This window comes from Kitasatospora sp. NPDC001175, from assembly GCF_053598215.1.
Genome location: NZ_JBSFJU010000054.1, coordinates 1 through 55,195 on the forward strand (window position 1 = coordinate 1; position 55,195 = coordinate 55,195).

47 protein-coding genes and 1 pseudogene are annotated in these 55,195 nt (G+C 72.1%); 21 read left to right on the forward strand and 27 right to left on the reverse strand.

Features of this window, described 5'->3' with window-relative positions; translation table 11 throughout:
- Together ACWDAK_RS29865 and ACWDAK_RS29870 are read right to left on the reverse strand one after the other, a co-directional pair.
- On the reverse strand, positions 1-465 hold a 465-nt coding region (locus ACWDAK_RS29865), incomplete at its 3' end, for a HAMP domain-containing protein (RefSeq protein ID WP_427395339.1).
- A 586-nt stretch (positions 466-1,051) separates the two neighbouring features.
- On the reverse strand, positions 1,052-1,861 hold the full coding sequence (locus tag ACWDAK_RS29870) for a helical backbone metal receptor (protein ID WP_427395340.1): 810 nt from the start codon (positions 1,859-1,861) through the stop codon (positions 1,052-1,054).
- 279 nt (positions 1,862-2,140) lie between these two features.
- On the opposite strand from ACWDAK_RS29870, the gene ACWDAK_RS29875 reads away from it, so the two are divergent.
- Entirely contained in the window at positions 2,141-3,121 is a 981-nt protein-coding gene (locus tag ACWDAK_RS29875; RefSeq protein ID WP_344636188.1) for an AEC family transporter, read from the forward strand.
- 392 nt (positions 3,122-3,513) lie between these two features.
- Here ACWDAK_RS29875 and ACWDAK_RS29880 read toward each other — a convergent pair whose 3' ends face one another.
- Complete coding sequence (locus ACWDAK_RS29880; protein ID WP_344636187.1) at positions 3,514-3,909, reverse strand: hypothetical protein; 396 nt, start codon at positions 3,907-3,909, stop codon at positions 3,514-3,516.
- Positions 3,910-4,095: 186 nt separating this feature from the next.
- Here ACWDAK_RS29880 and ACWDAK_RS29885 point away from each other — a divergent pair, with 186 nt between their 5' ends.
- Together ACWDAK_RS29885 and ACWDAK_RS29890 are read left to right on the forward strand one after the other, a co-directional pair.
- Positions 4,096-4,986, forward strand: coding sequence for a DUF6895 family protein (locus ACWDAK_RS29885; protein WP_427395341.1), 891 nt, complete (start codon positions 4,096-4,098; stop codon positions 4,984-4,986).
- A gap of 640 nt (positions 4,987-5,626) precedes the next feature.
- Positions 5,627-6,055: a hypothetical protein gene (locus tag ACWDAK_RS29890; RefSeq protein ID WP_344636185.1), complete on the forward strand. Its 429-nt coding sequence runs from the start codon at positions 5,627-5,629 to the stop codon at positions 6,053-6,055.
- Between the two features lie 104 nt (positions 6,056-6,159).
- Here ACWDAK_RS29890 and ACWDAK_RS29895 read toward each other — a convergent pair whose 3' ends face one another.
- Complete coding sequence (locus tag ACWDAK_RS29895; RefSeq protein WP_344636184.1) at positions 6,160-7,203, reverse strand: LacI family DNA-binding transcriptional regulator; 1,044 nt, start codon at positions 7,201-7,203, stop codon at positions 6,160-6,162.
- A gap of 265 nt (positions 7,204-7,468) precedes the next feature.
- Here ACWDAK_RS29895 and ACWDAK_RS29900 point away from each other — a divergent pair, with 265 nt between their 5' ends.
- The gene (locus ACWDAK_RS29900; RefSeq protein ID WP_427395342.1) at positions 7,469-8,116 is read left to right on the forward strand and encodes a hypothetical protein; all 648 of its coding nucleotides are present in this window, start codon (positions 7,469-7,471) and stop codon (positions 8,114-8,116) included.
- A gap of 151 nt (positions 8,117-8,267) precedes the next feature.
- On the opposite strand, the gene ACWDAK_RS29905 is transcribed toward ACWDAK_RS29900, so the two are convergent.
- The 4 genes from ACWDAK_RS29905 to ACWDAK_RS29920 all read right to left on the reverse strand — a co-directional run bounded on the left by ACWDAK_RS29905 (position 8,268) and on the right by ACWDAK_RS29920 (position 12,094).
- Positions 8,268-8,852 carry a hydrolase gene (locus tag ACWDAK_RS29905; protein ID WP_427395343.1) on the reverse strand — a complete coding sequence of 195 codons (585 nt, stop codon included), beginning with the start codon at positions 8,850-8,852 and terminating at the stop codon, positions 8,268-8,270.
- A gap of 112 nt (positions 8,853-8,964) precedes the next feature.
- The gene (locus ACWDAK_RS29910; RefSeq protein ID WP_427395344.1) at positions 8,965-10,419 is read right to left on the reverse strand and encodes an MFS transporter; all 1,455 of its coding nucleotides are present in this window, start codon (positions 10,417-10,419) and stop codon (positions 8,965-8,967) included.
- Complete coding sequence (locus ACWDAK_RS29915; protein ID WP_344636180.1) at positions 10,416-10,865, reverse strand: MarR family winged helix-turn-helix transcriptional regulator; 450 nt, start codon at positions 10,863-10,865, stop codon at positions 10,416-10,418. The genes ACWDAK_RS29910 and ACWDAK_RS29915 overlap by 4 nt, the downstream gene beginning before the upstream one ends.
- 170 nt (positions 10,866-11,035) lie before the next feature.
- On the reverse strand, positions 11,036-12,094 hold the full coding sequence (locus ACWDAK_RS29920) for an NAD-dependent epimerase/dehydratase family protein (RefSeq protein WP_344636179.1): 1,059 nt from the start codon (positions 12,092-12,094) through the stop codon (positions 11,036-11,038).
- 141 nt (positions 12,095-12,235) lie between these two features.
- Between ACWDAK_RS29920 and ACWDAK_RS29925 the strand changes: the two genes are divergently transcribed.
- Positions 12,236-13,039 carry a DNA-formamidopyrimidine glycosylase family protein gene (locus tag ACWDAK_RS29925; protein ID WP_344636178.1) on the forward strand — a complete coding sequence of 268 codons (804 nt, stop codon included), beginning with the start codon at positions 12,236-12,238 and terminating at the stop codon, positions 13,037-13,039.
- Positions 13,040-13,052: 13 nt separating this feature from the next.
- Here the strand turns inward: ACWDAK_RS29925 and ACWDAK_RS29930 are convergent, their stop codons facing one another.
- Positions 13,053-13,688, reverse strand: coding sequence for a nucleoside/nucleotide kinase family protein (locus ACWDAK_RS29930; RefSeq protein ID WP_427395345.1), 636 nt, complete (start codon positions 13,686-13,688; stop codon positions 13,053-13,055).
- A gap of 84 nt (positions 13,689-13,772) precedes the next feature.
- Between ACWDAK_RS29930 and ACWDAK_RS29935 the strand changes: the two genes are divergently transcribed.
- From ACWDAK_RS29935 to ACWDAK_RS29945, 3 genes are all read left to right on the forward strand, one after another.
- Positions 13,773-14,297, forward strand: a complete 525-nt coding sequence (locus ACWDAK_RS29935) for a phosphohydrolase (protein ID WP_344636176.1) — start codon at positions 13,773-13,775, stop codon at positions 14,295-14,297.
- A gap of 118 nt (positions 14,298-14,415) precedes the next feature.
- Complete coding sequence (locus tag ACWDAK_RS29940; protein WP_344636175.1) at positions 14,416-14,586, forward strand: hypothetical protein; 171 nt, start codon at positions 14,416-14,418, stop codon at positions 14,584-14,586.
- On the forward strand, positions 14,583-14,879 hold the full coding sequence (locus ACWDAK_RS29945) for a dsRBD fold-containing protein (protein WP_344636174.1): 297 nt from the start codon (positions 14,583-14,585) through the stop codon (positions 14,877-14,879). The genes ACWDAK_RS29940 and ACWDAK_RS29945 overlap by 4 nt, the downstream gene beginning before the upstream one ends.
- A 241-nt stretch (positions 14,880-15,120) precedes the next feature.
- On the opposite strand, the gene dacB is transcribed toward ACWDAK_RS29945, so the two are convergent.
- Together dacB and ACWDAK_RS29955 are read right to left on the reverse strand one after the other, a co-directional pair.
- Entirely contained in the window at positions 15,121-16,722 is a 1,602-nt protein-coding gene (dacB, locus tag ACWDAK_RS29950; protein ID WP_344636173.1) for a D-alanyl-D-alanine carboxypeptidase/D-alanyl-D-alanine endopeptidase, read from the reverse strand.
- Between the two features lie 329 nt (positions 16,723-17,051).
- Entirely contained in the window at positions 17,052-17,366 is a 315-nt protein-coding gene (locus ACWDAK_RS29955) for a hypothetical protein (protein ID WP_344636172.1), read from the reverse strand.
- A gap of 154 nt (positions 17,367-17,520) precedes the next feature.
- On the opposite strand from ACWDAK_RS29955, the gene ACWDAK_RS29960 reads away from it, so the two are divergent.
- From ACWDAK_RS29960 to ACWDAK_RS29970, 3 genes are read left to right on the forward strand one after another with little or no spacing between them, the layout of a single operon-like run.
- Positions 17,521-19,842 carry an FHA domain-containing protein gene (locus ACWDAK_RS29960; RefSeq protein WP_427395346.1) on the forward strand — a complete coding sequence of 774 codons (2,322 nt, stop codon included), beginning with the start codon at positions 17,521-17,523 and terminating at the stop codon, positions 19,840-19,842.
- A gap of 24 nt (positions 19,843-19,866) precedes the next feature.
- Positions 19,867-20,394, forward strand: coding sequence for a hypothetical protein (locus ACWDAK_RS29965; RefSeq protein WP_344636170.1), 528 nt, complete (start codon positions 19,867-19,869; stop codon positions 20,392-20,394).
- Positions 20,395-20,403: 9 nt separating this feature from the next.
- Complete coding sequence (locus tag ACWDAK_RS29970; protein WP_344636169.1) at positions 20,404-21,363, forward strand: serine/threonine-protein kinase; 960 nt, start codon at positions 20,404-20,406, stop codon at positions 21,361-21,363.
- Positions 21,364-21,408: 45 nt separating this feature from the next.
- Here the strand turns inward: ACWDAK_RS29970 and lysA are convergent, their stop codons facing one another.
- Both lysA and ACWDAK_RS29980 read right to left on the reverse strand, forming a co-directional pair.
- Positions 21,409-22,773: a diaminopimelate decarboxylase gene (gene lysA / locus ACWDAK_RS29975; RefSeq protein ID WP_427395347.1), complete on the reverse strand. Its 1,365-nt coding sequence runs from the start codon at positions 22,771-22,773 to the stop codon at positions 21,409-21,411.
- A 248-nt stretch (positions 22,774-23,021) separates the two neighbouring features.
- On the reverse strand, positions 23,022-24,245 hold the full coding sequence (locus ACWDAK_RS29980) for a streptophobe family protein (protein WP_344636167.1): 1,224 nt from the start codon (positions 24,243-24,245) through the stop codon (positions 23,022-23,024).
- Between the two features lie 858 nt (positions 24,246-25,103).
- Between ACWDAK_RS29980 and ACWDAK_RS29985 the strand changes: the two genes are divergently transcribed.
- Together ACWDAK_RS29985 and ACWDAK_RS29990 are read left to right on the forward strand one after the other, a co-directional pair.
- Positions 25,104-26,267, forward strand: coding sequence for a DUF6777 domain-containing protein (locus tag ACWDAK_RS29985; RefSeq protein ID WP_427395348.1), 1,164 nt, complete (start codon positions 25,104-25,106; stop codon positions 26,265-26,267).
- 14 nt (positions 26,268-26,281) lie between these two features.
- Positions 26,282-26,500 (forward strand): DUF2277 domain-containing protein, encoded by a 219-nt coding sequence (locus ACWDAK_RS29990; protein WP_344636165.1) that lies wholly within the window; start codon positions 26,282-26,284, stop codon positions 26,498-26,500.
- 11 nt (positions 26,501-26,511) lie between these two features.
- Here the strand turns inward: ACWDAK_RS29990 and ACWDAK_RS29995 are convergent, their stop codons facing one another.
- Complete coding sequence (locus tag ACWDAK_RS29995) at positions 26,512-27,288, reverse strand: FadR/GntR family transcriptional regulator (RefSeq protein WP_344636164.1); 777 nt, start codon at positions 27,286-27,288, stop codon at positions 26,512-26,514.
- A gap of 214 nt (positions 27,289-27,502) precedes the next feature.
- Here ACWDAK_RS29995 and ACWDAK_RS30000 point away from each other — a divergent pair, with 214 nt between their 5' ends.
- Genes ACWDAK_RS30000 through ACWDAK_RS30020 form a run of 5 tightly spaced genes read left to right on the forward strand, consistent with a single transcriptional unit; the run spans position 27,503 to position 33,288 of the window.
- Positions 27,503-29,059 carry an amino acid permease gene (locus ACWDAK_RS30000; RefSeq protein ID WP_427395349.1) on the forward strand — a complete coding sequence of 519 codons (1,557 nt, stop codon included), beginning with the start codon at positions 27,503-27,505 and terminating at the stop codon, positions 29,057-29,059.
- Positions 29,056-30,414 carry a glutamine synthetase family protein gene (locus tag ACWDAK_RS30005; RefSeq protein WP_344636162.1) on the forward strand — a complete coding sequence of 453 codons (1,359 nt, stop codon included), beginning with the start codon at positions 29,056-29,058 and terminating at the stop codon, positions 30,412-30,414. The genes ACWDAK_RS30000 and ACWDAK_RS30005 overlap by 4 nt, the downstream gene beginning before the upstream one ends.
- On the forward strand, positions 30,411-31,145 hold the full coding sequence (locus tag ACWDAK_RS30010) for a gamma-glutamyl-gamma-aminobutyrate hydrolase family protein (RefSeq protein WP_344636161.1): 735 nt from the start codon (positions 30,411-30,413) through the stop codon (positions 31,143-31,145). The genes ACWDAK_RS30005 and ACWDAK_RS30010 overlap by 4 nt, the downstream gene beginning before the upstream one ends.
- Positions 31,142-32,515: an aldehyde dehydrogenase family protein gene (locus ACWDAK_RS30015; RefSeq protein WP_427395350.1), complete on the forward strand. Its 1,374-nt coding sequence runs from the start codon at positions 31,142-31,144 to the stop codon at positions 32,513-32,515. The genes ACWDAK_RS30010 and ACWDAK_RS30015 overlap by 4 nt, the downstream gene beginning before the upstream one ends.
- Positions 32,512-33,288: a 3-oxoacyl-ACP reductase gene (locus ACWDAK_RS30020; protein ID WP_344636159.1), complete on the forward strand. Its 777-nt coding sequence runs from the start codon at positions 32,512-32,514 to the stop codon at positions 33,286-33,288. The genes ACWDAK_RS30015 and ACWDAK_RS30020 overlap by 4 nt, the downstream gene beginning before the upstream one ends.
- Before the next feature lie 407 nt (positions 33,289-33,695).
- Here ACWDAK_RS30020 and ACWDAK_RS30025 read toward each other — a convergent pair whose 3' ends face one another.
- From ACWDAK_RS30025 to ACWDAK_RS30060, 8 genes are all read right to left on the reverse strand, one after another.
- On the reverse strand, positions 33,696-34,898 hold the full coding sequence (locus ACWDAK_RS30025) for a cytochrome P450 family protein (RefSeq protein WP_427395351.1): 1,203 nt from the start codon (positions 34,896-34,898) through the stop codon (positions 33,696-33,698).
- Entirely contained in the window at positions 34,895-36,217 is a 1,323-nt protein-coding gene (locus ACWDAK_RS30030; protein WP_427395352.1) for an MAB_1171c family putative transporter, read from the reverse strand. The genes ACWDAK_RS30025 and ACWDAK_RS30030 overlap by 4 nt, the downstream gene beginning before the upstream one ends.
- A 3-nt stretch (positions 36,218-36,220) precedes the next feature.
- Positions 36,221-36,760, reverse strand: coding sequence for a hypothetical protein (locus tag ACWDAK_RS30035; protein WP_344636156.1), 540 nt, complete (start codon positions 36,758-36,760; stop codon positions 36,221-36,223).
- A 152-nt stretch (positions 36,761-36,912) separates the two neighbouring features.
- On the reverse strand, positions 36,913-37,629 hold the full coding sequence (locus ACWDAK_RS30040) for a hypothetical protein (protein WP_427395353.1): 717 nt from the start codon (positions 37,627-37,629) through the stop codon (positions 36,913-36,915).
- A gap of 811 nt (positions 37,630-38,440) precedes the next feature.
- Positions 38,441-39,826 (reverse strand): MBL fold metallo-hydrolase, encoded by a 1,386-nt coding sequence (locus tag ACWDAK_RS30045; protein ID WP_427395354.1) that lies wholly within the window; start codon positions 39,824-39,826, stop codon positions 38,441-38,443.
- A 471-nt stretch (positions 39,827-40,297) separates the two neighbouring features.
- On the reverse strand, positions 40,298-41,353 hold the full coding sequence (locus tag ACWDAK_RS30050) for a BTAD domain-containing putative transcriptional regulator (RefSeq protein WP_427395355.1): 1,056 nt from the start codon (positions 41,351-41,353) through the stop codon (positions 40,298-40,300).
- Between the two features lie 842 nt (positions 41,354-42,195).
- Positions 42,196-42,360: a hypothetical protein gene (locus ACWDAK_RS30055; RefSeq protein WP_344636152.1), complete on the reverse strand. Its 165-nt coding sequence runs from the start codon at positions 42,358-42,360 to the stop codon at positions 42,196-42,198.
- Between the two features lie 431 nt (positions 42,361-42,791).
- Positions 42,792-44,456 carry a putative glycoside hydrolase gene (locus ACWDAK_RS30060; protein WP_427395356.1) on the reverse strand — a complete coding sequence of 555 codons (1,665 nt, stop codon included), beginning with the start codon at positions 44,454-44,456 and terminating at the stop codon, positions 42,792-42,794.
- Positions 44,457-44,730: 274 nt separating this feature from the next.
- On the opposite strand from ACWDAK_RS30060, the gene ACWDAK_RS30065 reads away from it, so the two are divergent.
- Complete coding sequence (locus tag ACWDAK_RS30065) at positions 44,731-45,756, forward strand: polysaccharide deacetylase family protein (protein WP_344636150.1); 1,026 nt, start codon at positions 44,731-44,733, stop codon at positions 45,754-45,756.
- Between the two features lie 280 nt (positions 45,757-46,036).
- The gene (locus ACWDAK_RS30070; RefSeq protein ID WP_427395357.1) at positions 46,037-47,401 is read left to right on the forward strand and encodes a M14 family zinc carboxypeptidase; all 1,365 of its coding nucleotides are present in this window, start codon (positions 46,037-46,039) and stop codon (positions 47,399-47,401) included.
- Positions 47,402-47,455: 54 nt separating this feature from the next.
- Here ACWDAK_RS30070 and ACWDAK_RS30075 read toward each other — a convergent pair whose 3' ends face one another.
- From ACWDAK_RS30075 to ACWDAK_RS30090, 4 genes and pseudogenes are all read right to left on the reverse strand, one after another.
- Positions 47,456-48,058: a DUF1349 domain-containing protein gene (locus ACWDAK_RS30075; RefSeq protein WP_427395358.1), complete on the reverse strand. Its 603-nt coding sequence runs from the start codon at positions 48,056-48,058 to the stop codon at positions 47,456-47,458.
- A gap of 94 nt (positions 48,059-48,152) precedes the next feature.
- Positions 48,153-48,308, reverse strand: a pseudogene (locus ACWDAK_RS30080) (arginase family protein); the annotation flags it as partial.
- Between the two features lie 91 nt (positions 48,309-48,399).
- Complete coding sequence (locus tag ACWDAK_RS30085) at positions 48,400-52,143, reverse strand: SpoIIE family protein phosphatase (RefSeq protein WP_344636192.1); 3,744 nt, start codon at positions 52,141-52,143, stop codon at positions 48,400-48,402.
- Positions 52,144-52,674: 531 nt separating this feature from the next.
- Positions 52,675-53,616, reverse strand: a complete 942-nt coding sequence (locus tag ACWDAK_RS30090) for an ROK family protein (RefSeq protein ID WP_344636147.1) — start codon at positions 53,614-53,616, stop codon at positions 52,675-52,677.
- Between the two features lie 214 nt (positions 53,617-53,830).
- Here ACWDAK_RS30090 and ACWDAK_RS30095 point away from each other — a divergent pair, with 214 nt between their 5' ends.
- Positions 53,831-54,880 carry a hypothetical protein gene (locus ACWDAK_RS30095; RefSeq protein WP_344636146.1) on the forward strand — a complete coding sequence of 350 codons (1,050 nt, stop codon included), beginning with the start codon at positions 53,831-53,833 and terminating at the stop codon, positions 54,878-54,880.
- 44 nt (positions 54,881-54,924) lie between these two features.
- Here ACWDAK_RS30095 and ACWDAK_RS30100 read toward each other — a convergent pair.
- Positions 54,925-55,195: hypothetical protein (locus tag ACWDAK_RS30100; RefSeq protein WP_449806512.1), on the reverse strand; the 271-nt coding region annotated here is incomplete at its 5' end.

The following is a 55,195-nucleotide window of genomic DNA, read 5'->3' on the forward strand; positions in this document are numbered from 1 at the left end:
GAGCTCGTCGTCCGGACCGTCCAGCTGGATCCGGCGGTGCAGGTCGGAGGAGACCACCTCGCGCGCGGTCCGGGTGATCCGCCCCAGCGGACGCAATACCCGGCCGGCCATCGCGTAACCGACCATGAAGGCGATCACCGCCAGGCACACCAGCACCGTGAGCGACTTGCGCAGCAGGGTGTTCAGGGCCGCGTCGATGCGGGTGGCCTCGTAGTGATCGAGCCACTGGTTGAAGTTGCCGTTCGAGACGGTGTAGCCGTCCGGGGTGACGATCTGCACACCCGGGCCGATCGTCATGGGCGGCAGCGCGGCGTCGCGCATGGCCTGGCGCACGAAGAAGTACATCAGCACCAGCAGGACCACGCCCGCCATCAGGAACATCCCGCCGTAGAGCAGGGTGAGCCTGATCCGGATGGTCGGGCGGAAGGGCAGTCGGGCGGGCACGCCGTCGTCGGGCAGGGACACGGCACGAGCGGGCCGGCGAGCCGACGGAGGGGTGCCTTTGAACGAGCCTGACGCAGACCTGCCGTCCCCGGTGGGTGCGTTGGGCGTCTCGCGCGCCGGAGACGACGGGTTCATGAGCTGCCTTTCGAGAGAGCCGGGCGGCGGGTGGTGATCGTTCCGCCCGCGGCCTGCCTGGATGGTGCACGCGGGGCCGTACGGCAGCCGTCCTGCCCGCTTCGGTCCCGGCCTGCGGTCAAGTGGCCATCGCGACCTGCACATGGGCTGCGCTCCTATCCTCTCCGCCCTGGTGTCAGGCGGACGTAAGAGTTCGCTACCGACTCGGTCCTGCCGCGCGGGCGGGCATCGGGCACGACTTCCACGGAGATGTGGATGTGATTGGTGTGCGATCGTTCGATCGGGGCGCGGCTGAAGCGAATGAACTTTTGGCTGCGGCTATAGCGAGATTTCGTCCTCATGGGATCAGCCTGCTGACTTGTGTCTTATGGGTTCTTGATTCGATCCGACCGGCCGTGACGACAACAGGTTCGGTTGCCGGTCGTCGTGAGTCCCGATGGGCGCGGTGGCGGCGCCCGTGGGCTTGGTGTCGCTACGCCTCGCGGTCCGAGCAGGGGCGTCCCCCCGGTGCGGTGCGGAGTTGGGCGGTGAGGACGGCGGGCGCCTCGGCCAGTGAGGGGCCGTACCAGGTGAGATGGCGGCCGCTGACCAGGGCGCACGGGGTGCCCGGGAAGGCTTCGGGGCCGTCGGTGGCGGTGAAGCGGTACGGTTCGTCGGGCAGTACGGCGAGTTGGGGGCCGGCGGCCAGCAACTCGGCGATGGGGATGGCGGGGTAGCGCTCCGCGTGGTCGGCGTGGATGACGTCCACACCGAGCCGGCGCAGCAGGTCCCCGGCGAAGGTGTCCCGGCCGAGCACCATCCAGGGCCGCCGCCAGACGGGCACCACGGCCCGCAGGCGCGTCAGCGGCTCCTCCACCGCCTCCCAGGCCGCCCCGGCCGCGTCCAGCCAGGCGGGGTGCGGCAGTCGGCAGGCGACGGTGAGCAGCCGGTCCAGCGAGGACAGCGCTTGCGGCAGGGTACGGACCTCGGTCACCCAGACCGGGATCCCGGCGGCCCGCAGCGCCGCCAGATCGGGCGCGCGGTTCTCCTCCTCGTTGGCCACCACCAGGGCCGGTCCCAGTTCGATGATGCGTGCCACGTCCGGATTCTTGGTGCCGCCGATCCGTTCCACCGCGAGCCCGGCCGGGTGGGTGCACCACTCGGTCGCACCGACCAGCAGCCCCGGCCCGGTGGCGGCCAGGGCCTCGGTCAGCGAGGGCACCAGCGACACCACCTGCCGTACCGGCCCGAGTCGTACGGCGGTGCCCTGGTCGTCGGTCTCGGTCCGGGATGCTTCGCTCACCTGCTCACCGTACCCGCCCGGGGGCGCGGCCCGGTGGCGGTCGATCCCCGCCGGCCGTTCCGGTCGTGCCGAGAGAACGCCCCGACGACACCGTGGGCCTGACGATGTGTCAGCCATGGAGTTCGGCGTGGCGACAGCCGGTTGAACGGCGGTCGGCGGGGCCTGATTGACTGCGGAGCGGCCGGAGAGCCCGGAGATCCCGGGCATCTGCAGCACCCGAGAGAGCGATCGAGCAGATCCACCGGATCGAGCAGACCGCCCAGGACCAGTCGAGGATCCATGCACACCCTGCACCCCCTGCTCGCCGCCTTCGTCCCCATCTGGTCACTGACCGCCGTCGGCTATCTGGTAGGCCGCACGGGCCTGTTGGGAGAGCAGGCGGAGGTTGTACTCGGTCGCTTCGTCTTCCACGTGGCCATGCCCGCCGCGCTGTTCACGATGATCTCCCGGACGCCGCTGGACAGCTTCGCGAACACGTCCATGCTCGCCTTCGTGGCCGGAACCGCCGTGGCCTCGCTGCTCGGGGCCGCCGCCGCCCGGTGGTGGTTCGGCCGGGGTCTGGCCGACCTGACCATAGCGGGGATGGCGTCCGGGTACGTCAACTCCGCGAACCTGGGTATCCCGGTGGCCCTGCAGGTGCTGGGTGACGCCTCGTTCATCGCGCCGGTGCTGGTCTTCCAGGTGCTGGTGGTCACCCCGGTGGTCCTGACGTTGCTGGATGCCGGGGCCGGCAAGGGCGGTGGTGCCGCCGGCGAGGGCGGTGACGCCGCAGGGGAACGGGTCGGACGGGCGTCCCGGCTGCTGGCGGTGCCGCTGCGCAATCCGATCGTCCTGGCCGCCGGGCTCGGGGCGCTCGCCTCCGCCGCCGGCTGGCATCTGCCGCCCACCCTGGGGCACTCCTGCGACGTCCTGGGCAGCGCGGGCGTGCCGACCGCGCTGATCACCCTCGGGATGTCGCTGCACGCCCGGCGGCCGGCCGGCAGTTCGGCGCAGCGCGCCGAACTGGGTCTCACCGTCGCCACCAAGACGCTGGTACAACCGCTGGTCGCGCTCGCCGTGGGCAGCCTGGTGCTGCACCTCCCCCCGCACCAGCTGCTGGCGGTGGTGGTCTGCTCCGCGCTGCCCACCGCGCAGAACGTCTTCATCTACGCCCGCGAGTACGGCCTGAACGCCGCCCTGGCCCGTGACTCGGTGATGTTCTCGACCCTGCTGTCGATGGGGACGCTCTCGGTGGCGGGCTGGCTGCTCGGGCGTGGCTAGTGCACCGTCCGGTACGGCCCGCAGGAGTGGGTGACGGTCGCAGGACGGCCTCGATGGACACCCGAAATGATCGTGCCGGGGAGAGCGCTCGCCCATGGCCTGTCGAAGCGGGCCCGGCAGCGGCTGTCGGCGAGGTTCAGCCAGGACCTCGGCCACCGTCTCACGGGCGATCACGAACCGCTCCAACCGGCTTCCGCCTGCCGCAGCTCGGCCTGAAGGGTCTCCACCCGCCGCCGAGCGGCGCGTTCACGCTCCTCCAGCAACCCCATCACCGACGGCATCCCGGAACCTCCACCGAAGCGACGACACGACACCCCGTCTCTGCCGCCGAAACACCGAACAAGGCGGCGCCACCGGGTCGGCCCGTGGCGCCGCCTTGCTCGCAGCCGGCTCTAGCCGACCTGGTTGATGGCCACGTCGCAGCTGGTCGACACCGGACAGGCGACATGGAAATTGTTCATCGTGACCTTAAGTAGCACGTCCTTGCCGTCGTCATCTGCCATCAGGTAGCAGTAGAAGTTGTCCTTGCAGGCGAACACATGGCCGTCGGCCTTGAAGCTCACCCACCAGTAGTCGTGCCCTGTCGTCACGAATCCCGTACGGTACTTCGCGTCGAACGCGTACTCCTTGCTGCCGTTCGCGAGATTTGTGAAGGTTTTGCTCACCTTGTAGTCACCGTCGTACCGGTGAGTAAAGGTGATCTCGCTCAGGGTGCCTCCGGTGTTGTTGACCACATACACCGGGCAGCTCCGCTCGGTCGCCGTAGCCTCGCCAGTCTGGTTCCCCATGGCTGATCAACCGCCTTTCCGCCAATTTGTGGCAGAGTAGATTCGTATGCTAATCACTAATCATTGCCCATGTCGCCTTCCCCGTAACTCCGCCAATCGAGGGAAAGTCACAGGAAACCGTTCCCGGTGTCGAAGGTCGAGGTATCAGCCCCTGAGTCCCCACTTTGAAGGAAGCGCAGGGTTCCGTTGGCTCAGATCGAAGCCGAGCAGGCACTGTGTGAATGGATTGAGTCACACCTTGGCCACTTCTTCCCATCCGGGATCGCTGGCTCAGCTGCAGAATGGTCCATCAAGATCCGGCCGGCCTGCGAACTATCCATCGTCCTGTTCGGAGTAACGGGCCCGCGTCCGCCAGCTAACGGCACCTGGGCTCGCCTCGTCTCCGAGAAATGTCGGGAGCTGCTTCTCCCCGCCGACCAGGCGCTTCCCGGGATAATCGCATCCGGAGCAGCTGAAAGCCATAATTTCAAAGCGGCACTGCTCGTCTTCATTGCCATCGAGCGCATCACCGGCCGCCGGTTCAGGTCGCACGACATCGTCAGATCCGTTTTCGCGATGCCGCCCCGCAGCAATCCCGGCCCCGATCTGGACCACGCCATCGCGACCGACCTCGCCGGTATCCGCGACTACGGCCCGCAAATGACACGAAGGCTTGAGGCGTTGATGCGCCGATACCCGTCCGCCCCCGCCCTCGGTGCCGCAGCCCGCCCAGCCCTCTACGACGTCACCCACGCCTGCTTCCTCGCCACCCGCTTCGGTCACCGCACCGCACCCTGGCCCGCCCGTCACGCCGCCTGGCTCACCCACACCCTCGGCCCCGCCGCGGCCGCCCGCCTACAGTTGGGCGATCTCGACGTCGCCGCAGAACTGACCGCAGCCGCCCTCTGGTGTGGCCTGCCCCTCAATCCGCACCATCAGCAGGTGCTCAACACCCTCTCCCGGACCGCCCTCGCGACCGGCTGCATCGTCCCCGGCGCCCACTTCGCCCCGGAGGCGGACTTCTTCGACCGCGCCTACCACCCGACACTGACCGCCCTCGCCGCCCTCAGCGCGGCCAACCGCGCTCAACTCTCCTGAAGAAACTCCGCCACCCGATGTAGAACCCGGCCAGCCCGCCTGAGCGTGTCAGAAAGGTCGTGCAAGTCCGCGGTCTGGGAGGCCGGCCGGGGCCCGGTCAAGGGCTCCGGCCAGATCCTGAGCCGGACAGATCACCTCCGCCCCGCCGTCTTCCACGTCGCAGTCCACCGCCAAGCCCATCCCGCACCCGTCTCCAGCCGTTCCGCTGCGGCGGGATCGATGCCGTACGGCGCGACAGGTCCGATTCGCCTGCAGTCTCAGGTGACCTGGTTCGATCAGGCGCCACCCACAGCACGGGGGCGAAGCCGCGAGCATGTCTTCGGGTGACCGCAGTTGATACCGCGCCAGGTTGCAACTGTGCCGGTGCGGACGGTCCTTGTCGAGCCTCGGTTCGCGCATCGCGGCGCCGAGGAACGCTTGCCTCCGCAGCTCGTGGCGGGGCGGACGTTCGGTGCTGGGTCGCCGGTGCCATCGGGCTGAGATTGCCTGACGCAGTTTTACCCAAACGATTGGTGCAATGGTTTGGGTAGGACATAATCGGCGACACGCGCGCGCCGAGGCCTTCTCGGAGGAGGCCGGGTGTCACGACCCGGAGGGCCCGCGTGCGCCTGTGACGAACCAGTCCTTCACGGAGGTCGGAATGGCGGAACAGACTGCGGCGGGACCCGGGACGGCCGGGCGGATGCCACGAGGACTCAAGATCGCGACGGGGGTGATCTGGTTCCAGGCGGTCGTCAATCTGCTGGTCGGCTGGGTGCTGTTCAGTAGCGCGGCCACGTTCGACGAGCACGGCGTCGGGGAGCGGTACGGCAGCGGCCTGCTGCGCACCATCGGTGTCGTCTCGGTGGTGATCGGCCTGCTGTTAGCCGTGTGCGGCGTGCTGGTGGTGCGGCGGGCGGCCTGGGTCCGGCCGACCGTCATCGGGCTCGAAGCGGTCGGTATCCTCAGCTCGCTGATCGCCCTGTTCTCGGGTGGCGCGATGCCTTCGCTCGTGGGTATCGCCGTCGGGGCCGCCGTGATCCGGCAGTTCGCCTCGGCTGACGCGGCGGCCTGGTTCAACCGTCGTTGAAGGGCCGGGTGGCGCCGGGTAGTGCCGGCGTGATGCGAACGGCCCTCAAGCGGTCGTTCCCGTAGTCGCCGTTCCCGTCGTGCCGCGTCCGGTCGGGCCGCCGCTCAGCCGAGCGGCGGCCCGACCGGCGCACCCGTCGAGGCCCTGGCCATCAGCACCGGCCGCAACTGCTGCGACTCGGCCGGCTTCCCGTCGATCAGGCACAGCAACTGCCGCATCGCCAGCCGGCCCAGCTCCGCGGACGGCGACCGGACGCTGGTCAGCGACACCGGCAATTCGGCGGCGAGCGCAATGTCGTTGAAGCCCGCCAAGGCCAGGTCCGTGCCCAGCCGCAGGCCCAGGTCGCGGGCGGCTCCGGCGGCACCGATCGCCGCGAAGTCGTTCACCGCGAAGAGAGCCGTCGGGCGGTCGGGGCCGCGCAGCAGTTCCTCGGCGGCCTGCCGACCGCCCGCGGTGTCGAACCCCGACAGCCGGATCCGGTGCGGAGGCAGCGGCAGTCCTGCCTCCCGGTAGCGCTCGACGAATCCGGCGGTCCGGTCCACGCCGGTGCTCGCGAACGGAGGACCGGCCACCACGGCCACGTCCCGGTGCCCGAGCGCCAGGAAGTGCTCCGCGACCAGCCGCCCGCCGAACACGTCGTCACAGGTCACCGCCGGGTGCGCGGCGCGCCCGTCCCGCCGGTTGACCAGCACCAGCGAAGTGCCGCGCAGTGCCGGGTCGTCCAGCACCGCACCGTCCAGATGGGCGTCACCGATCACCAGCCCGTCCACCCGCCGGGCCAGCACCATGGCGATCCGCTCGCGCTGCACCGCCGGATCGTCGTAGGTGTTGGTGACGAACGTGGACAGGCCGTGTGCCGTCGCCTCCTCCTCCACGCCCTCGTAGACGGTGGCCATCACCAGCTCCGACAGCCGGGGGACGAGCACCCCGACCAGGTTGCTGCGCCGGGTGCGGAGGCTGGCGGCGTACGGGTTGCGCCGGTACCCGCGAAGATCGGCCAACTCCCGGATCCGGCGCGCCGTGTCACCCGACGCCGCGCGGCCCGGCTCCCCGTCGCGGCCGTTCAACACCCGCGAGACCGTGGAGACGTGCACTCCCAGTTCGTCGGCCAGCCCCTGCAAGGTGACCGGCCGGCCCTCGCTCGTCATGCCGACTCCTCCCGTCCGTGCTGTTCCGGACCATTCTTCCGCACCGTCAGCCGTTCGGTGACAGTGCGGATCCTGGCCGTCGCGAACAGCCCGCCAGTGAGGCGGGAGTCCTGGCGGCAGATACCAACCAGGCTGGTGTGCAAAGGAGTTGGTGTGGCAGGACGGGTCGGGGCGTGCGGCGGTGGACCGGGCTGGCGACCGGGCGCCGCCGCTGGTGTCGGTGCCGCCCGCTAGCGTTCCCGATGACGGAGGGCCGGGAGGTGCGGTGAGTTTTCTCGGGATGTGGGTCCTGGCGGCGGTGCCGGACGAGGTGGTGGACGACGTGGCGCCCGTGCTGGGGCCGCACATCGACGGGCAGCGCGAGCTCGCCCGCACCCAGGAGCTGTGGCGGCGCTGGAGCGCCGCACCCGAGCGGGTCGGCGGCCTGCGTGCGCTGCGCCGTCGCGGGTCGGGGCCGTCGATGGCGCTGGACGCCGACAGCGAGGCGTTCCAGGAGCTTTCCAGCGCCTGCCCGTTGGACGAGCACTGCGAGGAGATCTACGCGGCCCTGGACCGGATCCCCGCCGACTGGCGGCACCTGGCGCTCGCCCCGGGCTGCCGGAAGGGATTCCCGGTGGCCGCGCTGGCCCACGGCCTGGGGCCACGCCGGTTCGCCCTGCTGCCGGGCTGGTTCGGTGACATGGTCCTGACCTCGCAGCAGGTGCGCGAGACCCTGCCGGACGTGGTCGCGGCGCTGGAGCTGACGGCGGAGCAGCGCCGCGAGGCCCGACAGCGCGCGGTGGAGTGGCTGTGCGACAGCGGCGACGGTGACCCGGGGGAGGCTGCGACGATGCTGGACGGCGTTGTGCCCCTGTGGCGCGCGGCAGTGGAGAGGCAGGCGGGGCTGCTGGGCTGCATGTTCATCCCTGGATGACCCGACCTCGGATGACCCGACCGGGGCCCGAGAGTGGTGGCCGCACCCGGCCGTGTCCAGCCGTTCCCGGGTCGTGTGGGGCCGCCGCATCCGCCGGACCGGAGTCGGCGGCCCGGCGGATGCGGCGGCAGCGGCGGTTTGCGGGGCGAGGTCAGGCGCGGGTCTTGGCCAGCAGCTCCAGGATCTCGGCGGTGGTACCGGTCTCGCCGAGCCGGGGGAAGATCCGCTCGACGGAGTTGCGGTGCGCCTCCAGATCCATGTCGGCCATCGCGTCGGTCGCCAGGGTGACGTGGTAGCCGTGTTCGTGCGCGGCCCGGGCGGTGGATTCCACGCCGATGCTGGTGGCGATGCCGGCCAGCACGATCTGGGTGACACCGCGGCGGCGTAGCTGCAGGTCGAGGTCGGTGCCGTGGAACGCACCCCAGTTGCGCTTGGTCACGGTGATGTCCCCGGGGTGGCCGGCCAGGTCGCCGACGATGACGTCCCAGCCCTCGGGCAGGCCGCCGGAGTGGCGCGGGGCTTCGGTGCGGCCGGGTACGGCGTCCGAGCCGTCGGCGGCGGCGGTCACCCGTACCAGGACGACCGGAGCGCCGTGGGCGCGGAAGGCGTCGGCCAGTTCGACCGAGCGGGCCACCACCTCGGGAGTGGTGTACGGGACGGTCGGCAGAGCGGTGATCCCGTGCTGCAGGTCGATGAGGACCAGCGCGGTGCTCGGGTCGAGTGCGGTGAGAGCCATGGGTGTGCCCTTTCATAGGTGAACGATCCGTACGGAAAAGGGAGTTCGTGACAGGTGGCGGTGCAGGTGCTCGTGTTGACCGCCGTGCCTGAGTCGGCGCCCACGCTCGGACCTACGCCCGCGCTCGCGCCGTCACCAGGCCGACCCGGTGCAGCGAGCGGTCCAGCAGGGTCACGGCCAGCAGCAGGACGGCACCGGCGAGCATGAACAGCGCCAGCCGGTGCAGCCCGCCCGTCCGGGCGCCCTCGCCGAAGAAGGCGGCGGTGGCGGCCGAGGCGGTCATGGCGCCGAGGTACATGAAGGTGCGCAGCAGCCCGGCGGCGGAGCCGATCCGGGCGGGATCCGCCTGGTGGTAGAGGGCGTTCTGGTTGGCGAGGCCGTTCAGGCCCTGGGGGATGCCCATGAGCACGCCGACGGCGACGAGCAGCCAGAGGGAGCTCCCCGAGTCGACCAGCAACAGCGCGGCGCAGGCAGCGATCTGGAAGAGACCGCCGGCCACGAGCTTGCCCCGGATCTCGCTGCGGCGGCCGGTGGCGCCGGAGACCAGCAGTGCACTCAGCGACAGCGGCAGCAGGACGAGTCCGGCGACCGACGCGTTCAGTCCCCGGCCCTCCTCCAGCCAGGGGGTGAAGCCGTACATGAACGCGTACGCCGCGGTGTAGCTCAGCAGTTGGCGGACGAAGGTGGCCAGCATGGGTCCGTTGCCGCCGAGCACCCGCAGGTCGATGAACGGTTCCGGTACGCGAAGCTCCCGTACCGCGAAGCCGGTGGTGGCGACGGCGGCGAGCACCGGAAGGTACCAGCGGGCGAGCCGGGGGCTCATCAGGAACAGCATCAGCGAGACGAGCATCGCCGCGAACAGCGCCATGCCCGCGAGGTCCACCCGGCCGGTGGCGGAGGTCTGTTCACGGTCCGGGGCGGGGTGCCGCGGCAGGCGCAGGGTGCCGAGGACCAGGCAGGCCAGCGACAGCGGGATGTTGACCGTGAACATGGTGCGCCAGCCGCCCGCGCCGATCAGCAGTCCGCCGAGGGTGGGGCCGATGACGGCGACGGTCTGGTTGGCGATCGCGAGCGCGGTCAGCACGCCGGCCGGGCTGTCCCCGCCGGTGCGTCTGGCTTCGCTGCGGGTGAGGTGCATCGAGGCCGGGTAGGCGGCCGAGGTGCCGAAGCCGAGCAGTACCCGGGCGGCGATCAGGAAGCCGAGTGAGGGGGCCAGGGCGCCGAGGAGTCCGGCGATCCCCACCAGCGACGTCCCGATCAGATAGAGGCGGCGGGGTCCGTAGGTGTCCACCAGCCGCCCGACCACGGGCTGGCCGACGGCGGTGGCCAGGTAGAGCGCGGAGACCAGCCATGCGGTCTGCGACGGGGGCGTCCCGAAGGCGGTCCCGATCGGTATCAGGGCCACCGCGATCATCGAGGAGTTGACCGGGTTCAGCACCGAACCGAGGAGCATCGGGGCGATCAGCTTGCGGTTGAAGCCCTCGGGCCGGTCCTGCCGGGTCTCCCGCCCGCCGTCCTCCGGAGGGCGGCGCAGCGATCGGCTCAGGCGCGCGGTGGGCGAGGTCATGACTGGGCGAGCCGATCCAGCAGGGTCAGTGCCTCGATCACGGTGCGGCGCTCGTCCTCCGTGCAGTGGTCCTGGAGCGCCCGTGCCAGCCACTCCTCCCGGGCCTGCCGGCTGCCCGCGACGTACTCGCGGCCGAGCTCGGTGAGGGTGACCAGCTGGCGGCGGCCGTCCTCCGGGTCGGGGTGCCGCTGGATCAGTCCGCGCTGGTCGAGCACCGCGAGGGTGGCCGCCGTCGACTGAGGCCGGACCCGCTCGGCGGCCGCCAGTTCGCTGGCCGACATCGGCCCGTCCTTGGACAGCCGGCTGAGCGCGGACAGCTGGGAGGGCGTGAGGTCCTGGGTGTCGGCGACCTCCCAGAGCCGTCGGCGCAGTCTGGTGAACACCACGCGCAGCTCTCCTGCCGCGCGGGCGGCCGATTCGGAGATGTTCCCGCTGCTCTGTTCCATGCCTCCACGCTAAAACCTTCAGGCCAAACTGTCCAGTCTTGCTGTGCAGTCTGGACTGATGATCCGACCCGGTGGCGGCACCACCGTCGAGCCGCGGGGCGGCGGCACCTCCACCGGTCCGCGACGGCGAAGGGACGGGCCGTGCCGCGAGGACGGGCGCCGAGCAGGGCTCACCGCCCCCGCAGCGGCGCAGCCGCGAACCGCGCCATGCCGTCCGCGAAGCCGACCGTCGGCCGCCAGCCGAGTTCGTCCCGGAGGCGGGTCGAGTCCGCCGTCACGTGCCGGACGTCGCCCAGCCGGTACTCGCCGGTCACCACCGGGCGCGGGCCGCCGTAGGCCGTGGCCAGCGCCTCGGCCATCTCGCCGACCGTGTGAACGGCGCCGCTGCCGACGTTGAACACCCGGGCGCTGCCCGCCGGGCGGTCGCCGACCGCCGCCAGCGCCGCGAGGTTGGCCGAGGCCACGTCGGCGACGTGGACGAAGTCGCGCCGCTGGGCGCCGTCCTCGAACACCCGGGGCGCCTCGCCCCTGGCCAGCGCCGAGCGGAACAGCGAGGCGACCCCCGCGTACGGTGTGTCGCGGGGCATCCCCGGCCCGTACACGTTGTGGTAGCGGAGCGTCAGAACACGGCCACCGCAGGCGCGCGCCCAGGCTGCCGCCAGATGCTCCTGAGCCAGCTTGGTCGCCGCGTACACGTTGCGCGGATCCGTCGGCGCCTCCTCGCCGACCAGGCCCGGTGCCAGCGGCCGGCCGCAGTGCGGGCACGGCGGCTCGAAGCTCCCCGCGTCCAGGTCGGCGATCCGCCGTGGGCCCGGTGCCACGTCCCCGTGCACGGCGCAGCGGTAGCGCCCCTCGCCGTACACCACCATCGACCCGGCCAGCACCAGATCCCGTACCCCGCCGCGTGCCATCGCCGCCAGCAGCACGGCCGTGCCGAGGTCGTTGCAGCTCACGTAGTCGGGCGCGTCGTCCAGGTCGAGCCCGAGGCCCACCACCGCCGCTTGGTGGCAGACCGCGTCCACGCCGGACAGCGCCCGCTCCACCACCGCCCGGTCGCGCACGTCGCCCCGGACGAACTCCACCCCGGCCGGCCACGCCGGCTCCCGCCCGGACGGATGCACGGCGGGCAGCAGCGCGTCCAGCACCCGTACCGCGTGGCCGGCCGCGACGAGCCGCGCCACCACCGCCGACCCGATGAACCCGGCACCGCCGGTGACCAGAATCTCCATGCCGGCGAAGCTAGCCGTCCGGCCCGCCCCCGTCCCTGTGCCCCGGCCGGACGTCAGGGCTTCGTAACACTCGGCACACCCGGCAGCCGCGCGGGCGGCACCCGGTCGGTGTGCGCCCGGGCGCACGGCATCATGGAACCTGTGCCCGAAGGAGACACCGTCTACCGAACCGCCACCCGGCTGCGCCAGGCCCTGGCCGGCCGGCTGCTGACGGGTGCGGACCTGCGGGTGCCGGCCCACGCCACCGCAGACCTGCGCGGGCGGCGGGTGCTGGAGGTCGTCCCGCGCGGCAAGCACCTGCTGATTCGCTTCGACGGCGGCCTCACCCTGCACACCCACCTGCGGATGGACGGCAGCTGGGAGCTCTACCGGACCGGCGAACGCTGGCACGGAGGCCCCGCCCACCAGATCCGCGCCGTCCTCGCGACGGACGAGCACACCGCCGTCGGGTACCGGCTCCCGGTCGTCGAACTGCTGCGTACCGCCGAGGAACAGCGCGTCGTCGGACACCTCGGCCCCGATCTGCTCGGGCCGGACTGGGATCTCGCCGAGGCGCTGCGCAGGCTCGGCGAGCAGCCCGAACTCCCGCTCGCCGAGGCACTATTGGACCAGCGGAAGCTGGCCGGCATCGGGAACGTCTACGCCAACGAGCTCTGCTTCCTGGCCGGGGTCACCCCCTGGACCCCGCTCGGCGGGGTTGCCGTCCTGGACCGGGTGCTCGCCCGCGCCCACCAACTCCTGGAGGCCAACAGGCTCCGGCCGGGCCATCCCACCACCGGCGAGGCGCGCCCCGACCGCCGGAACTTCGTCTACGGCCGCGCCCGCCGTCCCTGTCTGCGCTGCGGTACGCCGATCCGCACCGCCCCGCACGCATCGGACCGGGGCCGCGACCGGCCGGCCTTCTGGTGCCCGCGCTGCCAGCGCGGCCCCTCCCCGGCAGGCTGACCGGGCGGCGGCGTCAGGGCAGTACGAGTGCCGGATGGCGCGGGTCGTCGGCGCGCACCGTGAGGTCGGCCAGTTCGGACGGGCCGGTCTCGGCCTCGTAGCGGGCGAAGGCCGGGAGCGTCCACCGCTCCTGCGGCGGAGTCCGGCGGGCCAGCGCGGCCGGGGTGAGCGCGAGGTGCACCGTCAGCTCGAACGGCAGCCAGCGGCCGATGAGCAGCGCTCCGTCCAGCAACAGCACGCCGCCGGGCGGGAGTTCGGTGTACGGCGCGCGGGTGGACCGGTCAGTGGCGGCGTCCCGGAGCGAGGGAAGGACGCGTGCGCTCCCGCCGGGCTCCAGCGGATCGAGCACCTCGCGCAGGAGTGCGCCGTCGTCCAGCCAGAGGTCGTGGTAGGCGTCCGGGTCGTGGCGGCCGTACTCCAGGCGCAGCGAGGCCGGGCGGAGGAAGTCACCGGCCGAGACCCGGAGCACCGGGCGGCCGCGCAGCCGCAGCGGTTCGACCAGGGAGTCGGCCAGCTCGCCGGGACGGGCTGCCGGCGCTCCGTCGATGGCGATCCGCAGCCTGCGGCCGTCCGTCCCGGCCGGGTGGGTGTCGATCCGCTCGGCGAGCAGGTCGATCAGACGTTCGGGGGAGATCGGTCTCACCTGCACGACCCGGCGGTTCCTCTCCTGATTCGACAACTCGACTATATTGCAAGTCAACTGATCGCCGATTGCTCCCCCGGAGGAACCGCCGTGCCCGTGCTGACCCTTGCCGAGGTCGAGGCCCTGGCAGCCGACGCGCACGCCGGGCAGCTGGACAGGATCGGCGAACCCTACCTCGGGCATCTGCGTGCGGTCTCAGCCGGGCTCGCCCCGTTCGGTGTCGGCCTGCAGATGGCGGGTCTGCTGCACGACGTCCTGGAGGACACCGACCTCGGCGCCGACGACCTGCTGTGCGCCGGCGTGCCGTTCGGCGTGGTCGAGACCGTCCGCCGGGTGACCAAGGCCCCCGGTGCGGCCTACCAGGCCATGCTCCGGCAGATCACCACCGACTATTCGGCCACCCTGCTCAAGATCGCCGACAATGCGCACAACTCGGTCCCGGCCCGCGCCGAGCGGCTGCCCGCTCCCGACCGCGAGCGCCTCGCCGCCCGCTACCGCGCGGCCCGCGAGGTCCTCTGGCCGGCGGTGGCCGCGGCGGACGTCCGGGTGATCGTCGAGCTCGTCAACCCCGCGCTGCTCGCCGAGCTGGATCCCGGCACCGGGGGCGGAGGGTGAGTGGCCTGTACGGCGCGGTAGGGGCAGGCTGGTAGCAGAAGAGCCACGTGCTGCCCGGTCGGCCGCGCGCCGCGGCGTGCAGTCGGGGGGTGCCGGGTTCGAGCAGAGGGAGCCCGCGATGGCCGACATGCAGGAGAAGTTCCCAGACAAGTCCACGGAAGAGCGCGAGGACATCCGGGCACTGGACCCGGAGGAGGGCATCACCTCGTACCAGACCGCGCACGCGTGGGAGGAGTCGCAGGCCGAGGGCGACCGCCTCGACGAGCCGACGGAAGACACCCGGCGGTGAGCGGCGACCGGGCCGAGCGGCAGGCACCGCCGCACACCACCGAGTGGAGCATGCGCCTGAGGCTGACCGAGGACGGCGACCTCACCCAGGCCCACCTCGAACTGGACACCGGCCAGAACATCCTGGAAGCCGACGCCGAGGCCCGACGCAGCGCCCATGACCCACCCGCCACCGTCATCGGCGACGAACTCGCCGCGGGCCGCGCCCTGATCGAACTGGGCCACCGGCTGGTCCACGCGGGTTCGGTCGCGGCCGAGGCCGCCGAGTCGGCCCGTCGGCGCGACGAGGAGTGAACAGACGGGCGCGGACCACGTGATCGCAGCTCGCCCCCTCGGCCCGGTGGACGGGCCGAGGGGCGGGCCTGCCGGCGTGCACCGTGAGTCCGCCCGACGACGACGGCTGTTCCCGGAGCGCCGGCCGCCCGAGGGACGCCAACGGACCGGGCCCGGCCGGCGAGTGCCGACCGGGCCCGGGTGCGCTGTTCTCGTCCGGCGCGCCAACTCCCTCAGCGGGCACACCGGTTGACCGAATGCGTCAGCAACGGCCGATGGTCTCGCAGTCGTCCCAGCGGGTGGCGGGGGCGGCGGGGAGATCGCCCGAAGGCGCCATGAGGGCGGGCGCGTTGCGCGGCGCCACCTTGGCGGCCGGGGTCTTGGCCGGACCGGCGGCGAGGCGGACGGCTACCGCGTCCAGGGCGGCACGCGGACGGGCGCCCGCGTAGTTGTTCACCATCACGGTGAACGCCAGCTTGCGGCCGTCGGGCGCGGTCGCGTAGCCGGAGATGTTGTCCACGCCGCTCATCGAACCGGTCTTGGCGTGCACGTTGTTGGCCGCGGGCGTACCCACCATCCGGGTCGCCAGGGTGCCGCCGACCATCCGGGCGGGGTTGCCGGCGATCGGCAGCGCCTCGTACCAGCTCTTGAACCACGGCTTGTCCGCGGCGACCTTGAGCAGACCGGTCATCTTGCCCGCGGTGACCAGGTCGTAGCGGGAGAGACCGGAGCCGTCCACCTGGCGGCCGGCCGGGTTGGACAGGCCGTTGGCCTTGAGGAAGGCGCCGATCTGGTTCACACCGGCGGTCCAGGTGCCGGCACCGCCCTTGACCTTGCCCATCTCCTTGGTCAGGTGCTCGGCGATGCCGTTGTTGCTGAGCTTCAACAGCGGCGGCATCAGCTCGGCCAGTGGGTGCGAGTCGTGCGAGGCCAGCGCGGTGGAGGTCTCCTGGCCGGTCGCGGCCGCCACGCCCTTGCCGACCTTGACGCCGTGCCGGGCCAGCGCGCCCGCGAAGACCTGGCCGGTGTAACGGGCCGGGTCCTCGACGGTGGCGATGAAGCTCGCGGGGGAGCCGCCGGCCGGGACGCTGCCGGTCAGGTTCAGCACGTTGACGCCGCGCTGGCGCTCGACGTTCGCGCTCTGCGCGCTGCCGGCCGCGCCGGTGGTGATCTTGCCGTTGAACTTCAGCGGCGCCTCGGCCGGGTAGAGGTCGACCTTGGCCGCCTCGCCCTCCTTGCCGGGGGTGACGGTCACCTTGACGGTGTCCATCACGTACTCGTTGTCGGTGGCGACGGTCAGACCGGAGATCTGCGGGCTGTAGGAGTACGGCTCGTCGTCCCAGGCCCAGCCCGGGCCGAACGGGACGTTGTCGTACCGGCTGCCGTCGGCCAGCAGTCGGCCCTTGACCTCGGTGACACCGGCGGCAGCCACCTTGGCGGCCAGGTCGTCCAGGTCCTGCGGCAGCAGGCTGGGGTCGCCGCCGCCGCGCAGCACCAGGTCGCCGTTGAGCACGGAACCCTTGCGGGTGCCGGCCGTGCGCACCTCGGTGGTGAACTTGTAGTCGGGGCCGAGCAGGTCGAGCGCGGCGGCCGAGGTGATGGTCTTCATGGTGGACGCCGGGGTGAGGTAGGCGTCGGCCTGGTGCTGGTAGACCACCTGGCCGGAGCTGAGGTCGACCACCTGGACGGCGGTCTCGGCGCCCGCCATCACGGGGTTGGCGAGGATCGCGTCGAGGTCGGCCGCCAGCGTCGGGTCGGCCGGGGAAGGCGTGTCCGCCTGGGCGGAACCGGCCAGCACGGAGGCGGCGAGGGCCACAGCGGCCAGCGGCAGCGTGCGGCGGTGCAGGCGTGCGGGCAGAGGCAAGATCGCTCCATACGTCGGGTACGGCGAGGCGCAGCCCGGACGCACCGCACCGAAGCTGGGCACGGCGAATCCAAGGCCCCCACAGACCGGTACGGAACGGCCGAAAGCCCCCCGCTTTTCGTGAGGCGAAAACTACCATCCGACGGACAGTCAGATGATCGCGGGACCGTTCGGTCCGTTTCACACCGATCCGGCGCCCGGGGAACCGGGCACCGGTAACTTCTACGCGCCGACCCGCCGAAAAGTCTCACCCCTCGACGAGGATTTCTTTCCGGCCCGCGCCGAACCGGCCACCGAACCCGACGGACAGACGCTGGCCCGGCGCACCGCTACTGCGGAGCCTGCGCCCCGCCCCCGGCCTTCACCGCGTTCACCATCGCCTGGTGGACGTCCCGCGCCGTCCGCTCGTCCGTGGCCGGCACCGGGCTGCCCTCGACCGTGAACCAGTCCAGTGCGCCCGAGTACTGCACCGTCAGCCGGGCCTCCCCGTCGATCCACATGGTGTGCACCGTGAGGTCTCCGCTGATCGCACCGATCTCCTTGGTGAGCACCCCGCCCCGCCCGGAGAGGATCCCCTGGGTGGTCCAGGTGGCCCAGGAGACGGTGCTGCCCGCCGGCGACTGACCCTGCTGCTGCTCGCTCATGGCCCTATCTTCCCCCGGTACGCGGTTCGCCACCCCGCAGCGACACCACCCACTGCCTCGCCCGAACGAGGTGCTCCCTGATCCGAACGGCCCGCTCCGCGGCACTCGGGCGGCCCAGCGGCGGCCACCCGGACGGAGGTCTAGCATCGGGAGCATGGGACAGCGACCCGTCGCGTCCACGGCGCCGCAGCTGGTCCTGGAGACCGCAGACGACTGGCAGGTGATCAGCCCGAGCCGTGAGTACCACGTCGGGCGCGACCCCGCCGGAGAGATCGTCCTCGACGACCCCAGGGTCTCCTGGCACCATGCGGTGATCCACACCGATGACGGCCACTGGACGCTCGACGACACCGACAGCACCAACGGCACCTTCACCGACGGCCGCCGGGTCCGGCACCTCGACGTCGGGCCCGGTACCACGCTGCGCTTCGGCAGCCCCGAGGACGGACCGACGGCCGTCCTGCGGGCCGTACCCGCCCCGGCTGTCTCCGGACTCTCCACCATCACCGGCTCCACCCGGCCCCCCACCGTCGTACGGCAGCTGCCCGTCCGGATCGTCCGGATCGGGCGGGAGAGCGACAACGACCTGGTCGTCCCCGACCTCTCGGTCTCCCGCCACCACGCCGAACTGCACGCCACCCCCGACGGCCGTTACGAGATCGTCGACCTCGACAGCCACAACGGCACCTACCTCAACGGCATGCCGGTCCACCGGGCCGAGGTCGGGTCCGGCGACCTGATCGGCATCGGCCACGCGATGCTCTGTCTGGTCGGTGACGAGCTCCAGGAGTTCGTCGACACCGGCGACATCGACCTCAACGTGGAGGACCTGGTGGTCACCGTCGCCGGCGGCCGGCAGCTGCTCGACCACATCAGCTTCCCGGTCGGCCAGGACTGCCTGTTGGCCGTCGCCGGACCCAGCGGTTCCGGCAAGTCGACCCTGCTGAACGCGCTCACCGGGCTGCGCCCGGCCGACCACGGCACCGTCCGCTACGACGGCCGCGACCTCTACCACGACTACGCCGAACTGCGCAGCCGGATCGGCCTGGTCCCGCAGGACGACATCCTGCACACCCAGCTCACCGTGCGGCGCGCCCTGGGCTACGCCGCCGAGTTGCGCTTCCCCGGCGACACCGACCCCGCCGAGCGCGAGGCCCGGATCGAGAAGGTGATCGCCGGACTGGGTCTGGGTGAACGGGCCGACCAGGTGATCGCCAGCCTCTCCGGCGGCCAGCGCAAGCGGGTCAGCGTCGCCCTGGAACTGCTGACCAAGCCCTCGCTGCTCTTTCTGGACGAGCCCACCTCGGGCCTCGACCCCGGTATGGACCGCTCCGTGATGCAGATGCTGCGCGAGCTCGCCGACGACGGCCGCACCGTGATCGTGGTCACCCACAGTGTGCTCAGCCTGGGCCTCTGCGACCGGCTGCTGCTACTCGCCCCCGGCGGGCGGATCGCCTACTACGGCCCGCCAGCCGAGGCCCTGGACTTCCTCGGCCACCAGCACTGGCCCGAGGCATTCGAGGCGTTCGAGACCGAGGCCGACCGTGACTGGGCCGGCCAGTACCGTGAATCCAGCGCCTACCGCCGCTACATCGCCGCCGCGATGAACCGGCCGCGCAAGGCGGAGCCGCACCCCGAGTCGATGGCGGCGCCCCCGCCACCGCAGGGCTGGCGCTCCCAGCTCGGCACCCTGGTCCGCCGCTACGGCGCGGCCCTGTCCACCGACCGGACCTTCCTGGGCGTCATGATCGCGCTGCCGTTCGTGATGGGCGCCATGGCCCGCGCTCTGGCGGGCAGCCGGCTCACCCCGGCCACCGCCACCAGCGCCCTGCTGATCCTCTGCGTCGGCGCGGTGCTCACCGGAGCGGCCAACGCGGTGCGCGAACTCGTCAAGGAACGCGCCATCTACCAGCGCGAACGCGCCGTCGGCCTGTCCAGATCGGCGTACATCTGTTCGAAGATCGCGGTGCTCGGCACCGTCACCGTGGTCCAGTCCGTGGTGCTCACCCTGGTCGCCCTGGCCGGGGTACGGGTGCGCCCGCAGGGCGGCAGCGGCGTCCTACTGCCACCGCTCGCCGAGATCACCATCGCTGCCGCGCTGCTCTCCTTCACCGCCATGATGCTCGGCCTGGTGATCTCTTCCCTGGTCCGCCGGGAAGAGGTGACCATGCCGCTGCTGGTGCTGGTCGCCATCGTCCAGGTGGTCTTCTGCGGCGCACTGCTCGAGCTGCACACCGTCCCGGTGCTCAACCAGCTCTCCTGGCTGGTGCCCTCCCGCTGGGCGTTCGCCGCAATGTCCGCCACCGTCGACATGCACCACATCGTCCCCGGCGCCCTGACCGCCGACCCGCTCTTCGCCCACAGCCCGGACATCTGGCTGCTCGACCTGGGAATGCTGCTGGTGCTCTCGCTGATCTTCGGCCTCCTGGTCGGGCGGCTGCTGCGGCGGCAGGAACCCGCGATCATGCGGCGCTAGCCGGACGGCCCACAGGAGGCGCCGATGAGCACCACGTACCACCGCACCGGTCCGGACCACGACGCACACCGGTTCAGGCCCACCCACGTCGTCCCCGAGGACGGGCTGCCGACCTGGGCCGGGCCCGACGCCTCGAGGCCCAGCGCCCGGCTGGACCCGCTGCTCCCCGTCCGCCTCGCCGACACCAGCGGCGACTGGGCCCGGATCGTCTGCGCCAACGGCTGGAGCGCCTGGGTGGACGGCCGGCTGCTGGTCACCCTCCCGCACCGCCCGCCGGGAACCGGCCGCCCGCTCGGCACCACCGGGGACCCCCGGCCGCTGCTCGACGCACTGGCCCGCTCGCTCGCCGCCTACCGCGAGCTGGTGGAGCGGCTGGCCGCCGGCGAACTCGACCTGGACACCTTCCGCCGCCGGTCCGGCGAGCTGCGGATCGGCGTGGTGATCGACGGCCCGTCCGCCTGGCTGCTCGACCTCGACGACGGCCGCTGGTACTACTGCGACGGCACCCGGCTGCAGACCTACGCCGCGGTCGAGCCGCCCTCCCCGGGATAGGGGAAGCCGGTGAGCACCGCGGCGTACGAGGACCTGACCGGGCACCGGCTCGCCGGGTACCGGCTCGGCCGGCGGATCGGCCGGGGTGGCATGGCGGTGGTCTACCAGGCGGAGGACCTGCGCCTCGGCCGCCCGGTCGCGATCAAGCTGCTCGCCCCCGAACTGGCCCGCAACGACGTCTTCCGGCAGCGCTTCGCCCGGGAGTCACGGGCCGCCGCCGCCATCGACCACCCGCACATCGTCCCCGTCTACGAGGCGGGCGAGGCGAACGGCGTGCTCTACATCGCCATGCGCTACGTGGCCGGCCGCGACCTGCGCGCCCTGCTGGACCGCCAGGGCCGGCTCTCCGTCCCGCAGACGGCCCGGATCACGGCCCAGATCGCCTCCGCGCTGGACGCCGCGCACGCCCACGACCTGGTCCACCGCGACGTCAAACCCGGCAACATACTGATCGCCGAAGGGCCCGACGCCGAACGGCCCGAACACGCCTACCTGACCGACTTCGGCCTCACCAAGAAGTCGCTCTCGCTCAGCGGGCTGACCAGTGTCGGCCAGTTCGTCGGCACCCTCGACTACGTCGCCCCCGAGCAGATCAGCGGCCGTCCGGTGGACGGGCGATGCGACCTCTACAGCCTGGGCTGCGTGGTCTTCGAGGCGCTGACCGGCGCGCCGCCGTTCCGGCGCGACGACGACCTCGCGCTGCTCTGGGCGCATCTGCACGATCCCGCGCCGCTGCTCACCTCGCGGCGGCCCGACCTGCCCCGTGCGCTGGACCCGGTACTCGCGAGGGCCCTCGCCAAGACACCCGAGGAGCGCTACGACAGCTGTCTGGGCTTCGTGGCGGCGCTTCGGGCGGCCGCCGAGAGGGGGGACCGGGCCGCTGTCCCGGTCATCACCACCCTGCCCGAGCCCGCGCCCGTCCCACTGCCGCCCGCCTGGGCCAGGCCGGTCTTCAGCCCCCCGCAGTGATCGCGAGCCGTGGCGCACCCGGCTCCTTCGGGCGTCCGGTCGCGTTCAGCGACCCACCTCGCGGGCCTGGAAGTCCCCGACGGTCTCCCGGCGGATCAGCAGTCGGGCCCGCCCGTCGCTGACCGCGGCCACCGCCGGTCGGCCGACCAGGTTGTAGCCGGAGGCCATCGAGAGCTGGTAGGCACCGGCGGCCGGAACCGCCAGCAGGTCGCCCGGGCGCAGGTCGGCGGGGAGGTCGGCCGCGCGGACCAGGACGTCGCCGGCCTCGCAGTGCCGGCCGACCACGTCGATGACGGCGGGCGGGGCCTCGGAGGTCCGGCCGACCAGGCGGACGGCGTACGGGGAGCCGTACAGGGCCGGGCGAGGGTTGTCGCTCATCCCGCCGTCCACCGCGGCGAAGGTGCGGCCGTCGGTGCCGTGCTTCACCGAGAGCACCCGGTACAGGGCCACGGCGGCCGGCGCGGCGATCGCCCGGCCCGGCTCGACGATCAGACGCGGCACCGAGAGGCCGTGCTCGGCACAGCGGGCGGCGAGGTGGCGGGTGGTCCGGGCGGCGAAGTCGGCGAGGTCCAGTTCCCGGTCGCCGGGGCGGTAGCGCACGCCGTGGCCGCCGCCGAGGTCGAGTTCGGGCAGTTCGGCGCCGTGCCGGTCGCGGATTCGCGCCAGCAGTCCGACCAGCCGGTCCAGCGCGGCGAGATAGGGCTCGACCTCGGTGATCTGGGAGCCCAGGTGGCAGTGCAGGCCGGTGAGGCGGAGGCTGGGCTGGGCTAGCACCCGGTCGACCGCCTCGGCCGCGTCCCCGCCGTCGATCCGGAACCCGAACCTCTGCCCGGCCACCCCGGTGCGCACAGCCGAGTGGTGTCCGGCTGCGATGTCCGGCAGGACCCGGACCAGCACCTGCTGCGGCGTGTCCGCGATGGCGAGGGCGGCCAGCCGGGGGATCTCGGCCAGGCCGTCGATGACGATCCGGCCGACCCGCATCCGCCGGGCGAGCCGCAGTTCCTCGGGGCTCTTGGCGTTGCCGTGCAGCAGGATCCGCTGCGGCGGGAAACCGGTGGCGGCGGCGAGGCGCAGTTCGCCGGCCGAGCAGGCGTCCAGACCGAGCCCCTCCTCGGACACCCAGTCGGCCATCGCGCTGCACAGGAACGCCTTCGCCGCATACAGCACCTGCGCCTGCGGGAGGGCGGTGCGGTATGCCCGGGCACGCCGGCGCACCTCCTCCTCGTCGAGCACGTACAGCGGAGTGCCGAACCGGTCGGCGGCCTCCGCCAGGCCGACCCCGCCGACCAGCAGCTCTCCGCCGGCCCCGGGTCGGGCGGAGGCCGGCCACGGGCTGCCGAGCGGCAAACCCGGGTGCGGGGAGCGGCGACGGGCGGTCCGGGCGGCGGGGTCGACCTGGGTCTGGGTCATGGCGGAGGGCTTCCTTCCACACGTGGCTGCGGGCTCACGGCGGCCCGGACCGCAGTACCGCCGGCGGCTCCGGCCCGCCCGTTCCAGTGGATGCCCGACGCAGCCGGTCGGCACCGGGCCTTGACGCATGGCCTACGCGAAGTACGCCCGCCTTGACGACACCCTGACAGCGCTCGGGTCCCCGACAGGGCAGCGGAATCGGACGTGCGGGAGCGGGTTCCGGCGCGCCGGGGGCGACGGTCAGCGGTTCAGGAGCGCTGGAGCGGGCGGGGCGCCCTTCGCGCCAGCAGACCGCCGAGCAGGCCGGCGGCGGCGCCCCACAGGGCGCCGAGCACCACGGTGCGCGCCAGGTCGGGGCTGAGATGGAGACTGCCGGTGCCACTGTGCAGACCGAGCAGGGACAGGCCGAGCTCGGCGGAGACGGTGGTGAGCAGTCCGATCGCCAGCATCGCGAGGGCCAGGGCGACGGCCAGGTTCAGCGCGCACCGCCAGAGCGGGGGACGCTCGGGGGAGTGCAGCGCCGCGCCGAGACCGGTGAGCAGGACCAGGATCACCGCGAGCGCGAGCAGCAGCCAGCTGCGGCCGTCCTGCTGGGCGAGCGAGGAGAGGTCGAGGGTGACGTCCCGGCTCCGGGAAGCCTGGAGCACGGAGGCGAGCGGTTGCGGGACGGGCAGGCCGATGGTGCCCGCGGAGTGGCCGTGCCAGGAGCCGCCGATGCCGACGCCCAGCGCGATCCAGGCGAGGTTGGGGAGTGCGAGCAGCAGGACCGCGAAGGTCTCCCGGGGGTGATCGCCGGTGGCGGCGCAGACCAGACCGGTGACCAGGCCCACCAGCACGTACACCGTCAGCAGGCTCAGCACGGCGTGTCCGGCGGGCCGGATGGTGGTGTGTATGCGTAGCAGGCGTGCGGGCAGCGGTGCACGCCGGGAGATCAGGAAGGCCAGCAGCAGGACCCCGCAGAGCCAGGCCAGCCCGATGCCGAGGGTCGCGCCCGGCGAGGCCCGGAAGCCCACGGTGGGCGCGCCGCCGAAGATGCTGCCCAACTGGTCGAGCAGCGAGTCGCCGGTCGGGACGGTGAAGGTGTGTTGGGCGTACTGCCGGACCAGGAGCAGCAGCGCCAGCCAGAGCACCGCCGTACGGGCGGCGCGTCCGGCCAGTTCGGCGGGTCCGACCAGGGCCCGGTGCCGCAGTGGCTGGAGGAAGACGGCACCCGCCACCAGTGCCCCGACGAGGGTCACCGACAGCGGCAGGCCGGTGATCCCGCCCTGGGCCTCGGCGACGAAGGCGGCGTTGCCGGTGAGGTCGAGCGGCACTCCGACGGCCAGCAGCACGGTGGCGGCGAGCACCGCGGGGAAGGCGCCCTCGGGCAGTGTGTTCGCCCCTGCGGCCCACAACCCCAGTGCCGCGACCACGACCATGACCACGAGTGGCGCCACCGCGGCGGCCAGCGCGTCGGCCCAGAGCCTGAGCACGCGGAGTGCCGGGCTTCCGGGTCGGCCGGGCGGCCGTGGCGGTACGTCACGCGGTGGCACGTGGTGCGCGGGTGTGCTGTCGCGCGGCGGTACGCCGTTCGGGGCCGGGTCGCTCGGGTGCACGCTGCCTCCCGACGGGCGGATGTCTCCCGGGGTGGGTCTGCTTCCAGCTTGGGTCAGCGGGCGGGCGTCGGCGAGCGCTCGTCCTGCTCCCGGTGAGTGATCCGGGAGCGGTCGGCCAGCGGTTGCGGGGTGCCGAGGGGGCCAGCAGAGAATGAGACCCGGGGGGCGGACGGGGGAGGCGAGCCGGGGGAGACCAGCCCTGGAGGACTTCGCGTGACTTCTCTGCCGCCAACCCCGGACGATTCCGGCGACGGTCCTGACGACGGACCCGGCCGGCGGGACGACCGTCCCGACCAGGGAAGTGACCGCCCCGACCGGCGAAGCGGAGAGCGGCCGGACGGATCGTCCGCCGGCCCGCCGACCCGGTCCTCGGCCGGCGAGCCCCCCTACGGCGGGTCGGGGCCAGGAGCTGGCGGATCGCCGGAGAGCGGTCCGGGCGAGCCCCACGAGCCGACGTGGGTGGGCCCGTTCGGTCCGCCGCGCTCGCCCGGTCCCGGCCCGGGCCCGGAGAGCGGGGCCGAACCGCCCGCGGGGCCTCCGGCCGGTCCGCTCTCGGGAGCCGGGGGCGGACGCTCGGACACCGAGAGCGCGGCGGCTCCGACGGGCGGAGCGGAGTCCATGGGACCGCCGCCGGGGCCACCCGGGGGTCCGCGCCAGCCGGCCGGCTTCCCCGGTGGTCCCGGCCGGCCGCGCGGGCCCGTGCCGGCCTGGCGCCGGGGACGGACCATCGCGCTGGTGACGGCTGCGGCGGCGGTGGCCGCCGGGGCGGTGACCTTCGCGTTGACCAACCACTCCACCGGGGGGCGGCCCGCCGCCCCGCAGGTGGTGCTGCAACCGGTGTCTGACGCGGGCCCGGACCCGTTCACTGACTCGGTGGCGGCCTGGGCCGCCGCGCCGTCGGGCGCCGCCGGTTCCCCGACGGTCACCGTCTCCGTGAGCGCCGGCACCGGCGCCGGCCTCTCGGTCGAGGGCGGCCAGGCCGGGCTCTACGGCGGCAGTGCCGGTACCGAGAGCTGCGATGTGTCCAAGCTGGAGGGCCTACTCGCCGCGGACCCGGCCAAGTCCCGTTCCTGGGCCGGAGTCGAGGGCATCGCGCCGGAGGCGATCGGTCCGTATCTGAGGACGCTGACGCCGGTCGTGCTGCGGGCCGACACCCGAGTCACCAACCACGGCTTCAGCAACGGCACGGCGACCGCGTTCCAGTCCGTTCTGCAGGCGGGCACCGCGGTGCTGGTCGACGCGCACGGGGTGCCCCGGGTGCGGTGCGCCTGCGGCAATCCGCTGTTGCCGCCCGCGCTGACCGCGAAGCCCGGCTACCGCGGCGCACCCTGGCCGTCGTTCCACTCCCAGACGGTCGTCGCCGTGCTCCCCGCGGCGAGTCCGCTGCCGCACTTGGTGGTGGTGGACCCGTCCAGCGGGGCGTCGTTCGCGAAGCCCGTGGGCCCCGTCGTGTCCACCACCCCCTCCGGTCCGGCGGGCGGCAGTCACGTTCCCGGCTCGGCCACCGCGCATCCCTCGCACCCGAGCGCCCCCGCGAGCCCGGGCCAGGGCACCACGGCACACCCGAGCCCCGGCGCGAGCCCGAGCGCGGGCGGAGGTACGGGACCGGCGACCGGCGCGACCGGTCAGAGCGCGACGGGCGGCGCCAAGCCCTCGCCGGGCACGAGCCCGGCCCCGACCGCGCCCCCGAGCTCGCACGCGTCCCCGGCCACGAGTTCGCCGCCGGCCACGAGTCCTGCCGTGGCCACGACCCCGCCCGCGGGCCAGAGTGCCCAGAGAAGCGCGGCTTCCTCCTCGGCGGCCTCGGCCGAGTACCCGACCCCCCAGCTGCCGTCGATCTCGCTGCCCAACGCCCCGGCCGGGTCCGGCGGGGTGCCCTCGAACCCGGGGGCGGGGTGAGGGAGACTGGGGGCATGTGCCGGAGTATCAAGACCCTGCGGCCTCCGGTGATGCCCGAGGTCACCCAGGACGACATCCACGCGGCCGCGTTGCAGTACGTGCGGAAGGTGTCCGGGTTCCGGGCGCCTGCTGCGCACAACCGGGAGGTGTTCGACCGGGCGGTCGCCGCGGTGGCCGAGGCCACCCGGGAGCTGCTGGACGACCTGGTGGTCCGCGGGGCGCACACCGGCTGACCCCCGCCGCGTCAGCCGAGGAAGCCCCGGAGCAGCGCTGCCGTCGCGGCCAGATGCTCCTCGGTCGCCCGGCGGGCCCGTTCCACGTCGCCGGCCAGGATCGCCTCGGCCATCGCCCGGTGCTGCTCGAAGGCGTTCTCGATGTTCCGGTCCAGGATCGGGATGGCGTTGAGCAGGTCGTTGAGGCGCATCCGGATCTCGGCGACGCCAGCGGCCAGCGAGGGGGAGCCGGTGAGTTCGGCGATCGCCAGGTGGAAGCGGGAGTCGAACTGGCGGTACGCCTCCGGGGTCGCCTGCTCCAAGTCGGCCAGCCTGCCGCGGAGATGATCGATCTGGGTGTCCGTCAGAACCCTTCGGGCGGCCTGCTCGGCGGCGCCGGCCTCCAGGACCATCCGGTAGGTCAGCGCGTCCTCGAGTTCGGCGCCCATGTGGCGTACTGCGCGCCGGAGTTCGCCGAGGTCGGGCGGAGGCTGGCGGTAGGTGACGAAGGTGCCGCCGTAGCGGCCGCGGCGGGACTCCACGCAGTTCGCCTCCTGGAGCGAGCGGATCGCCTCGCGCAGGGTCTCGCGGCTGATGTTGAGCCGGGCGGCCAGTTCACGCTCGGGCGGCAGGCGGTCGCCGTACTCGAACACGCCCAGCTTGATGGCCTCCAGCAGCCGCTGGACCGTCTCTTCGAACGCGTTGCCGGTCCGGACCGGCCGGAAGATCGCGCCGCTCTGCCAGTCGCCGCCGGGCCGGGGGCCGCCGGGCTGGTCGGTGCGTATCCCGCCTCTGTCTGCCTGCTCCACGTGGGCATGGTACCCAGGCATTCGTGCCGGGACGCGGTTCCGGGTGAGGCCCCTCGGGGGCGTGTCAACGCCCTTCTCAGCACGTCCCCTTGACGCGGTGGTGGCGCGGGGTGAAGCATGCGCTGTACGTCAAAGGTCTGTTTCCGGGCCATTGACGGCCACAGCGTTGTGGGCGCACGTTTCGGATTCCCCCACCGAACCCCCAGGGGTGCGCATGTCCTCCGACCGCCATTCACCACACCCGCCGCCGGACCTCGTCGACAGAGCCCTGTCGGCGGACGAGCGACGGCTCAGAGAACTCGGCTACACCCAGGAGCTGGCCCGCTCGATGTCGGCCTTCTCGAACTTCGCCGTCTCGTTCTCGATCGTGTCCATCCTCTCCGGCTGCCTGACCCTCTACGGCTTCGGCATGACCACCGGCGGCCCGGTGCTGATCACCTGGGGCTGGCCGGTGGTCGGGCTGATGACGCTGTGCGTCGCGCTCGCCATGGCTGAGATCTGCTCCAGCTTCCCGACCGCCGGCGGCCTGTACTTCTGGGCCGCCAAGCTGGCACCCTCCAGGGCCCCTGCCTGGTCCTGGGTGACCGGCTGGTGCAACTTCATGGGCGGCATCGCCGTCACCGCGAGCGTCGACTTCGGCGCCGCCGCCTTCGCCAACGCCTTCCTCGAACTCCAGTGGGGCTACGCCTCCACCCCCGCCCACACCGTGCTGATCTTCGCGGCGATCCTGCTGCTGCACGGGCTGCTGAACACCCGGGGCGTCCGGCTGGTCGCCGTGCTGAACAACGTCAGCGTCTGGTGGCACGTCTTCGGCGTCCTCGTCATCGTGGGCGCACTGGTCGTCATACCGGCACACCACGCCTCCGCCTCCTTCGTGTTCACCCGGTTCGTCGACGAGACCGGCTTCCACAACCCGCTCTACGTCTCCCTGCTCGGCCTGCTGCTCGCCCAGTACACCCTCACCGGCTACGACGCCTCCGCCCACATGACCGAGGAGACCCACGACGCCGCCCGGTCCGGCCCCAGGGGGATCGTCAACTCCGTTGTGGTGTCGCTGGTCGCGGGCTGGATCCTGCTGCTCGGCATCACCTTCGCGATCCGCGACTACGACGGTGCCGTCAAGAGCTCCACCGGAGTGCCGCCCGCGCAGATCTTCCTGGACGCGCTCGGCGCGAGCGGCGCCAAGCTGCTCCTGCTGATCGTCATCGGCGCCCAGTTCTTCTGCGGGATGGCCTCGGTGACCGCCAACTCCCGCATGATCTACGCCTTCTCGCGGGATGGGGCGCTGCCCGGATCGCGGATCTGGCACCGGATCGACCCGCGCACCCAGACCCCCACCAACGCGGTCTGGCTCGCCACCGGTGGCGCCTTCCTGCTCGGCGCCCAGGACCTGTGGAACGCCACCGCCTTCGCCGCCGTCACCTCGATCTCCGTCATCGGCCTGTACATCGCGTACGTCATCCCGATCTACCTGAGACTCCGTCAGGGTGACACCTTCGAACGCGGACCCTGGCACCTGGGCCGCTGGAGCAAGCCCCTCGGTACCCTGGCGGTCGGCTGGACGGCGCTGATCACGGTGCTGTTCATGCTGCCCACCGTCCGCCCGATCACCGCCACCAGCTTCAACTACACCCCCGTCGCGGTCGCCGTGGTGCTCGGCTCGGCCTGGATCTGGTGGCTGGTCTCGGCCCGGCACTGGTTCACCGGCCCCAAGGTACAGCCGGATCCGACCGAACCACCCCAGCGGACAAGCGAATTGGAGACACGATGAGCGGGACCCGACTCACCCTCGACCGACTGCGCACGCTCGTCGCGGCCGGCGAGGTGGACACCGTCGTCCTCGCCATGACCGACATGCAGGGCCGCCTCCAGGGCAAGCGGATCGCCGCCGAGTACTTCCTCGGCGACGTCCTTGCGAACGCCGCCGAGGGCTGCGGCTACCTGCTCGCCGTGGACGTCGACATGAACACCGTGGAGGGCTACGAGAACTCCTCCTGGGAGACCGGCTACGGCGACTTCGTCCTCAAGCCCGACCTCACCACCCTGCGCATGGTGCCCTGGCACCCCGCCACCGCCATGGTCCAGTGCGACGTGCTGGACCACGACGGCACCCCCGTCCCCGTCTCACCCCGGCAGGTGCTGCGCCGCCAGCTGGACCGGCTCGCAGGCTACGGCTGGAAGGCCTACGTGGGAACGGAGTTGGAGTTCATCGTGTTCCGGGACAGCTACGAGGAAGCCTGGCACAAGGACTACCGGCAGCTCACCCCGGCCAACCAGTACAACGTCGACTACTCCATCCTCGGCACCGCGAAGATCGAACCGCTGCTGCGCCGCCTGCGCAACGAGATGGCCGGCGCCGGACTCACCGTCGAGTCGGCCAAGGGCGAGTGCAACCTCGGCCAGCACGAGATCGCCTTCAAGTACGCCGACGCGCTGACCACCTGCGACGACCACGCCGTCTACAAGACCGGCGCCAAGGAGATCGCCGGGCAGGAGGACTACAGCCTCACCTTCATGGCCAAGTACAACGAGCGCGAGGGCAACTCCTGCCACATCCACCTCAGCCTGCGCGACGAGCACGGCGTACCGGTGATGCCCGGGGACGGTCCGCACGGCTTCTCCAAGGTGATGCAGCACTTCCTGGCCGGCCAGCTCGCCTGTCTGGGCGAGTTCGCCCTGCTGCTCGCCCCGACGGTGAACTCCTACAAGCGCTACGTCGCGGGCAGCTTCGCGCCCACCGCCATCGCCTGGGGACGCGACAACCGCAGCTGCGCCCTGCGGGTCGTCGGCCACGGACCCTCGCTGCGCTTCGAGAACCGGGTACCCGGCGGCGACGTCAACCCCTACCTCGCGGTGGCCGCGCTGATCGCCGCCGGCCTGCACGGGATCGAGCAACGGCTGGAGCTGGAACCGGAGTTCACCGGAAACGCGTACGCCTCCGACGCTCCGCGCGTCCCGGCCACACTGCGCGACGCCGTCGCCGCCTTCGAGCGGAGCGAGGCGGCCGCCCTCGCCTTCGGCAAGGACGTCGTCCGCCACTACACCCACGCCGGCCGGGTCGAACTGGCCGCCTTCGACGCAGCGGTGACCGACTGGGAGCGGCGCCGCGGATTCGAGCGACTGTGACGGCCGCGACCACCGGCGGAAGCCGGCCCCTGATCGGGATCACCGGCTACCTCAGCGAGGCCGCCTGGGGCGTCTGGCGGCAGCGCGCCGCACTGATCCCGCAACTGTACGTGGACGCCGTCACCCGGGCCGGCGGCACGGCCGTCCTGCTGCCTGCGCAGAGCGACGGCGCGGCCGGCCTGCTGGACCGGATCGACGGACTGCTGCTGGCCGGCGGTCCGGACATCGACCCCGCGCGCTACGGAGCCGACCCGCACCCGAGCACCGACCCGCCGCACGAGCTGCGCGACGCCTGGGAGTGGGCACTGCTCACCGGAGCCCTGGAGCGCGACCTGCCCGTCCTCGGCGTCTGCCGCGGCCTGCAGGTGCTCAACGTGGCCCACGGCGGCGACCTGATCCAGCACCTGCCCGAGCAACTCGGCGACGAGGGACACCGGATCGCCCCAGCGACCTACCACCAGCAGGCGGTGACCATCCAGGCCGGCAGCCGGCTCGGACGGATCCTCGGCCCCACCGCCAAGGTCCCCTGCTACCACCACCAGGCCGTCGGACGCCTCGGTGACGGGCTCCGGGCCACCGCCTGGAGCCAGGACCGCAGCATCGAGGCCCTGGAACGCCCCGACCGCCGCTTCGTGCTCGGCGTGCAGTGGCACCCCGAGGCCGACCCGGCCGACCTCCGGCTCTTCGAAGCCCTCGTCCAGACCAGCAGTCGCAAGGAGACCTCCGCATGACCGAACCCGACCTCTTCCAGGTGGTCAACCCGGCCACCGAAGAGGTGATCGAGACCGTCGCCATGGCCACCCTCGCCGAGACCGACGCCGCGATCGCCCGGGCCGGCGCCGCCTTCGAGACCTGGCGGCACGTCAGCCCGGCCGACCGCGCCCGGCTGCTGCGCGCCTTCGCGGCCGCCGTCGACGCCGACCTGGAGAACCTGGCCCGACTGGAGGTCGCCAACGCCGGGCACACGGTGGGCAACGCCCGCTGGGAGGCAGGCAACGCCCGGGACGTCATCGAGTACTACGCGGCCACCCCGGAACGGCTCTTCGGCCGCCAGATCCCGGTCGCCGGCGGCATCGACGTCACCTTCCAGGAACCGCTCGGCGTGGTCGGCGTCATCGTCCCGTGGAACTTCCCCATGCCCATCGCCGCCTGGGGCTTCGCACCGGCCCTGGCGGCCGGCAACACGGTCGTCCTCAAGCCCGCCGAACTCACCCCGCTGACCGCGCTGCGGCTCGCCGAACTGGCCAGGATCGCGGGCCTGCCCGAGGGAGTGCTCCAGGTCCTGCCCGGACGCGGCCCGGTGGTCGGACACCGCTTCGTCACCCACCCCGACGTCCGCAAGGTGGTCTTCACCGGCTCGACCGGGGTCGGCAAGGCGGTGGCCGCCGGATGCGCCGAACAGGTGAAGCCGGTCACCCTGGAGCTGGGCGGCAAGAGCGCCAACATCGTGTTCGCCGACGCGGACCTGGCCAGGGCCGCCGCCACCGCGCCGTACGCGGTCTTCGACAACGCCGGGCAGGACTGCTGCGCCCGCTCGCGCATCCTGGTCCAGGAGTCCGTCCTCGACGAGTTCATGGCGCTGCTCGAACCGGCCGTACTGGGGGTGCGAGTCGGCGACCCGCACGACGAGAAGACCGAGATGGGCCCGCTGATCTCCGCCGCCCAGCGGGAGCGGGTGGCCTCCTACGTCCCCGAGGGCGCACCGGTCGCGGTGCAGGGCCTGGCTCCCGACGGCCCGGGCTTCTGGTTCCCGCCGACCGTGCTCGCCCCGGTGGACCAGGACTCGCCCGCCTTCACCGAGGAGATCTTCGGCCCGGTGGTCGCCGTGGTGCCGTTCCGCGACGAACAGGACGCGCTGCGGATCGCCAACCGGACGCACTACGGGCTCTCCGGCTCCATCTGGACCAGGGACGTGGGCCGGGCCCTGCGGGTCGCCCGAGGCGTGGAGGCCGGGAACCTCTCCGTCAACTCGCACTCCTCGGTGCGGTATTCGACCCCCTTCGGCGGCTTCAAGCAGTCGGGACTCGGCCGCGAGCTCGGGCCCGACGCGGTACTCGCCTTCACGGAAACCAAGAACGTCTTCATCTCGACGGAGGAGTGAGCAGCGTGACCCAGCGACTGACCGGCCGGGTGGCCGTCATCACCGGCGCAGGCAGCGGCATCGGACTGGCCACCGCCAAGCGGTTCGCCGCCGAGGGCGCCAAGGTGGTCTGCGTCGACATGAACGAGGACACCGGGCAGAAGGCCGCCGCCGAGGTGGACGGCCTGTTCATCCAGGCGGACGTCACCGACGAGGACGCCGTCCGGGAGATGTACGAGCGGGTCGTGCGCGAGTACGGCAGCCTGGACATCGCCTTCAACAACGCGGGCATCTCGCCGCCGGATGACGACTCGATCCTCACCACCGGCCTGGAGGCCTGGAAGCGGGTCCAGGACGTCAACCTGACCAGCGTGTACCTGTGCTGCAAGTACGCCATTCCCCACATGCAGCGCCAGGGCAAGGGGTCGATCATCAACACCGCCTCCTTCGTGGCGGTGATGGGCGCGGCGACCTCGCAGATCTCCTACAGCGCCTCCAAGGGCGGAGTGCTGTCCATGTCACGGGAGTTGGGCGTCCAGTTCGCCCGCGAGGGCATCCGGGTCAACGCCCTGTGCCCCGGACCGGTCAACACGCCGCTGCTCCAGGAGCTCTTCGCCAAGGACCCGGAGCGGGCCGCCCGCCGCCTGGTCCACATCCCGCTCGGCCGCTTCGCCGAGCCCGAGGAGATCGCCGCCGCCGTGGCCTTCCTGGCCAGCGACGACTCCTCCTTCATGACCGCCAACACCTTCTTGGTGGACGGCGGCATCTCGGGGGCCTACGTCACCCCGCAGTGACCGGCCCGGCTGCTCCCGCGAGGACCCTCCGCCCGCCGCGGCCTCGCGGGAGCGGCCCGGGTGTCAGCTGACTGCCAGTCGGCCAGGGGAGGCCGAACGGCCTGCGTGACGGACTTTCCGACAGACGGCCGTTGGAGACGACCACGGCCACGAGAGTCGGCCCCGTGATACGTTCCAGGACCAAGGGGCCGACATGGATGAGACTTCGAAAGCGCGTGATCGGCAGCAGTACCTGGACCGGATCAAGCTGGTTCCCGCCGGACACCGGGGGCGTCGGGCGCCCTGGAGGTCGACTTCACCGCCTCCCAACTGGCCCGTCTCGACGAGGCCAGCGCGATCGGACTCGGCTTCCCGCACGACATGCTCGCCAGTGACCACATCCGCAAGGCGCCGACGTTCGGCTCTCCTCACCAGATGACAGGGAGTTTGAGCGGTCCTCGGTTTTGGAAGGAACCGCACCATTCGAATGTCTCTTCCGGGTGCGCCAACCGCAGTGATGGGAAGCGGCGGACGAGTGCTTCGGTGGCGATCTCGGTCTCCATGCGGGCGAGTGCCGACCCGAGGCAGTAGTGGATGCCGTGTCCGAATCCGAGATGTCCGCCTTCCGGCCGGTCGACGTCGAACTGGTCAGGGTTGCTGAACTGCTGCGGATCCCGGTTGGCCGAGGCAAGTGACATCCAAATCCGCTCGCCTGCTGTGATCCGGACGCCACCGATGTGGGTGTCCTCACGGGCGAACCGCCGGGAGGCCAGCATGGAGGGGCTGTTCCAGCGCATGACCTCGTCGACCACCCGGCCGACGCCGAGGGCGCCCGATCGCAGGGAGCGCAGCGTTTCGTGGTGGGTCAGGAGTGCCAGGACGGTGTTGCCCACGAGGTTCGCGCTGTTGTCGTACCCGGCGAACAGGAGAAGGAAGGACAGGGCGACGAGTTCCGGTTCCGACAGCTGGTCCCCGTCCTCGCGCGCCGTGATCATCTGGGTGAGGAGGTCATCGCCGGGGTGGTCGCGCTTGCCGGCGATCAATTCGACGAGGAAGCCGTGCAGGTCGTGGAGTGCCCGGCGTGATGTTGGGGCCGCGTCCGCAGCGGGGGAACGAAGGGTGTCCGTCCAAGTCCGGAAGTCTCGGCGGTCTTCCTCGGCGATGCCGAGCACGTCGCAGATCACCGCGAGTGCCAGTGGCGTTGCCAGGGCAGTCATGACGTCGGCCGAGCCGTCCTGGAACCGGTCAAGAAGTTCGTCGGTGCGCTGCTGGATCGCCGGCCGCAGTCGGCCGACGCTACGGGCGGTGAATGCCGGGGCGACCAGGCGGCGCAGGCGGGTGTGGTCGGGTGGGTCCATGTTGAGCAGGTGCGCGTCGAGCGATGGCGGCATCGACGCACCGTGCTTGCCGGTGCTGGTGGAAGTCTGCTTGTTCAGCGATAGCCGTCGGTCGGTCAGTGCTGCTCGAACGTCCTCGTAGCGGGTGACCACCCACACCGGAGCTCCGTCCGGCGTTGTGGTGCGCGCGACGGGGCAGGCCTCCCGTAGACGTGCGTAGCCCGCATGGGGGTCGGCCAGCAGTGCACGGTCGAACAGTGTCGGGGTGTCCGGAGTCGGATCGGTTCCTGTCATGAGGCAGCAACTCCGGTGGCGGCTCCGGTGAAGCGCTCGGTTATGTCGGCAACCACGGGAGAGGTCTTGTAGGCGACCGCCACCTTGACCAGCCAGGCGACCTCCTCTGCTGGGTCGACGGCAGTGGGGGCGTGGAGGTGGGGAGCCGTGGCTGGCACGAGGGCCCCGGTAGTGTGTGAGCGAAGAGCGACGCTCATCTGAGCGGCCTCCACGGCGGCCTCGACATCGTCGGGCGTGAGCTTCCGCCTCCGTGCGAGGTCCCGTGCCTCCTGCACGACTGACTCCGTGAAGTACGGGCGCAGCCTGAGCTGGGCATCGCGGATCTCCACCCGCTGGCGGGCCACGAGCAGGTCGAGGTCCTGCAGCGTGTCGGCCTCGTGGCTGTCACGGGGCCGAAGGATCATCCGTCCCTCGCGGATCTCGATCCTGGGACGTGAGAGCAGGGCCCGGGTGGACCGGGGCCCCTGACGGTCGTTCGGCTTGAAGAGGACGAGTTCCGGAAAGGCGGCGGCGAGGTCGTGCCACAGAGGGTAGAGGCGCTTGTAGGCCCGGTAGGTGGCTGCGAGATCCTTCAGGCGACTCGCTCCGGCGCCCCAGCCGGGCATGGTGAACCCGATGGAGAAGAGCATGGCCGAGACACTGGCGGACAGGGGTGCCGCGATGCTGCTGACGTCGTGCAGGGGGGATGTCGCGAACAGGTCCCAGACCATGTTCGCGACCTTGGGCACTCCGTAGCCGAGACCGAACCAGGCTCCGAGGGCGACGGTCAGAAGACCGCGGCGCAGCCACGGGCGGTCCACCGCCGTGGCATAGCGGCGGCACAGCACGATGAGCATCACCATGCTGGTTGTGAAGAGGAGCTGGTAGCTGAGCAGGAAAATGGAGATGTAGGGCACCGTTTCGAAGGTGACGTCGAAGTCCACCGGATGCTCCACGCCGTCGACGTTGCCGAGGAAGAAGAACACGGTCATGACGACGAGCGTCGCCAGCGAGTAGCCGACCCCGATCCAGTGGCGCAGCCGGAGCTTCCCCTGGGCTGAGGACCAGGACACCAGCAGGGCGATGAAGCCGGTCACGCAGACTGCCACACAGATGTAGATGATCAGTGTGGCGATGTTCGGCACGCCGAGGATGCGATCGATCCCCATGTAGACGTGGGGCGAGGCGAGGACGAACGGGGCGGCGAACGTGGCGATCGAGAGGCAGAGGAGCTGGAGTTCCCTGTTGCGCCAGTCCCGTGCCAGGTCGCGGACCTTGTAGAAGAAGGCACTCCACGTGATGACCGACAGGATGCCGTAGACGACGGTGAGCAGCAACAAGGGTCAGGTCCTTCGTGAGGAGTTGCGTTCCAGCGCGGCGCCGATGTGCTGGACGAGGTTCGCCATGCCGGGGCTCACGGGTTCCTGCCGTGCCTGGGGGGCCGCGCGGCCGGCCCGCAGGGGAATGAGGGAGGCGACCAGCTCGGCTGCCCGCTCCTCCTGGCTGGTGTAGACCGATCGGGCCAGGACCGCTTGGACGAAGCGCGGGTCGAGGGTGGGCATCAAAAGCCGGGCGACCTCGGCCTGGTCGGCCTCGGTGGAGCCGTGTTCCAGCAGCATGTGGCCGAGCTCGTGCATGACGATGTGCTCCCGGTGGGCCGTGGACGTCGCCTCCGTGTAGAGGACGTAGTCGACATCGTCCGTGGCCACCCACAACCCGCAGGGACTTTCCGGGCGGACAGCCAGTGGCATGGGGACGAGCGAGATCTGGCGCCCTCGTCGGCGTTCGACGCTGTCGACCAGCGTGTTGATGCTGAACGGGCTGGGGAATTCGATCTGGGCCACTACGTCGACACAGCGCTTGCGTAGTTCCTTGTCGTTCAACTCCGCTCCCCACGGGCATTCGTTCTGCTGCCATCGGACAAACTTCACGACATCCCCCGGTCGCGCTGGTGGGGCTCCCGTGGCGGCCGGTGAGGGTGGCGAGAGGGGAGCCTAGCGAGTGGACCCTGTCCGGCGTGGCCGGGCAGGCCGCGTCACATGCGCTGCCGCGGGTTTGCCTTGCTGAGGAGGTCCAGCACGGGCGACAGGGCCTGTAGCGCGTCCGAGGGCAGACCGGCGACCTGGCGCATCGCGACGCTCCTGGCTCCTACGGCCTTCAGAGCCCCCAGGAGCAACAGATCGTCGGGGTCGGCGGCCGGAATCGTGTCATCGACGAAGTAGCCGGGCGGGAGACTGATCGTGCCGGCGAAGTCGCGCAGGGGCTGGCGCAGCTGCTCGTCCCACTGTCCAGACCGCAGGGTCGCGAGGTCGGAAAGACTGATCTTGCTGCCCTTGGAATCCAGGACCGTAACGCGGGCCTCGTCATCGAGGGGTGCGGCCGTGTCAGGCTGCAGGACCTTGAGGACGTCGTCCAGCCGCTGGAGCACCATGGCGGGCAGTGGAGCCGATGCCTGTCCGGCGGTTGCATCGTCGCCTGCGGACAGGAAGTACGAGATCGGAACCTGGTAGACGTTCGCCAGGGTGGTCAGGGCGTTGATCCCCGGGTTGGCGACCTTGCCATGGCGCAGGTTGTGCACCGTCTGACGGCTGATGGTGGGGCTGCCGGGATGACGTTTCGCATGCTCCTGGCTGGCAAGCTCCACTGCGAGGTAGTCCCGTGGACCGGTTCCGTCGGGGTGCCCGGTGTTCATGAGGTGTTCGAGTCGCTCCGCGATGGTACGGCGGTGAGCCGTGGCGCTGTCCTCGGCCATCTTCCTGTGCGCTCCTTCGCGGCGTGGGGGCTGAAGCGCTGTCAATCATATGTGACAGGTGGTCAGTTAGGCCGCGCTCTCATCAAGAATCCTTGACAAGACGGGGTTCGGGTATGCACGATCGGTTGCGACACCGCACCGGACGGTGAGGATCTGTACGGCGTGGACGGAGCAAGTACGGGGGCCGTCCTGCCCGTTACGGGGGAAGATCCCGCCGTCCGGTCGGTGAGCCGAAGGTGCCCGCATGCTCGTTCGAGCACGCGTCGCCGCCAAGGCGGCCCGTGGACATACTGCGGGCACCATGCGGTCGGTCGCGGCACTTGGGGGTGTCCTGACGGTGGAGGGGGCTGCACGTTCAACGACCTGCAGGCCGGATCCCGTTCCGCGAGGGTGATCACGGCGAGGATGCTTCCCTCCCGGCAGGCGAGCGACTTGGTCGACGGCCACTGGCGCCTGCTGACCGGCGGGCAAGCGGTGCCCAAAACGCTGGTGTGGGACAACGGAGCCGGCGTCGGCAAGGGCAGGCCCACCGCCGAGTTCGCCGCCCTCGCGGGCCTGCTCGCTAGCCGGATTTACTTTTGCCGGCCCCGCGATCCAGAAGCGAAAGGCGTGACAGTGCGACGGTGCTCAGCCAAGCGGAGGCACTGATCCTGCCGGTGTAGGTCTTGGTGTACTCGGCAGCCGAACGCTGCCCTTCCACGCCCTGTGAAGACCCCTGTCCTCCCAGGGCGTGGAAGGGCAGCGGCACGACCGGAGATGGGCGGTGTGGGGGTGCGTCCGGGCGGTGGTCCCGGCGCCGGGGTGGCTGGGTTCAGGCGTGGGCGGGGTGGGTGAGGGTGTGCCAGGCGCTGTAGCCGCCGAGGAGGTCGGAGACGTCGGTGCGGCCGTGGTGGCGCAGCAGGCTGGCGGCGATGGAGGAGCGGTGACCGCTGGCGCAGTGGACGACCAGGGGGCGGTCGGTGGGGATCTCGTTCAGGCGGCGGGGGAGTTCGGCCAGGGCGATGTGCAGGGATCCTTCGATGAATCCTGTTTCGCGTTCGCCGCAGGTGCGCACGTCCAGGACGGTGGGGGGCTGCTCGCCGGCGAGTGCGGTGCGGAGTTGGTCGGCGGTGAGGCGGCTGGCGGGGGTGACGTCGTCGGTGAGGGCGGACAGGGCGTTGCCGGGGCCCAGCAGGTAGCCGGCGATGTGATCGAAGCCGATGCGGGCGAGGCGGGTGATGACCTCGTCCTCGCGGTCCTGCGGGGCGATGATCGCGATGTTGCAGTCGGGGGTGAGGACGGTGCCGGCCTGTTCGGCGAAGCGGCCGTCGGCGGGGACGTTGATGGCGCCGCGGATGTGTCCCGCGCCGAAGTCCTGGGGGCTGCGGGCGTCGAGGATGACGGCGCCTGCGGCGCGGACCTCCTCGAGGTCTTCGGGGCACAGGGGGCGGGCGGCGTTCGTGCGGTCGAGCAGCGGGTGGTCCTGCCGGTTGAGGGCGGCGGCGTGGCCGAAGTAGGCGGGGGTGGCGGACTGGCCGGCGGTGACGATGCGGACGAAGGTGTCCTGGTCCATGGGCTGGCAGGCGTAGTTGGTCAGGCGCTGCGCGCCGATGGTGGACTGCTTCTCGGTGGAGAGGTTCTTGCCGCAGGCAGAGCCGGCGCCGTGAGCGGGGAAGACGCGGACCTGGTCGGGCAGGGCCATGAGCTTGTGGTGGACGCTGTCGTAGAGCATGGCTCCGAGTTCCTCGGCGGTGATGCCGGCGGAGGCGAACAGGTCTGGGCGGCCGACGTCGCCGATGAACAGGGCGTCGCCGGTGAGTACGCCGTAAGGGGCTTCGTCGGTGGCGTGCTCGTAGACGAGGATGCTGATCGACTCGGGGGTGTGTCCGGGGGTCTCCATGATCTGGAGGGTGACGTCGCCGAGTGAGATGCGTTCGTCGGCGGTGAGGTGGCGGATGGCGTACTCGGTCTCGGCGCGGCGGCCGTAGCCGATCCAGGCGCCGGTGCGGGCGGCGAGTTCGAGGTGGCCGGCGAGGAAGTCGGCGTGGAAGTGGGTGTTGATGACGCCGACGACGGTCAGGCCGCGTGCGTCGGCGTCGGCGAGGTATTCGTCGACGTCCCGGCGGGGATCGACGATCACGGCCTGGCCGGTGGTCTCGTCGGCGATCAGGTAGGAGGCCTGGGAAAGGCAGTCGAGGTAGTACTGGCTGAAGATCACGGGGTTGTCTCCTGGTCGGGGTCTGACGGGCGGGCTACACGCTCAACCATACCCCTGGGGGTATTGATTCCGGCAGGTGTGACACTCCCAGTGCTCCGCGCGGTTGTTGCCCCTGGGGGTGTAGGCGGGAAGATGAGAAGCGGAGGCCGGGGCGCGCGGGGTTCAAGCCACGCGGTAGATCCACGACCGCCGCCTCATGCGGGCCGCATAGCCCGCCTCTGTCGCGGTACCGCTCCCTGCGATCGGCCGCCGTCCCCACAACAGCGCACGGCGCCTTCGGTACCGCTGGTCCTCCGCCTATTTGTTCACCGTGGTCCCGGCGGCGACTGACACGGCTCGTTCCTGCAGCGGCTTCGCGGAGCCGGACGATCTTCTCGTGCTGGGCGGCGAGCTGGGGCGGGGCCTGGTGTGCGCGCTTGGTCAGCAGGTTGGGGATGTCGCGGTCGCTTCGCTGTGCGTTCGGCGCTCATGTCACGCGCCCCGGTCCCCGCGCAGCACTGTCCGGTGCGTCTGCCGCAGCATCTCGCTGGGGAGCACTCCCAGGTCGTCGCCGAGGCGGCGGCGGGTGCGGTCGAAGACGGCCAGTGCTTCGGCTTGCCGTCCGCTGCGGTGCAGGGCGCGCATCAACAGCGCGGCGACCGGTTCGTTGAGTGGTTGCGCCGCGGCCAGGGCGGACAGTTCGGCGATGGCGTCGGCGTTCCGGCCCAGCCGTAGCTGCCATCCGGCCTTCCGCTGCACCAGGGTGATCCTGCGTTCGGTGAGCCGCAGCCGCTCCAGCTCGGCTAGCGGCCCGGGCAGGCCGGCCAGGGGCTCGCCGCGGAAGAGGTCCAGTGCGCGGGAGCAGGCGCGTACCGCCTCGGCCAGGTCGCAGGCTCGCTCGGCCGCCCCGGCCGCGGTGACGAGTTCCTCCATGCGGGCCACGTCCACCTCGACCGCGCCGCCGACGAGTCGGTAGCCGCACTGGTCGCGCCTGATCACCCAGTCCGGGCGGTCCCCGGTGTGCAGGATCTTGCGCAGCCGGTAGATGTAGACCGGTACGACGTTGCCGAGCGGCGGCTCCATCCCCCACACCCCGTCCAGCAGTTCGTGCCGGCTGACCGCCCGGTCCGGGCACAGCGCCAAGGCCGCCAGTACGGCCTGCTGGCGGACCGGACCCAGGTCCACGGGCTGCCCGGCGCGCCAGGCCCGGAGCGGGCCGAGTACGCAGATGCGCAGCCACGGCTCCGGCACGGGGGCCGTCGGCCGGCGGACGGTGGTCCGAGGCACCGGCCCCGCCACTTGCCCGCGCGGACCATGACCGGGTGTCACCAGTCCGCAGTCGAAGGCGTGGACGATGGCGGCCGCCCGGTCGCGCAGCCCGAGCGTGGCGAGGATCCGTCCGAGGTGTCCGGCCACGGCGTGTTCGGGGACGGCGAGGGCGGTGGCGATCTCGGCGTCCGTCAGGCCGCAGCCGATCGCGTACAGCACGTCACGCTCCGGTCCGGTGAGCGCGGTTGTCGGTGGGGCGGCGGTTGCGGTCGTCGGCATGACGGCTCCCTGGTTCTCCGGCCCGGGCTCCCGGGCATCGGCGGTGCGGCCGAGGCCATTGATGCTGGTCCGGGCACCGACCAGGGAACAGGCCACCAGGCCGGTCATATCCGGCCGGTGGCTGCGCCAGGTCCCTCACCTGGGTAAATGCCGATGCATCAAGGGAACAGGGGCTGCCTTGGCCGTCGGTGTCAACGGTGCGCCGGGGCGTCGATGTGCCGGTCCAGGCGCTCGTCCGGGAGGCCCCCAAGTCCGCCGATCAGCCGCGCCGTTGATCCACGGTCATGGCAGGCCACGGCGATCCCGCCGTTTCACGGCGATTTCATCGGTCCTGCCTACCGTCCTGCCTGACGTGTTCGCGGCGCGCGATCACCTGCGCGCGCCGCCATCGGGGAGTGGAGTCTTTGGTGAACGACCTACTGCACAAGCTGGTTTCCGGCGCCCTCGTGGGCGGGCTGATCGCATTGGTGGGCTGGCTGGGCGCCGAGAGGCGTAGGCGAAAGGCGGCCAGGGCGGAGACGGCCGATCCGGCACCGAGCCGGGACGAGCTGCCGGCCCGGGACGATCGGGGGACCGCATGAGGATCTACGAGGCCGTGTGCGACATCACCGCCACGCCGTTCGACGCGTCCAACCTGGCGGCTGCCTGCGGCTCAGGCTTCGCCCTGATTCCCGGCACCCCCGTGTGACGTCGCTTCGGCGCGTCGGCCCCGGTTCTCCTCCTGGGGCCGGCGCGCCTCGTCCAGCGCGTGAACACCGCCTTCCGGGCCCGCGTAGAAGGCTGGCCCGGCAATCGGAAGCAGCGATCGAGCCCGCCCGGCAAACACCGGGCGGGCTGGTGGTTCAAGCGGCCTGCCGTGCGGCTCTGGCCGGCATTTCGTAGAACGCCTCCTCGGATTCGTGGTGCTCGAACTCCTCGACGTCGTGTTGCTGCTGGGCGTCTGCTGGTCCCGCCTGTGCGAGCTCGTCCGGCGTCGGCTGGTGCGGGACGTGGTCCCTCCACGACATCGTGATCACTTCCTCTCTCCTGCGGGTTGTCCAGCTCACCCGGTGATGGGCTGGTGGTCGTCGATCGCGGGGCCGGCATCGACGGGCAGACATCGGCCGCGGCGGTAGCGGCGTCAGCGGGGACCCACTGGCTCGTCGTCCACGGGCGGTGCGGCGAGGCCGCCGTTCCACAGGTCGTCAGGGCATGTCACATCGCACGCTCCCCCCGAGCCGATACAACTCCCGTGCTGCACCTAGTTCCTAGCCTTCCGCGATGCCGACGCTGGTACACCGGAGGCCACCGGATTCACACCGCGGAACTCGTCCTCCAGGCCGGGCGGGCTCGGCCGGGTGCGGTGTGGCCCCGCACTCGGGGGATGTGCGGGGCCACGGGTCCAGGAGTGCACCAGAGGGGGAGTGGTGAGGTGGGATCGCCGTTGCCCGGCGGGAGTTCACCGGATCGCGGAGAGCGCGTCACCCTGGTAGCGGGCGCCCGCGTTCCAGAGCAGGAACGACTGCATTCCGTTCTCGGCCGCGGCCCGGATCTGGTCGGTGACCTCCTTGGGCCCGTAGTGAACGCCCAGGGAGAAGTCCTGGAGCCACGGGATCACCTGGGCCTGGGTGCCGGCGGTCTTCCTGGCGAAGTCGGCCAGGGAGCGGTGGACGATGTCGTACGGCTGGGCGTTGGGGTTGGGCACGTCGTACTCGCCGGGGCCCCAGTGCGAAGGGTAGACCATGGGGGCGATGTAGTCGGCCTGCTGGGCCAGGGCGCCGATCTCCTGGGCGATCTCCTTCGGGCGGGTGGCGGCGATCCCGAAGACGGACACACCGAGGAAGGTGCCCCGGTCGCCGAGCTTGGTCCGGGTCTCGGCCACGAAGTCGGCGATGCTCTGCTCCGGGGTGGTGTTGCCGAGCTCGGGGAAGGTCATGGTGCTCAGCGGGCCGTCGGGCCGGCGCACGTAGTCGTAGAGGATGTCGTCGAAGCCCAGCGAGGCGGCCTCGGTGGCGAGGGCCTGGTTGTAGTCGCGGACGGTGCGGTCTGCGAAGTTGGTGAAGGAGAGCCGGCCGTAGTTGCCGCCGTTGTACGCCCCGCCGCCGGGGGTCTGGACCACGCGCTCGTGGTTGCCGTTCTGCCAGGAGGCGGTGGCGAGGATCGGGTCGCGGAAGGCGACTATGCGTCCGACCACCTGGGCCCCGGCCTTGTGCAGCGCGTCTATGGTCGCCCGGGCGTCGTAGTAGCCCTTGACCGAGCCGATCTCCTTGGCCAGCGGCACCTGGGAGGCGTACCCGACCTCGCCGTTCTCGTCCTTGATGTCCAGTTCCACCGCGTTGAGCTTCTTCTGCTGGATCAGCTCCAGGATCCCGTTGCGCAGCGGATCCGAGGTCCAGCCGATGGCGGTCAGGTGCGCCGCGCGGAGCAGCGGGTGGGCCCTGCCCACGTGGACCGCGTCGGTGGTGGTGTTGCCCGCGCGGTCGGTGGCGACGACCTTGATCACGGGAGGTGGGTCGGCCACGGCCGCCGAGAACGTACCGTCGGCGGCCACCGGTGCCGGCCGGCCGTTGACCTCGACCCGGGCGGCGTTCTTCGTCGTGCCGTGGACGGTCACGGGGGAGTGGGGACGGCCGGCCGCGACCTTGTCCAGGAGCAGGGCGGGCGCGGCGGTGGCGACGGTGAAGGTCCGGGTCACCGTCGTCCTGGCGAACGGCAGCAGGCCGGCGCCGCGGACGGACAGCCGGTGCTCCCCGTCGGCCAGGGCGGCCGGCCGCAGATGGAGCTCTCCGCCCTGCCTGGTCATGGCGACGGGACTGCCGTCGAGCGAGACCTCGAGGGTGTCGAGCTCGGAGTCGTCGTCGTCGGTGACGACCAGATCGAGGGACTTGGCGGCGGCGGCGTTGAGCCACTGCCGGTCCTGGACGCCTCGCAGGTGGAACCCGGCGGAGAGAGTGCCCAGGACGAACGCGCCCACTGCCGTGCAGGCCACGGCTATGCCGGCGGTCAGCGCCAGCCGGCTCCTGCGGGACCGCGGAAGACGGGGCTTTCCTCGGGGCAGGCGTCCGCGGATCCGGCGGAGGAGTCTTCTCCTGGGGGCGGCACCGCTGGCGAAGGAGGGGCACATGGGGCACCACCTGTCATCTGATGGACCGATTCCTCCTATATCTCCCCCCAATGTCCTTGACCTCGCAACACGGGATCACGTCCCGACGGAACGGGATCCCGTTCCGCTGAGCGGGTGTCATCCGCACCGGGCGGTCTCCGCCACCCGGCCGGTGCCCGGCCCGGCCGCGCCGTACCCCGTCAGGGCCAACCGTTGGGCTGTTCGGACCGCCGGGGTGCGCGCCCCGTTCCGTCCGCGGTGAGGCTGAGGGCAGATTCCGCGATCTGGAGGTCCCATGCGCCGCTCCACCGTGTTCCTGTCCGCCGCGGTCCTCCTGCTGGGCGCCACCTCGTGTGCCGGGCACGCGCAGGGCGGTTCCGCCCCCGCCCCCGCCGCCTCGGCGACCCTGGCCGGCTCCTCCCCGTCCGCGCCACCACGGCCCGAGTCCGTCCAAGCCGACGAACTGGGCCAGGTGCCGGTCCTGATGTACCACCAACTCAGCGACCACCCGGCGAGCGTCTACGACCGGACTCCGGCGGACTTCCGCACGGAGCTGGAGCGGCTGGCCCGGGAGAACTACGTGGCCATCACCGCGGCCGAGTTCACCAGCGGCAGGATCGACATCCCGGCCGGTACCCATCCGGTGGTGCTGACTTTCGACGACTCGACCAACAGCCAGGTCCGGCTGGACGAAAAAGGGGATCCCGCGCCGGACAGCGCGCTTGGCATCCTGTTGGACGTCGCCAAGGCCCACCCCGCGTTCCGGGCCAGGGCCACCTTCTTCGTCAACGGGTCGGCCTTCTCCACCACCGGCACCGCCAAGGCGCTCGGCTGGCTGACACGGCACAACTTCGAGGTGGGCAACCACACGCTGCACCACTCCAACCTGGCCACCCTCGACGCGGCCGCGGTGCAGGAGGCGATCGCGAGCGAGCAGGCGGAGATCACCGCGGTGGTCCCGGGTGCCGCCGTGCAGTCCCTGGCCCTGCCCTACGGGGCGATGCCCAAGCCGGGCTCGCTCGCCGTGGCGGGCGGTGCCGGGAACGTGAGCTACCAGCACCACGGCGTCTATCTGGTGGGCTCCAACCCGTCCCGTTCGCCGTTCGATGCCTCGTTCGATCCGGCCGCGATCCCCCGGATCCGCTCCGAGGCGGCCACCGGCCCGGAGGCGGCCTTCGGCTCCACCACCTGGCTCGACAGGCTGGCGGCGAACCCAGCGGACCGCTACACCTCCGCGGGCGATCCGGACCATGTGACGTTCCCCAGGGCCAAGGCGGCGAAGCTCGCCAAGTCGCTGCAGTCCCGGGCTCGCCCGTACTGACCGGGACGCCGCCCTCGGGTCGGCCGGCCGGGGGCCGAGAGCGCCGGTCCGGGCGGGGCCTGTCAGCGCCGACCCGCGAGCGCCGGTCAGGCCCGGACCCGGGCGTGGTGCGGGATGGGCGGCCCCTCGAAGCGAGGGGTCGCGTCATCGCATAGTCGTCAAGTCGTGTTTCTGACAGGCGAGTCGGCATGGGCATGACGTGAATTCGGCGGTACCTTGTCGGCACTCGGGCCGTTCACCCCCACTCGAAGGGCCGACTCCCATGCGCAGGAACCGACTTGTGATCGCGTCCGCCGGCGCGATGGCAGCGCTCGCCGCACTCGCGCTGCCCGCCCTGTCCCGGGCCGACACCGCCTCAGCCGACCCGTCGTCGGGCCGGGCCGTCGTCTACCGGGTCCCCATCCGCGGCGCCGGTGACCCGCAGAAGCTGCTCGCGGGCGGCTTCGACGTCCTGGAGAAGCGCCAGGGCAAAGACCTGTTCGTCCTCGGCGACCCGGCGGTCGGGGAGCGCCTGCACCGGCTCGGCTTCAGCTGGTCGGTGGACCGGACCCTGCCCGGTGGGCGCAGCAGCGCGCGGACGGCCCCCGGGGCCGGCGTCAACGACACGTACTACGGCGGCTACCGCACGGTCGACGCCCAGTACGCGCACCTGGACCAGACCATCGCCGCACACCCCGGCCTGGCCACCGTGGTGACCTACGGCCAGTCCTGGCGCAAGCAGAACGGGCAGCCGGGCGGCTACGACCTGAAGGCCGTCTGCATCACCAAGCTGACCCAGGGCGACTGCCGGCTCGACCCGAATTCGGCCAAGCCCCGGTTCTTCCTGATGAGCCAGATCCACGCCAGGGAGATCACCACCGGCGAGGTCTCCTGGCGCTGGATCGACTACCTGACCGGCAGTTACGGGACGGACCCCACCGTCACCGCACTGCTGGATTCCACCGAGATGTGGGTGGTGCCGATCGCCAACCCCGACGGCGTCGACATCGTCCAGCAAGGCGGTGACAACCCCAACCTGCAGCGCAAGAACGCCGACGACACCAACGGCAGCTCCTGCGACTGGAACGGCCAGATCGGCATCGACCTCAACCGCAACGCCGGTACGCACTGGGGTGCCAGCGGCACCTCGGACCAGCCGTGCGACGAGACCTACCTCGGACCGAACTCCGACTCCGAGACGGAGAACTCCGCCCTGGAGAACCTCTTCCGCGAGCTGTACCCGGCCGTGCGCGGCGGCGGTGACTCGGCCCCAGCCCCGGCCGACACCCGCGGCGTCATGATCACCCTGCACAGCGACGCCGGCATGGTCCTCTTCCCGTGGGAGTACGACCACACCGTGCACACCGGGAACGACGCCGCACTTCGCGCGATGGCCGCCCGGATGGGTTCGATCACCGGCTACCAGTACGGCCAGGCCGGTGAGATCCTCTACGACGCGGCCGGCGGCACCGACGACTGGACCTACGACAAGCTCGGCCTGGCGAGCTTCACGATCGAGGTCGGTGACAGCGACGGCCGCGGCTGCGACGGCTTCCTGCCGCCCTACAGCTGCCAGGACGGCTATTTCTGGCCCAAGCTCAGGCCCGCCCTGCTGTACGCCGCCCAGCACGCCGCATCGCCGTACCGGACCACCTCCGGCGGCTGACGCTCCGGCCCGGCGGACGGGGTGACACGGGCCGTCCGTCCGCCGAGCGCGTCGTCAGCCGGCGAGGCGGGCGTGCAGCGCCCGGTCCGCGGGCCCGACGGTGAACTGCGAGAACTGCACCCGTAGCCCCTCGCGTTCGGGGGAGCAGCAGTAGGGACCGGCGGAGGCCGTCAGGTGTCCGGCCAGCGGGGCCAGCCGGACCGTGCGCCAGGGCTCGCCGCCGCAGCGGGCCCGGATGGTCACCGCGTCCCGGCCGCGGCTGACCCGGACGGTGACGGGGCGGTCGGCCCACTCGGGGACGGGGGCGAGCGACCAGTCGGAGTGGCCCCGGGTGACCACGGCGCCCAAGTGCGGCAGCCCGTCGGTCAGTTCGACGCCCGTCTTGATCCAGTTCTGCTCGTCCACCCGGACCATGGCGCCGGCCTGGTCGTACGGCTGGTCCAGCCGGGCCCGGATGGTCACCTCGACCGCCGTGCCGACCGCCAGCCCGGTCAGCAGGGCGTGCCCGTTGTCCCGTTCGAAGCCGTAGTGGGTGGTGCGCCAGAAGTCGCTCCGGTCGCGGGTGGTCACCACCAGGTCCCGGCCGTCGGACTCGGTGCGCAGCGGTGGGTTGAGCCAGGTCGCCTCGGACCAGTCGAGCACGCGCTGGTCGTTCATGTGCCCTCTTCCTCTCCTCCGGCTGAGGTACCCAGCCGAGGCTATCCGACCGGTGATCACCCGGGGTCCCGGCGCGGCCAGGGCCGGCCGGATCTTCCGAGTGGTCGTACGCCGGGGCGACCTCCACCACGTCGGCGGAGACCAGCCGGCAGCCGGCCAACCCCCGGAGGATCTCCAGGAGTTCGCGCAAGGTCAGGCCACCCGCCCCGGAGTTCAGCACCATCCAGCCGGGCGCCCCGGCGCGGGAGAGGCGCGGGAGAGGTGCGGGAGGTCGGACACCGGCACTCCGAGCCTCGGAACGGGTGCCTCGCCGGCCCCTGGCTCCGGGTGCCGCGCGGGCCTCAGCGCGGGCCGCCCGGGGGGATCTCCAGCTCGAACCAGACGACCTTGCCCTCGGCGGTGCTCCGGCTGCCCCAGCGGTGGGCGAGTTCGTTCACCAGGTGTATGCCGCGCCCGCCCTCGTCGGAGTCCCGCGCCCGGTGGATCCTCGGCGCGTGGCTGTCGATGTCGGAGACCTCCACCGTGAGGACCGCGTTGCGGAAGACCCGGACCTCGTTCGGCGCCCCGGCGTGCACCAGGGCATTGGTGATCAGCTCGCTGGTCAGCAGCTCGGCGAGGTCGATCAGCGCGGCGAGACCCCAGGACCTCAGGGTGTGGCGGATGAACCGTCGGGCGTGGCGGACCAGCGACGGATCGCCCACCAGCGGCAGCACGGCCAGCCGGTCCGCACCCACCGGCCGGGCCTGGGCCATGATCACCGCGATGTCGTCCCCCTGGACGGTGTCCGCGGTCAGCGCGGTGACCACGGCGTCGCAGCTCTGTTCCAGGGTGGGCCGCCGGTCGGCCACCGTGCGGCGCAGCAGTTCCATGCCCTCTTCCAGGTCCTGGCCCCGGCGCTCCACCAGGCCGTCGGTGTAGAGCACCAGGATGCCGTCCTCGGGCAGGGTGAAGTGCGTGGAGCTGAACGGCACCCCGCCGACCCCGAGCGGTGCGCCCGGTGGCAGCTCCAGCAGCCGGGCCGAACCCGGCGCCTCGGCCACCACCGGCGGCAGGTGCCCGGCTCCGGCCGCGATGCAGCTGCGGTCCAGCGGGTCGAAGACCACGCAGACGCAGGTCGCGAACTGCCCCTCGCCGATCGCCGTCGCGGCGTCGTCCAGCCGCCGCATCACCCGGGCGGGATCGAGGTCGATGGTGATCAGTGTCCTTGCCACAGTGCGGAGTTGGCCCATCGTCGCGGCGGCCCGGATGCCGTGGCCCATCACGTCGCCGACGATCAGCGCCACCCGTCCGCCGGACAGCGGCACCACGTCGAACCAGTCGCCGCCCACCTCGCTGATCACACTGCTCGGCTGGTACCGGTAGGCGATCTCCAGGCCCAGCGAGCGGTGCACCTCCTGCGGCAGCAGACTGCGCTGCAGGGTCAGCGCGGTGTCCCGTTCCCGCCGGTACAGCCGGGCGTTGTCGATACACACCGCCGCCCGGGCGGCCAGCTCCTCGGCCAGCGCCACGTCCGCGGCGGTGAACGGCTCCGGATTGCCCATCCGGACGAACTCCGCCCCGCCCAGCACCACCCCCCGGGCCAGCAGCGGCACCATGATGTACGAGTGCACGCCGGCCGCCAGGCTGGGCACCACCCGCTCGGGCGCCGCCACGATCCGGCGCAGCGCCTCCTCGTCCACCTCGGCCACCAGGATGGAGCGCCCGGTCCGCAGGCTCTGCGCGTACACCGTGGCGGACTGCGAGAGGCCGCCGACCGGATCCGAACTGTCGGCCATCGTCCCCGCCTCGGTCAGCTCGCCGTTCTTGCCGAGCTCACCGACGGCGACCGCGCGCAGCAGCACCGGACCGTCCATCGGCAGCGCGTCCGGCTCATCCCCCTCCAGCACCGACTCCAGCAGGTCGACCGTGGTGAAGTCGGCGAACCGCGGCACCACCACCTTGACCAGCTCGTGCGCCGTGCGCTGGACGTCCAGGGTGGTCCCGATCCGGGTGCTGGCCTCGTTCAGCAGGGCGAGGCGCTGCTGCGCGGCGTGCGCCTCGTCCAGCGCCTGCTTGCGCAGCCGGGCCGCCTCGCGCTCCCGGTTGTAGAGCAGGGCGTTGTCGATCGACACCGCCGCGCGGGCGGCCAGCTCCCCGGCCAGCGCCAGGTCGTCCTCGGTGTAGCGGGCCTGGCTCCGGTGGCGGTAGAAGGCGGTCACGCCGACCGGTGAGCCCCTGGCGATCAGCGGCACCACCATGCACGAGCCGACCCCCTCCGCGGAGGCGGCTGCCAGCCGCTCGGGGTCGTCGGTGAACCAGCTCAGCGCGTCACCCTCGAGTGCCGGTATCAGCACTGGACGGCGGTGCGCCAGCGCCCAGGCGAACGGCGTGGACGGCGGGAACAGGTGTACGTCGCCGACCTGCGCGATCGGCTTCAGCCGGGAACCCGGTGTGGCGTGGAAGGCCATCCGGCGCAGCAGCGCCGAACGGTCGCCCGGGCTGGGCGTCACCGTCTCCTCGCCGCTCACCAGCGCCTCCAGCACCTCCACCACCACCGACTCGGCCAGCTCGGGGGTCGCCACCTCGGCCAACTCCCTTGCCGTCTGCGCGAGATCGAGTGTGGTGCCGATCTTCGCCGAGGCCCGGTTCACCAGCGCGAGGCGTGCCTGGGCCGCCTTCGCGGTGCGCAGCGCCTCCGCCCTGGCCAGTACCGTCTCGTGCTGCCGCTGGTAGAGCCGGGCGTTGTCGATGGACACCGCCGCCCGGGCGGCGAGCTCGTCGCCGAGCCTGGCGTCCTCGTCGTCCAGCGGGGCGTGCGAGCCGCGCCGCGAGTACACCACCATGCCCAGCACCGTGCCCCGGGCCACCAGCGGGGTGATCCGGACCGTCTGCGAGTGCTTGCCCCGGTAGGCCTGCAGCTGGTCGGGCGGCATGCCGGTGGTGAGCAGCGGCAGCTCCGAGGACGGAATCACCACGGTACGGCGGCCGGCCATCGCCCGCTCGTACGGCGAATCGGGCGGGAGGCGGTACACCGCCTCGGTGGGGAGGTACCGGATCGGGTACGACGGGTCGCAGGTGCCCACCGCCAGCCGGCGTACCAGCCGCACGTCCTTCTCGTGCTTCCGGGGCGTCCCGTACTCGTTCTTCTCCGGCCCGGACACCAGCCGTTCCAGCGCGAACACCGAGGCGACGTCCGCCACCCTGGGCACCATCGCGTCGACCAACTCCCTTGCGGTGCGCCGCAGATCGAGCGTGGTGCCGACCGATTCGCCCGCCTCGACCAGCGCCCTGAGCCGCTCCTGCGCCCGGGCGGCCCGCGACTCGGCGCGGTAGCGCGCGGTCACATCGACCACGGTGGAGCTGACCCCGAGGACCTCGCCGTCCGGCCGTTCCAGCCGGAAGTACGAGGCCGACCAGGCGTGGTCGTGTTCCGGGTCGGCGGGAGTGCGGCCGTGCGAGCGGGCATCGACCACCGGGTCGCCGCCCTCCAGCACCTGCCGCATCACCTCCTCGATCTCGGCGCCGTTGATCCCCGGCAGCACCTCGCTCAGTCGGCGGCCCAGGTGCCCCACCACCGACACCCCGTTCACCCGGGCCAGCGCCTCGTTGAGCCGGACGAAGCGCAGCTGCCGGTCGTACACCGCCATCCCCACCGGCGACTGGTTGAAGAACCCGTCCAGTACCGCGAGATCGGCCTGCAGCTGCTGCAGCACGGTCACGTCCGAGGCCACCGCGAGCACCAGCGGCCCGCCCTCGGGGCCCGCGATCGGATGGGTGCGGAACTCCAGGACCACGTGGTGGCCCTCGCGGTGCCGCACCGGGAAGACCCCGGACCACGGGCGCCCGTTCAGGATGCTGTCGAACAGGTCCAGCACCTCGGGCCGAAGCTCGTCGGGGACCAGCAACTCGGCGGCGTACCGGCCGATCGCCTCCTCGGCGGTGTAGCCGAGCAGCACCTCCGCGTCCGGACTCCAGTGCAGGATCCGGCCGTCGGCCGCGACCAGCGCGGTGGCGATCGGGACCGTCAGCAGGCCGTCGTGCGTCCGCTCCCCACCCGTGGAGCCGCGGTGGGGCGCCGCACCAGGTCCCTGCTCGTCGGTATGCATGGCCACGCAACCGTCCGGGGGTCAGTGAGTCAGCCCTGTCATCGTCCCATGGGGCTGTGCCGTCGCTCCACGCGAGATCGCTTCGCCCAGGGGCGGCCGGGTGGCGCCCGGCGGCCCGAGGGGAGCGGGGGAGCGCGGGCGGCGAACGGCGTCCGGCCGTTTGAACCCGGCGGCACGGGTTGCACCCTCCGGGACACCTGGCGACCCCTTCGATGAGGCGCGCGCTCGTTCGCGCGGTCCGCCGCGTCCCCGGAGGGTCTCGCGAGCCCGGGGCTGTTACTCGCCCGCTCGCCTCCGGGCGCTCTGGCCCGGCGCCGACAGTCTCCCCCAGCCTTGTCGGCTGGGAGGTGCCCCCTGCTCCCGCGCTCCCTCCTTCGTCGGCCGCTTCCTCGCTCCTCCCTTTCGGCACCGGCGCGCCGCCCCCAGCCTCCGGCCGGGGGTACCCGCCCCCAGCCTCCGGCCGGGGGTACCCCCGCGGCTCGGGGCGGGTGGAGGTGCCCGGCCCGCGGGGACCGGGCCGCCACCGTGCGCTCAGGCTCCGGCGGCCAGCGCCACCGCCGCCGCGCCGACCAGGCCGGCGTCCGTACCCAGCCGGGCCCGGTGCACCGTGAGGCCGGCGGCGAACGGGAGAGCCGCGTACGTCTTCAGGTGGGCCCGGAGCGGGTCGAACAGCAGGCCGTCGGCCTGGGCCACCCCGCCGCCGATCACCACCGCCTCGATCTCGACCAGCGTCGCCGTGGCCGCGATCGCGGCGGCCAGCGCCCGCCCCGCCCGCTCGTACGCGGCCCGCGCGCGGGGATCCCCGGCACGGGCGGCGGCGGCCACGGCGACCGCCGAGGTGTCCTGGCCGGCCGGGCGCCAGCCCGAGCGCAGTGCGTAGCGGGCGATGGCCGTACCGCTGGCCAGCTGCTCCACGCAGCCGCGACTGCCGCACGGGCAGGGATCGCCGTCGAGGTCGACGGTGATGTGCCCGATGTGACCCGCGTTCCCGGTGCGCCCGGTGTGGAGTCCGCCGTTCAGGACCAGGCCTCCGCCGACACCGGTGGACACCACCATGCACAGCGCGTTGTCGTACGGTCGCGCCGCGCCGAAACGGTGCTCGGCGGCCGCGATGGCGATGCCGTCCCCGGCCAGTACCACCGGCAGGCCCCTGGCGGCGGGGTGGGCTGACAGTCGCTCCACGATCGGGAAGCCGCGCCAGCCGGGGATGTTGACCGGGCTGACGGTGCCTCGGCCGATGTCCACCGGACCGGCGCTGCCCACGCCCAGCGCCCGCACCTCGGCCCAGCCCGGTGCGGTGGCCAGCTCGTCCAGGGCGTCCAGCACCGCGCCGAGCACGGTCTCCCCGTCGGAGGCGGCCGGGGTCGGCCGTTGAGTACGCGTCAGCAGGGTGCCGGCACTGCCGACCAGCGCCGCAGCGATCTTGGTACCGCCGATGTCGATGGCTGCGATCGGGGCTGCGCCGGTGTCCACGTCTCTCTCCTCCCGGGGCGCGGGCCGGGTGCCGCGCTGTGCCGATTCTGGCATCTGCCGTCCAGGGGGAGGGGTCACGGGTGCGCCGCCGATCGGCCAGGCGTTCGCGAAGCTGCCGCTCCGGCAGCCCACATCGTGGGGCCGCGCCCGTACGCGGGGGCGTGGATGGTGCCGCTGAGGCGTGCCGGGATGGTGGGGCGGGTAGGCGGAGGACATGGGAACGTCCTTCCGCAGGTTCCGCCGGCACGGCCGGGACGGCGCCGAGCCGTCGGGTCCGCCCACGCGCGACGGCCGGCCGGACGCCGGGACGCCGGGGACGGCCGAGCCCGACGAGGCCGCGGCGGCCGGGAACCCGGCGCAGGCCGGAGGCCCCGGAGCGGCCGGAACACCGCCGGAGGGGCGGAGGGCGGAGCCCGACGAGGCCGCGGCGGTCGAGGAGCTGTCCGCGCTGGCCGAGGAGATGGAGCGACCTCCGGCGGAGGTGCCCCCTGCGGCCCGGGAGCGGTGGTACCGGCGCAGAGGGGCTGAGCGGGCCACCGCGCTGGTCCGTTCGGTGGCGCGGATGCTCGGGCACGGCGGCCTCGCGGCGGCCAGGGGCGCGGGCGAGGGCGGCCGGTTGCTGTCCGAGCGGCTGCTGCAGGCGGCGCCGCGCATCCCGGTACGGGACCTCGCGACACTGCGCGCCCACCACCCGGACGCCGTCGGGCCCGAGGACCTGGCCGACCGGCTGGTCGCCGGGGCGTGCCGGGCGTCGGCCGCCGTGGGGGCGAGTGTCGGCGCGGTGGCCATGCTGCCGGTGCCGCCCGCGATGGCGGCGGAGATCGCCTCCGAGACGCTGGCGGTCGCGGCGGTGGAGGTCAAACTGATCGCCGAACTGCACCAGGTCTACGGCCAGCCCGCCGTCGGCAGCGCCACGCAGCGCGGCACCGAGTACGTCGCCGCCTGGGCGAACCGCCGGGGCATCGAGCCGTCCGCGCTGATCGGCCCGGCCGGGCTCGCGGCGGTGGCGATCGGCGCGGAGGTGCGGCAGAAGCTGCGCAAGCGGCTGGCCCGCGGCACCCTGCACCGGCTGCCGTCGTTGACGCCGCTGCTGGTCGGCGCGGGGCTGGGCGCTGCGGTGAACCGGCGGGACACCCGCAGGCTGGCCGACCAGGTCAGGGTCGACCTGCGCCGCCGTGGGCCGGTCGACCCTGACTACTGGGAGGCCGCGGCCCCCGTCCTCGGGTCGCGCCGTCCGGAGATCCCGGACCAGTCGGCCCGCTGAACGCAAGCGCCTCGGAAGGCCTGGCGAGCCCTTCCGGCGCGGGCTCAGGCCATGGGCCGTCCGTAGACCCGGGAGCCCGCCTGGGTGAGCAGGGCGTCGCGCTTGGCGAAGTAGCCCGGGCTTATGCATCGGCGTGGGATGACGCCAGCAGCGGAGCAGGCGGTCCGGACCCCACGGAGGGATGGCAGCGGCAGAAGGCGGCCCGGCTCGTGAGCTGCTCCTCCACCGTGTCGGAGGGCGACGAACAGGCGTCGGAACGGTGCTGGGCTGCGCGTGGCGGACTGGAGCATCGTCAGCAGCGACGCCGGTCCGCCC

What these genes read in the sequence shown, in the direction of transcription:
- ACWDAK_RS29875 (WP_344636188.1), top strand. Translation starts at nt 2,141, where the DNA reads ATGCACACCCTGCACCCCCTGCTCGCCGCCTTCGTCCCCATCTGGTCA.
- ACWDAK_RS29880 (WP_344636187.1), bottom strand. Translation starts at nt 3,909, where the DNA reads ATGGGGAACCAGACTGGCGAGGCTACGGCGACCGAGCGGAGCTGCCCG.
- ACWDAK_RS29890 (WP_344636185.1), top strand. Translation starts at nt 5,627, where the DNA reads ATGGCGGAACAGACTGCGGCGGGACCCGGGACGGCCGGGCGGATGCCA.
- ACWDAK_RS29895 (WP_344636184.1), bottom strand. Translation starts at nt 7,203, where the DNA reads ATGACGAGCGAGGGCCGGCCGGTCACCTTGCAGGGGCTGGCCGACGAA.
- ACWDAK_RS29905 (WP_427395343.1), bottom strand. Translation starts at nt 8,852, where the DNA reads ATGGCTCTCACCGCACTCGACCCGAGCACCGCGCTGGTCCTCATCGAC.
- ACWDAK_RS29910 (WP_427395344.1), bottom strand. Translation starts at nt 10,419, where the DNA reads ATGACCTCGCCCACCGCGCGCCTGAGCCGATCGCTGCGCCGCCCTCCG.
- ACWDAK_RS29915 (WP_344636180.1), bottom strand. Translation starts at nt 10,865, where the DNA reads ATGGAACAGAGCAGCGGGAACATCTCCGAATCGGCCGCCCGCGCGGCA.
- ACWDAK_RS29920 (WP_344636179.1), bottom strand. Translation starts at nt 12,094, where the DNA reads ATGGAGATTCTGGTCACCGGCGGTGCCGGGTTCATCGGGTCGGCGGTG.
- ACWDAK_RS29940 (WP_344636175.1), top strand. Translation starts at nt 14,416, where the DNA reads ATGGCCGACATGCAGGAGAAGTTCCCAGACAAGTCCACGGAAGAGCGC.
- ACWDAK_RS29955 (WP_344636172.1), bottom strand. Translation starts at nt 17,366, where the DNA reads ATGAGCGAGCAGCAGCAGGGTCAGTCGCCGGCGGGCAGCACCGTCTCC.
- ACWDAK_RS29960 (WP_427395346.1), top strand. Translation starts at nt 17,521, where the DNA reads ATGGGACAGCGACCCGTCGCGTCCACGGCGCCGCAGCTGGTCCTGGAG.
- ACWDAK_RS29965 (WP_344636170.1), top strand. Translation starts at nt 19,867, where the DNA reads ATGAGCACCACGTACCACCGCACCGGTCCGGACCACGACGCACACCGG.
- lysA (WP_427395347.1), bottom strand. Translation starts at nt 22,773, where the DNA reads ATGACCCAGACCCAGGTCGACCCCGCCGCCCGGACCGCCCGTCGCCGC.
- ACWDAK_RS29990 (WP_344636165.1), top strand. Translation starts at nt 26,282, where the DNA reads ATGTGCCGGAGTATCAAGACCCTGCGGCCTCCGGTGATGCCCGAGGTC.
- ACWDAK_RS30000 (WP_427395349.1), top strand. Translation starts at nt 27,503, where the DNA reads ATGTCCTCCGACCGCCATTCACCACACCCGCCGCCGGACCTCGTCGAC.
- ACWDAK_RS30005 (WP_344636162.1), top strand. Translation starts at nt 29,056, where the DNA reads ATGAGCGGGACCCGACTCACCCTCGACCGACTGCGCACGCTCGTCGCG.
- ACWDAK_RS30015 (WP_427395350.1), top strand. Translation starts at nt 31,142, where the DNA reads ATGACCGAACCCGACCTCTTCCAGGTGGTCAACCCGGCCACCGAAGAG.
- ACWDAK_RS30025 (WP_427395351.1), bottom strand. Translation starts at nt 34,898, where the DNA reads ATGACAGGAACCGATCCGACTCCGGACACCCCGACACTGTTCGACCGT.
- ACWDAK_RS30040 (WP_427395353.1), bottom strand. Translation starts at nt 37,629, where the DNA reads ATGGCCGAGGACAGCGCCACGGCTCACCGCCGTACCATCGCGGAGCGA.
- ACWDAK_RS30050 (WP_427395355.1), bottom strand. Translation starts at nt 41,353, where the DNA reads ATGCCGACGACCGCAACCGCCGCCCCACCGACAACCGCGCTCACCGGA.
- ACWDAK_RS30055 (WP_344636152.1), bottom strand. Translation starts at nt 42,360, where the DNA reads ATGTCGTGGAGGGACCACGTCCCGCACCAGCCGACGCCGGACGAGCTC.
- ACWDAK_RS30060 (WP_427395356.1), bottom strand. Translation starts at nt 44,456, where the DNA reads ATGTGCCCCTCCTTCGCCAGCGGTGCCGCCCCCAGGAGAAGACTCCTC.
- ACWDAK_RS30065 (WP_344636150.1), top strand. Translation starts at nt 44,731, where the DNA reads ATGCGCCGCTCCACCGTGTTCCTGTCCGCCGCGGTCCTCCTGCTGGGC.
- ACWDAK_RS30075 (WP_427395358.1), bottom strand. Translation starts at nt 48,058, where the DNA reads ATGAACGACCAGCGCGTGCTCGACTGGTCCGAGGCGACCTGGCTCAAC.
- ACWDAK_RS30085 (WP_344636192.1), bottom strand. Translation starts at nt 52,143, where the DNA reads ATGCATACCGACGAGCAGGGACCTGGTGCGGCGCCCCACCGCGGCTCC.
- ACWDAK_RS30095 (WP_344636146.1), top strand. Translation starts at nt 53,831, where the DNA reads ATGGGAACGTCCTTCCGCAGGTTCCGCCGGCACGGCCGGGACGGCGCC.